Here is a 47,397-nt window from a genome sequence, read left to right as displayed (position 1 = left end):
CGCCGCCCCCCCCGCCCCCCCCCCCCCCCCCGCCCCCCCCCCCCCCCCCCCCGCCCCCCCCGCCCCCCGCCCGCCGCGCCCCCCCCCCGCCCCCCCCCCCCCCCCCCCCCCCCCTCGGCCCCCGGCCCCCGCTCCTCAATCGCCGGAGGGGCTTGAACCGGGGGCTTTGTCTGCTTGATTTGGGAGTGCTTCATGACTCGCGTGGCTGCCATCGACTGCGGTACCAACTCCATCCGTCTGCTCGTCGCCGACGCCGACCCGTCCACCGGTGAGTTCGTCGAGCTCGACCGGCGGATGGAGATCGTCCGGCTCGGGCAGGGCGTCGACCGTACCGGCCGGCTCGCTCCCGAGGCGCTGGAGCGGACGTTCGCGGCCTGCCGGCAGTACGCGGCGGTGATCAAGGAGCACGGGGCGCAGCGGCTCCGTTTCGTCGCCACCTCCGCCTCCCGCGACGCGGAGAACCGGGACGACTTCGTCCGGGGGGTGCTGGAGATCCTGGGCGTCGAGCCCGAGGTGATCAGTGGTGACCAGGAGGCGGAGTTCTCCTTCACCGGAGCCACCAAGGAGCTCGCGGGCCGCGACCACCTCGCCGAGCCGTATCTCGTCGTGGACATCGGCGGCGGCTCCACCGAGTTCGTCGTCGGCGACGACCACGTACGGGCCGCGCGCTCCGTCGACATCGGCTGCGTACGGATGACCGAGCGGCACCTGGTGCACGACGGTGTCGTCACCGACCCGCCGACCGACGCCCAGGTCGCCGCGATCCGGGCCGACATCGACGCCGCCCTCGACCTCGCCGAGGAGAGCGTGCCGCTCACCGGGGCCGCCACCCTCGTCGGCCTCGCCGGGACGGTCACCACGGTCGCCGCGATCGCCCTGGGGCTCGACGCCTACGACTCCGAGGCGATCCACCACTCCCGGATCTCCTTCGAGCAGGTCCAGGAGATCACCGGACGGCTCCTCGGCTCCACCCACGCCGAGCGGGCCGCGATGGGCGCGATGCACCCGGGACGGGTCGATGTGATCACGTCCGGTGCGCTGATCCTGCTCGCCGTGATGGAGCGGACCGGGGCCCGGGAGGTCGTCGTCAGCGAGCACGACATCCTCGACGGGATCGGCTGGTCGATCGCCTAGGGCCTGATCCGCCGGGCAGGCCCTGGGGGCAGGCTCCGGAAGGGCCTGGAAGGGGCTGGCGCGAGCGCTCCGTGAGGGGCGCTCACGCGTACCTTGGCCTGCACCTTTGAGCTCTCGTGGGACACCCGGGGGGTGGTTACCGGGACACGTCGCGACGAAGTTCGTGAACTTCTTCACAAGGAATTCGGCTCTGTGGAGGGCAGTTCTGCTCCGGATGGGCATCCGGGGTCGCCCACAAGGCCGCTGCGAGGTCGTGCGGGAGTGTTCCGGACGCGTTGCCGACAGGTGAACCGGAGCGGTGGTTCGGTCCGTCCGGAGGGCCAAGGGCCAGCTCACAAGCGGTGAACAACGTTCGCCGTCACGCCGTGGTTCCCCTGCGTCGCCATGACCTCGGTCACGTGGGCGGCGAAGTGTAGCAGAAGGTGGACACATGCTTGTGAAGGGGCTCACGAGCATGCCCTCCGAGGGGGGTGGATACTCGATGGCATGAGCACCACGGAGCGTCCCAGGATCCTCGTAGTAGGCGGTGGGTACGTAGGCCTGTACGCAGCTCGGCGCATCCTCAAGAAGATGCGCTACGGAGAGGCGACCGTCACGGTCGTCGACCCCCGGTCGTACATGACCTACCAGCCCTTCCTCCCCGAAGCTGCTGCCGGCAGCATCTCGCCTCGGCATGTCGTCGTCCCGCTGCGACGCGTCCTGCCCAAGGCCGAGGTCCTCACCGGCCGCGTCACGACCATCGACCAGGACCGCAAGGTCGCCACGGTCGCGCCGCTCGTCGGCGAGGCCTACGAGCTGCCCTTCGACTACCTGGTCATCGCGATGGGCGCGGTCTCCCGCACCTTCCCGATCCCGGGCCTCGCCGAACAGGGCATCGGCATGAAGGGCATCGAGGAGGCAATCGGCCTGCGCAACCACGTCCTCGAGCAGCTGGACAAGGCCGACTCGACGACCGACGAGGACGTCCGCCGCAGGGCGTTGACGTTCGTCTTCGTGGGCGGCGGCTTCGCCGGCGCGGAGACCATCGGCGAGGTCGAGGACATGGCCCGCGACGCGGCGAAGTACTACACGAGCGTGAAGCGCGAGGACATGCGCTTCATCCTCGTCGACGCCGCCGACAAGATCCTTCCCGAGGTCGGCCCGAAGCTGGGCACCTGGGGCCGGGAGCACCTGGAGTCCCGTGGTGTCGAGGTCTTCCTCTCGACCTCCATGGACTCCTGCGTCGACGGTCACGTCGTCCTGAAGAACGGCCTCGAGGTCGACTCCAACACCATCGTGTGGACGGCCGGCGTGAAGCCGAACCCGGCGCTGGCCCGCTTCGGCCTGCCGCTCGGTCCGCGCGGTCACGTGGACACCTCCGAGAAGCTCCAGGTGCAGGGCACCGACTACATCTGGGCCGCTGGCGACAACGCCCAGGTCCCGGACATGGTCGGCCGCCGGGCCGGCAACCCGAACGCCTGGTGCCCGCCCAACGCCCAGCACGCGCTGCGGCAGGCCAAGGTCCTCGGCGACAACGTCATCTCCGGCATGCGGGGCTTCCCGCAGAAGGAGTACAGCCACGCCAACAAGGGTGCCGTCGCCGGTCTGGGGCTGCACAAGGGCGTCGCGATGATCGTCATGGGCAAGATGAAGATCAAGCTCAAGGGACGCCTCGCCTGGTACATGCACCGTGGCTACCACGGCATGGCGATGCCGACCTGGAACCGCAAGATCAGGATCTTCGCCGACTGGACCCTGGGGATGTTCCTCAAGCGCGAGGTCGTCTCGCTCGGCGCCATGGAGACGCCACGCGAGGAGTTCTACGAGGCCGCCAAGCCGGCCCCGGCACCGGCCGCCGCCAAGACCGAGGGCGAGAAGGCCAAGGCCTCCTAGTCCGACCGCGGGCCCACTCGCCCGCGCAGTACACGCACAACGCCCGAAGGGGCCGTCCGCCATCCGTGGTGCGGGCGGCCCCTTCGGCGTATCCGGCGCCGAATGCATGTGCCGTACAGCTGTTTTGCCCTTCCATTGCGCTGTAGCGGGACGGCGGGGGCTTCGCGGACTGTTGACGGGTACGTACCTCGTCGTGGCACACGGGTGCCCGGCGTGGTTGCAGGCATGTTCGACCATGTTTGGGCACATTGGGAACACCATCACGGAGGTGTGCGCCATGGCAGACGCCGCGTTGCGGCTGACCGCTCTCGCCGAGGAGTTGCTGGGAGAAAAGCTGCCGGTCCGTATCCGGGCCTGGGACGGCAGCGAATCCGGACCGCCCGGTGGCCCCGTACTTGTGATCCGGAACCGCCGCGCGCTGCGCCGGCTGCTCTGGAAGCCGGGCGAACTGGGCCTGGCCCGTGCCTGGGTCGCGGGCGAACTCGACATCGAAGGCGATCTCTACGAGGCCCTGGACCTGATGGCCTCGCTGATCTGGGAGCGCGGGGCCGATACCAAGGAGAGCGTCCACCCGGTCCGCGACCCCAGGGTGCGGGCCTTCGCCAAGGGGCTGCTGCGACTGGCCGGCCCCCTGCCCCCGCCGCCCCCGCCGCCCGAGGAGGTGCGCCGCCGCCCCGGCACCCTCCACACCAAGCGCCGGGACAAGGAGGCCATCAGCCACCACTACGACGTGGGCAACGACTTCTACGAACTGGTCCTCGGCCCGTCCATGGTCTACTCCTGCGCCTACTGGGAGGCCGACGGAAGCCTTGAGGACGCCCAGCGCGACAAGCTCGACCTGGTCTGCCGCAAGCTCGCGCTGAAGGAGGGCGACCGCCTCCTCGACGTCGGCTGCGGCTGGGGCTCCATGGCCATCCACGCCGCCCGCGAGTACGGCGCCCGGGTCACCGGAGTCACCCTCTCCGTGGAACAGGCCGCCTTCGCCAGGAAGCGCATCGCGCAGGAGGGCCTGACCGACCGGATCGAGATCCGGGTCCAGGACTACCGGGACGTCAGGGACGGCCCCTACGACGCCATTTCGTCCATCGGCATGGCGGAACACGTCGGCTCGATCCGGTTCCGTGAGTACGCCGACGACCTCTACGCACTCCTCAAGCCCGGCGGCCGGCTGCTCAACCACCAGATCGCCCGCCGACCCGAGAAGGACGAGTCCGCGTACCACGTGGACGAGTTCATCGACGCCTACGTCTTCCCCGACGGCGAACTGGCCCCGGTGGGCCGGACCGTGGCCACCCTCGAAGAGGCCGGCTTCGAGGCCCGCGACGTCGAGTCGATCCGAGAGCACTACGCGCTGACCCTGCGCCACTGGGTCGCCAACCTGGAGAAGCAGTGGGACCGGGCGGTCCGGATGACATCGGCCGGACGGGCCAGGGTCTGGCGGCTCTACATGGCCGCCTCCGCCCTCTCCTTCGAGCACAACAAGATCGGCGTCAACCAGATCCTCGCGGTGCGTCCGGCGGAGGGCGGGGACTCCCGCATGCCGCTGCGGGCCCGTGACTGGACGGCGTCCGCGACCGGCTGACAGACCGGAAGCGGACCGAGGGCCGGTGCGCGCAGCCTTCGCTGCGCGCACCGGCCCTCGGGCGGCTTCGGCGGGATCCCGTCCCGCCCGGTCCGCTACTCCGTCTTGATCGCCGTCAGCATGTTCAGCTTCGCGGCGCTGCGGGCCGGCCAGAGCGCGGCCAGCACACCCACGATCCCCGCCAGCACCAGGAAGACCGCGATCCGGTCCCACGGGATGACCAGCGCGTACTCCGGGATCTCCGACGACAGGGTCTGCCCGATCGCCCAGCCGAGGAACGTGCCGAGCACGACACCGACCACCGCGCCGAAGAGCGAGATGACCACGGCCTCCAGCCGGATCATGCGCTTCACCCGGCGCCGGTCCAGACCGATCGCCCGCAGCATGCCGATCTCCTGCTGGCGCTCGAAGACCGACATCGCCAGGGTGTTGACGACCCCGAGCACCGCGATGATCAGGGCCATCGCCAGCAGCCCGTACATGATGTTCAGCGCGAGGTTGACCGAGCCGCCGAACATGTCACGGATGTCCTGACGGTCCATGATGCTCATCCCCGGGTTGTCACCGAGGGCCTTCACCAGGGCCTGCTCGTTGGCGTCGGTCGCGCCGCCGTCCGTCTTCAGCCAGATCTCGCGGATGTACGACATGCCGCCGTGCGCGTCGGCGACGTTCTTCGGGACCAGGACCGGGGAGAGCATCTCGTTCCCCTCGTAGACCGCCCCGACCTTCAGCTCGCCCTTCTTGTCGTTCTCGAACTTCACCGGGAGGGTGTCGCCGGTCTTCCAGCCGTTGGACTTGGCCGTCTTCTCGTCGACGGCGATCTCGCCCTTCTCCAGCGCGTCGAGCGAGCCGGAGACGGTCGGCAGCGTGAAGAGCTGCTGCACGTCACCGGGGGTGACGGCGGACGCGGCGTGGTACTCGCCCTTGACCTCCAGCGAGGTGGCCTGCTGCGGCGAGATGGCCGAGACCCCGTCGGCCTTCCGCAGGGCGGTGAGCGCCGACTCGTCGAGCGGACCGCCGCTCGCCATCGTCACCATGTAGTCGGCCTTGATGATGTCCGTGGTCATCCGGTCGACCGCCTGGCCGAGGGTGACGCCGAGGACCGAGATGCCGGTGACCAGGGTGAGGCCGATCGCCAGCGCGGAGGCGGTGGCGCCGGTACGGCGCGGGTTGCGGACCGCGTTCTGCGCGGCGAGCTTGCCGGAGACCCCGAACAGCCGCTTCAGCAGCGGGCGGACGAGTGCGATCACCGGCCGCGAGAGCAGCGGGATCAGCACGATGACGCCGATCAGGGTGAGGAAGGCACCCGCGGCGATGATCGTCCGGCCGGACGATCCGCTCCTGGACGCGCCCGCCACGATCCCCGCCCCGCCCAGCAGGGTGAGGACCGCGCCGATCGAGTTGCGCACCACCAGGGACTTGACCGTGGCCGTCGCGTGCACGCTGCTCATCGCCGCGACCGGCGGGATCTTGGCGGCCCGGCGGGCGGGCAGCCAGGCGGCCAGCACGGTGACCACGACACCGACGGCGAACGCGGCGACGACCGCGGTGGGCGAGACGATCAGCGGTCCGGCCGGGATCTTGCCGCCGAACAGGCCCATCGCGGAGCGCAGTCCGATGGCGAGGCCGAGACCGATGGCGAAGCCGACGACCGAGGCGATCACGCCGACGACGGCCGCTTCGAGGAGCACCGAGCGCTTGACCTGGCGGCGGGAGGCGCCGACGGCGCGCATCAGGGCCAGCTCCTTGGTGCGCTGGGCCACCAGCATGGTGAAGGTGTTGGCGATCAGGAAGACACCGACGAACAGGGCGATGCCGGCGAAGGCGAGCAGCACCCCGTTGAGACCGCTCAGACCGTCCTCGATGTTCTTGGCCTGCTCGTCCGCGAGCGCCTGGCCGGTCTTGGCATCGGCGTCCTTGGGCAGCAGCGGCTTCACCTCGGCCAGCAGCTTCTCGGCGGAGGCGCCGGACGCGGCGGACACATTGACGTCCTGGAACACACCGGGCCTGAGGTAGAGCTTCTGGGCGACCTCGGTGTCGAAGAGGACCAGGCTGCCGCCCGCGTTGACCGCGCCGTCCTCGGTCGTGAAGACGCCGGAGAGGGTGTACTTCTTCACCGGCCCGTTCGTGGCGACCCGGACCTGGTCACCGACGTGGTACTCGCCCCGCTTCGCGGTCTCCTTGTCGAGTGCGATCCGGTCGGCCGCGGCCGGGCCCGTACCGTCGACGAAGGTGTACGCGGAGTCCTTGCCGTTCTTGCCGGGGGAGTAGTTCCCGCCGGTGTTGGACCAGCCGTTGCCGATCAGCTTGCCGTCGGGGTCGGCGACCCCGGCGAAGCCGGAGACCCGGCCGGTGGCGGTGTCGACGCCGTCCAGGCCCTGGATCTTCTTCAGGGTGGCGGCGGTGATGCCGGGGGTCTTCTCGTCGCGCTGGTCGGCGTAGGTGGTGACGGCGACGGCGACGTCGTCGTAGCTCTTGGCCGACTGGTTGCGGAGGGCGCTGCCGAGGGTGTCGGTGAAGACCAGCGTGCCGGAGACGAAGGCCACACCGAGCATCACGGCGAGGACGGTCATCAGCAGCCTGGCCTTGTGCGCGAGCACATTGCGCAGGGCGGTACGGAACATGTCTGTCAGTCCTGGGATGGGAGAGGGTCCGGGGAGGGGGCGCAGGGCGGGGCGGACTCAGCTGGTGCGGCCCTTGGCGTCGAACGCCTTCATCCGGTCGAGGACCCGGTCCGCGGTGGGGTTGATCATCTGGTCGACGATCCGGCCGTCCGCGAGGAAGATGACCCGGTCCGCGTAGGAGGCGGCCGCCGGGTCGTGGGTCACGATCACCACGGTCTGTCCCAGCTCGCGCACCGAGTTGCGCAGGAAGCCCAGGACCTCGGCGCCGGAGCGGGAGTCCAGGTTGCCGGTCGGCTCGTCACCGAAGATGATCTCCGGCCGGGAGGCCAGGGCGCGGGCGACCGCGACGCGCTGCTGCTGACCGCCGGAGAGCTCGGTCGGCCGGTGGGACAGCCGGTCGGAAAGGCCCACCATGTCGATGACCTGGCGCACCCACTCGGCGTCGGGTTTGCGGCCCGCGATGTCCATGGGGAGCGTGATGTTCTCGTACGCCGTCAGCGTCGGCAGCAGGTTGAACGCCTGGAAGATGAAGCCGATCTTGTCCCGGCGGAGCTGGGTGAGCTGCTTGTCCTTGAGGGAGCCCAGCTCCGTCTCGCCGATCCGTACCGAACCGCTGCTGAAGCTGTCGAGACCGGCCACGCAGTGCATCAGCGTGGACTTGCCGGAGCCGGACGGGCCCATGATCGCGGTGAACTCGCCCCGGGGGAAGTCCACCGAGACCTGGTCCAGAGCGGTCACCCTGGTCTCGCCCTCCCCGTAGACCTTCGACAGATCCGTGGCGCGGGCGGCCACCGTGGTGACGCGGGGTGCGGTGGAAATGGTGGTCACGGGAATCTCCTGTTTCGGGCTCCGGCCGAGGGCTCGTCCGGGGTTTGAGCGGGACCCCTCAATCGTCACCGCCGCCGCGCCGCCGGGCGTCCGTCCGCATGCCCGTTCCTGGGGCAGCCTTGAGTCGCACCGGGAGGGCCCCGGGTCCTCCTGCGGTATGACACCGACCCTGAGCCGCCGCTCCGGGGGGCCGCCGCCCGGCCGGGCACCCGGCGGTCCCGCGCCCGGCCCTCTGCCCCGCGCGGCGGTGCGCCCATGGCGACCACCGGCGCGCGCCCGGTGAATGCGCCGTCCGAGTGCGGCGACTTTACGTCAATTCGGATTACCGGCCGTCGTGCCCGCTACCCCGCCCAGGCATGTGGCGATGCGCTTGAATGAGTGCTGACGACCCCTCAAGCGGTCAATAAAATAAGACAACATCGCGCCACCGATCCGCTGTTCGGGCGAAGTCCCCGGATAGGGTCATGTGCCAACGCGGAGCCGCGCGCCAGGCCTGGATGGTGGAATGCAGACACGGCGAGCTTAAACCTCGCTGCCCCTCGGGGGCGTACCGGTTCGAGTCCGGTTCCAGGCACCACTTCTCACTTGGCGGCCGAGCCGGCGGCAGATCCGCCCGCTACCGATCCCGACCGGTTTCCGACAGGTTTGCGGGTCGTCTCCGTACGGGTTTCCAGAAAGATCCTCCCCAAGCACTAGGCTGATTCTTTTGCCTACCCATTACTCTTGTGGGAAGGCCACGCAGGGTGGCCATGAAGGAGTGAGATGAGGAGCAGCAACCCGGTCTTCTCGCGACGGGGCTTCAGCCGCGACAACGGATACGCGGGCTTCAACGCGGCGCCGCAGGCCGGGGCCCCCGCAACGGGCGCCAACCCGTACGCGCAGGGCACCGCCGCGAACCCGTACGCCACCAACCCCTACGCCCAGCCGGACGCCCAGTACGGCGCCCCTCAGGCACCGGCGCGCACCGGCGCGATGACGATCGACGACGTCGTCACGCGCACCGCGATCACGCTGGGCACCGTGGTGCTCGGCGCCGTGCTCGCCTGGGCGCTGCTGCCGGTCGACGAGGCGAACCTCGGCAAGTCGTACGGCATCGCGATCGGCGCCGCCCTGGTGGCGTTCGTCCTGTCGCTCGTCCAGTCGTTCAAGCGCAGGCCGGTGCCGGCGCTGATCGTCTCGTACGCGGCCTTCGAGGGTGTCTTCCTCGGAGTGATCTCCAGCGCGGTCAGCACGTACATCGGACCCGGCGTCGTGATGCAGGCGGTGATGGGCACCATGTGTGTCTTCGCCGGTGTGCTGCTCGCGTACAAGATGCGCTGGATCCGCGTCACCCGGCGCTTCTACGGCTTCGTGATGGCCGCCGCCATGGGCTTCATGCTCCTGATGGTGGTCAACCTGCTGTTCGCCGTCTTCGGCGGCGGTGACGGCCTCGGCTTCCGCAGCGGTGGCCTCGGCATCCTCTTCGGTGTCATCGGGATCATCCTCGGCGCGTGCTTCCTGGCCCTGGACTTCAAGCAGGTCGAGGACGGCATCGCCTACGGCGCGCCCCGCGAGGAGTCCTGGCTGGCGGCCTTCGGCCTCACCATGACCCTGGTGTGGATCTACCTGGAGATGCTGCGTCTGCTCTCCATCCTCAGCGGCGACGACTGATCGCCCACACCCGCACGACGGGACGGCCCGCAGGCACTGTGCCTGCGGGCCGTCCCCGTTTTCGCAGGCGTTTTTACGTGTGCCCGTGCATCGGCCCGTTGGCAACCGCCCTGCTGGGGCGCGTAGGGTCGCGGAGTGCTCGATACGACCCCGCTGATCATCGCCGTGGACCGATTCGCCGACCGGCTGCGCGCCGCGCCGCAGAGCCGTCTGCAGCGCGGAGCCGCTGCCGAGGGACTTGCCGCGGCGCGGGAGCTGGCGCTGCGCGCCCAACGGATCGAGGCGCCGGACCGGGAGCCGCGCCCCATGCCGGACGCCGGGCTCTTCTCGGTCGGTGATCAGCTCGCCGTGGCGGGGCGCGATCTGGCGGTGGCACTGGAAAAGGCCCCGTCGGGCGAGCTCGACGAGGCTGTGCAATTCGTGGACGAGGCCGTTGCGCGCGCGTTCGCGTAGCGGCGGGGGGTGCTTCGGGGGGTTCGGGCCGGGGCCGGCGGCCGGGGAGGGCCGCTGCGTCCGGATGCCGGGGTTTCAGAACGAGGCGATGACCCGGTCGGCGAGGATGTAGACGTTCTCGTTGCCGCAGGAGAAGGTCAGGGCGTACGCGCCGGAGACGCCGGAACCGCCCAGCAGCACCGGGTGCTCACCGTCGCGCAGCGAACCGGCCAGGCGCTCGGCCGTCTCTCGGTGCCCGGGGGTCATACAGAGCGTGGTGCCGTCGGCGAAGACGTAGACATCGAGCGTGCCGAGCGGGCCGGGGCGCACATCGGCGAGCTCCGTACGGCTGTCGGCGAGCTCTTCGAGGCGGTTCACGGTGCGCTCGTGGTCGGTGACGACCGGGGTCTGCACCGGTACGAAGTCGGGGTGCGAGGGGTGCCGGCGACGGGCGGCGGCCAGCTCGGGGGAGTCCTCGGCGAACTCCGCCGGTCCGGGCAGCTCGGTCATGTCGGCCAGCTCCGTCAGTTCCGCCAGCTCGTCGAGGGCCTCGGTGGCGTCGAGGTCCATCGCGTCCAGGCCCGCGAAGTCGGCCTGGCGGGGCATGAAGAACGGCGCGTCCTCGCCCACCCCGGTCAGGCCGCCCAGCAGGGACGGGGCGTCGGCGGCGTCACGTGCTTCCTGGGTGGCCCAGAACGCACGGGCCTCGGCGAGCTCGCGCTCACGCTCCTCGGCCAGCGCTTCGGCGACGGCCGCGCGTATCTCGGCGACCGGGGTGACGGTGCTGCGGCTCTGCGCGGGCACGGTCATGTCGTGCGCGCGGGCCTCGGACAGTTCGGTACGAAGGGCCGTGACCTGCTTGCGCAGCCCGTGAGCAGCGTGCAGAGCAGCGGCGCCCACGGCCGTGGCGGCGGCGGTGGTCAGCAACAGGGCAAGAGACATGGCGCTCACTGACATACTCCCGGTTTCAATCGATCCCCCGACTTCCTACATCAGCTTGTCCCCTACCTGCGCCCTGTGTCAGTGCATTACGTCACGAATTGGACAGGTCTTTGGGCCTGGCGTTTAACCCTGATGCGGGTGTGACCTGCGGGAATGACTCTCCCCCAGGAGATAGGTCACATCCTGGGGGAGATTCGGTCACGTTCGGGGCTCGGAACCGGCCGTCGTACGGGGGTGTGGGCCCGCTGACGGCCATGTCAGGTCCGGGCCGTCCGGCTCGGCCTCGGCCGGTGGCTCAGCTCAGCCGCTCGTGTTTGTCGGTCGCGTTCGCTTCGTCTCCGCTGCGGGCAGGTGCCGTACTCGTGCCTCGGACGACCCCTGCCCTCCGCTGCGCCTCAGCTCAGCCGCTCGATGACCATCGCCATGCCCTGGCCGCCGCCCACGCACATGGTCTCCAGGCCGAACTGCTTGTCGTGGAACTGCAGGCTGTTGATCAGCGTGCCGGTGATCCGGGCGCCGGTCATGCCGAAGGGGTGGCCGACGGCGATCGCGCCGCCGTTGACGTTGACCTTCTCCAGCGGCAGGCCGAGGTCGCGGTAGGAGGGGATCACCTGGGCGGCGAAGGCCTCGTTGATCTCGGCCAGGTCGATGTCGTCGACGGTCAGCCCGGCCCGCTTCAGCGCCTGCCTGCTGGCCTCCACCGGTCCGTATCCCATGATCTCGGGGGAGAGGCCCGAGACGCCGGTCGAGACGATCCGGGCCAGCGGCGTCAGGCCCAGCTCGCGCGCCTTGGTGTCGGACATGATCACCAGGGCGGCGGCGCCGTCGTTGAGCGGGCAGCAGTTGCCCGCGGTGACCAGGCCGTCGGGGCGGAACACCGGCTTCAGGCCCTGCACGCCCTCCAGGGTGACGCCCGCGCGCGGGCCGTCGTCCTTCGAGACGACCGTGCCGTCCGGGGTGGTGACCGGGGTGATCTCGCGCTCCCAGAAGCCGTTCTTGAGGGCTTCCTCGGCGAGGTTCTGCGAGCGGACGCCGAACTCGTCCATGTCCTGGCGGGTGACGCCCTTGAGCCGGGCCAGGTTCTCCGCGGTCTGCCCCATCGCGATGTACGCGTCCGGGACGACGCCGTCCTCGCGCGGGTCGTGCCAGTCGTCGCCGCCCCGCTCGGCGCGGGCCGCGGTGCGGGCCTCGGCGTCGGCGAACAGCGGGTTGTGCGTGTCCGGCCAGCTGTCGGAGTTGCCCTTCGAGAAGCGGGACACCATCTCGACACCGGCCGAGACGAAGACGTCGCCCTCGCCGGCCTTGATGGCGTGCAGCGCCATCCGGCTGGTCTGGAGGGAGGACGAGCAGTAGCGGGTGACCGTGCAGCCGGGAAGGTGGTCCATGCCCATCTGCACGGCGATGATCCGGCCCAGGTTGTTGCCCTGCTCGCCGCCGGGGAGGCCGCAGCCGAGCATCAGGTCGTCGATGTCCTTCGGGTCCAGCTCGGGAACCTTGGCCAGCGCGGTCTGGATGATCGTGGCGGTCAGGTCGTCCGCGCGCAGGTCCTTGAGCGAGCCCTTGAAGGCCCGGCCGATGGGGGAACGGGCTGCAGAGACGATCACGGCTTCGGGCATCACGCGGCTCCATGGGGGCTGGAAGGCGGGTTCGGGCAGGTGCTGACTTGGAAGTTACCTGTACGTAGACGCCGGGTCACCGGGCTGCGCATGTGACGCGGACCTCTTTTCTAAGCGACCGCTCAGTCGACTGGTGGCCGGTCGGCAGGCCGCTCGACAAGCCGCTCGGCAGGCCGGGGGCCGGCCGGGGGACCGGCCGGAAGATCGCGCGGTTCCCCCTGCGGTTCCGGCTGCGGGTGGGGCTCCGTGGCCGCGGGCAGGCGCCGCCGCCTGCGCTGCTTGAGGAGCGCCCACGGCGCCCGGGCCCCGGTGACCTCCGTACCGGCCTCCTTGGCCGCCTGGGAGGCCGCCTTGGCCACCGGCAGCATGTCCGCGTGCCGGGCCCCGTCCAGCCGCTCGGACTCCGGCCACAGCCCCAGCGCCGCGCAGAGCGTGGGCAGCACCGCCATCGCCGCCGTGGCGTACCCCTCGGCCGACGGGTGGTAGTTGTCCGGCCCGAACAGCTCCCGCGGATTCGCCTCGAACTCCGGCCCGAGCAGATCGCCCAGCGACACTGTGCGCCCGCCCTGCTCCACCGAGCCGATCGTCTGCGCCGCGGCCAGCTGCCGGCTCACCCGCCGGGCCAGCCAGCGCAGCGGCTGGTAGACCGGCTCGATGGTGCCCAGGTCCGGGCAGGTGCCGACCACCACCTCCGCGCCCGCCGTACGCAGCCTGCGCACGGCGGTGGTCAGGCAGCGCACCGACTGGGTGGCCGGGATCCGGTGCGTCACATCGTTCGCACCGATCATGATCACGCAGACGTCCGGAGGACGGGAGGTGTCGGCGAGCAGCAGCGACACCTGCCGCTCCAGATCGTCCGACCGGGCGCCCGGCTGCGCCACATTGCGCAGATCCACCGGCCGTTCCGACACCGCCGCGAGCCCCGAGGCGAGCAGCGCCCCCGGGGTCTGCCCGGCCCGGCGCACCCCCTGCCCGGCCGCCGTCGAGTCACCCAGCAACCCCAGCCGCAACGGTTCCGCGGGGCCGGCGAACGCCACCCCGTACCGCCCGTCCGCGCTCGGCGGAACCGGTGCGATCCCGCCGCCCACCTGCCGTTTCGCCAGCTGGACCTCCGCCAGCAGGACGCCCACCGCCGCCGCACCGAGCAATCCGATGCTGCCGCCGCCGTAGGCCGCGCCCGCCGCGATCCGCCGTGCCACCCTTGCTCTTGACACAGTCCGGTCCACCTCCTCGTCGCCGTACCGCCGTACATACAGCTAACTGCCCCGCAGTGACCATTGCTCAATCGCTTCGCCCAATCCCGTCCCCGTACGCATACCCTTGCCGCACCATCTCGGAGACCCCGGAGTACACGGTGCAATTCCACGATTCGATGATCAGTCTCGTAGGCAATACCCCGCTGGTGAGGCTGCGCAGTGTGACGGCCGGCATCCAGGCGACGGTCCTGGCCAAGGTCGAGTACTTCAACCCCGGCGGTTCGGTCAAGGACCGCATCGCCCTGCGGATGATCGAGGCCGCGGAGCAGAGCGGCGAGCTCGAGCCCGGCGGCACGATCGTCGAGCCGACCAGTGGCAACACCGGCGTCGGCCTCGCGATCGTCGCCCAGCAGAAGGGGTACAAGTGCATCTTCGTCTGCCCGGACAAGGTGTCCCTGGACAAGATCAATGTGCTGCGTGCCTACGGTGCCGAGGTCGTCGTCTGCCCGACGGCCGTTGACCCCGAGCACCCGGGCTCCTACTACAACGTCTCCGACCGCCTGGTCCGCGAGACGCCGGGGGCCTGGAAGCCGGACCAGTACTCCAACCCCAACAACCCGCGTTCCCACTACGAGACCACCGGTCCCGAACTGTGGGAGCAGACGGACGGAAAGATCACCCACTTCGTCGCGGGTGTCGGCACCGGGGGCACGATCAGCGGCACCGGCCGCTATCTGAAGGAGATCAGCGGCGGATCGGTGAAGGTGGTCGGCGCGGACCCGGAGGGTTCGGTCTACTCCGGCGGCTCCGGGCGCCCCTACCTCGTCGAGGGCGTCGGCGAGGACTTCTGGCCGAGCGCCTACGACCGTACGGTCACGGACGAGATCGTCGCCGTGTCCGACAAGGACTCCTTCCAGATGACCCGCCGCCTCGCCAAGGAGGAGGGGCTGCTGGTCGGCGGCTCCTGCGGCATGGCGGTCGTCGCCGCCCTGGAGGTCGCGAGCCGCCTGGGCCCGGAAGACGTGGTCGTCGTCCTGCTGCCCGACAGCGGCCGCGGCTACCTCAGCAAGATCTTCAACGACGAGTGGATGGCCGACTACGGCTTCCTGGAGGACACCGGCCCGTCCGCGCGCGTCGCCGATGTGCTCGACCACAAGGCCGGTCCGATCCCGACGCTCGTCCACATGCACCCGGAGGAGACCGTCGGCGAGGCGATCGACGTGCTGCGCGAGTACGGCGTCTCGCAGATGCCGATCGTGAAGCCGGGTGCCGGCCACCCGGACGTGATGGCCGCCGAGGTCATCGGCTCGGTGGTGGAGCGGGAGCTGCTCAACGCGCTCTTCGCCCAGCGCGCCTCGCTCTCCGACCCGCTGGAGAAGCACATGTCGCCGCCCCTGCCGCAGGTCGGCTCCGGTGAACCGGTCGAGGACCTGATGGCCGTGCTCGGCGGCACGAACACCGCGGACGCGGCGATCGTGCTGGTGGAGGGCAAGCCGAAGGGCGTGGTCAGCCGCCAGGACCTGCTGGCGTTCCTCGCCAAGGACGCGACGGCCGGCAAGGCGTAGCACCCCTGCGGGGCTCCGCTTCGCGAAATCGGTACGAGCGCGACACGTTCACGCAGCACCGGCTTAACACGAGTCCGGCAGATTGACGGGTGTCGGCAGGGAAACCCGCCGGCACCCGATACGGCGACACGGACTACGGAGCGGCTCCCGGACCTCCATCGTCGCCAGGACGCGGTGACCGGAACTGACCCGGACCGTGTCTTTCGCGGGGACCGCCGTCGTCCCGCCCCCCGGGCGACCGGGGGTGCGGCGGTCCCCGCGACACATCCGTCCATGGGGGCGCGCGGCTCCGTCCGTCCCACGCGCGGCCCCGGACTTGTCTCAGAGTCTGTCGGGTGACCTTCGATCGGATAGCGGACGCGGTCCGGTGCGTGCGATTCCAAGGCGCCGGGATGTCCTAGTAGCGGAGCCGCTCGGGCATTTCGGCAACGCGGGAAGTGTGCGTGCCAGGGCGTGGCCGCCCGATCATGGCCGCCCGAGCAGAGGTCACCCGCCAGGTTCTCAGCCGGCCGGTGCCGGTGCGGCCGTCCAGCTCGCCAGCAGCGCGATGCGTTCGGCGGTCTCGCTGCCGGGCTCCGGGGTGTAGACCACCAAGGACTGACCGGGATCGCCGGCCGCGCCGAGCGTCTCGTACGGCAGGACCAGCTCGCCCGCGACCGCGTGGTTGATGCGCTTGACGCCACCGGACTTCGACTTCACCTGATGGTCCGCCCACAGCCGGCGGAAGTCCTCGCTCTTCAGCGACAACTCGCCCACCAGCGTGGCCAGTTGCCGGTCGTTGGGATGCAGCCCCGCGTCCAGCCGCAGATACGCGACCGTCTCCGCCGCCACCGCCGCCCAGTCCGGGTACAGCTCCCGCGCCGCCGGCTCCAGGAACACCTGGCGCGGCATGTTGCGCTCGGCGGCGGTCATCCGGGAGAAGCCGACGACGGCGTCCCCCAACGCGTTCCAGGCCAGCACGTCCATCCGGCGCCCCAGGATGAAGGCCGGGGCACCGGCCAGCGAGTCCAGCACCAGGCGCAGCCCCGGACGCACCCGCTGGGAGGAGGCCGGAGCCGAGGCGCCCGCCCTGGGGCGCGCCACCGTACGCAGGTACGTGTGCTCCGTCTCGTCCAGCCGCAGCACCCGGGCTATCGCGTCGAGCACCGCGTCCGAGACGCTCGGGCCGCGCCCCTGCTCCAGCCGGATGTAGTAGTCCACGCTCACCCCGGCGAGCTGCGCCACCTCCTCGCGCCGCAGTCCCGGCACGCGCCGCCGGCCGTACGCCCGGAGCCCCACGTCCTCGGGCTGGATACGGGCGCGGCGTGAGCGGAGGAAATCCCCCAAGTCAGCTTCCATGGCGTCGATCGTAGAAGAGCCGCGATCGCCCAGCCTGGTACTGGCAGACCCAGGAACAGCGTGCCCCTGGGTAACCCGTCGGCGGCCCCGCAGAGTGGAAACAGGCCGGGGAAACGCCCCGGGCCGCAAGGCGCACAAGGAGCACGGACATGTCGTACACGACTCTCGCAGGCCGCACCGCCGTCATCACCGGAGCCGCCAGCGGCATGGGCAGCGCGACCGCCCGGCTGCTCGCCGCCCAGGGGGTCAGGGTCGCCCTGCTGGCCCGGCGCGCGGAGCGGCTTCAGGAGCTGGCCGCCGCGATCAAGAAGGCGGGCGGCGAGGCGCTCGCCGTCGCCACCGACGTCACCGACCAGGCGTCCGTCGACGCCGCGGCCGAGCTGGTGCACAGCACCTTCGGCCAGGTGGACCTGGTGGTCAACGCGGCCGGTGTGATGCTGCCGAACCCGGTGGACGAGGGCCGGACCGACGAGTGGCAGCGGATGATCGACACCAATGTGACGGGCGCCCTGCGGATCATCCGGGCCTTCACGGCCGACCTGGTGGCGGTGGCCGCCGAGGGCCGCACCGCGGACCTGGTCAACATCTCGTCCATCGGCGCGCACATCATGTTCCCCAACTACGCCGTGTACGGGGCGACGAAGGCCGCGCTGACGTACCTGTCCACGTCGCTGCGCACCGAGTTCGGGCCGCGTGAAGTCCGCGTCACGAACATCGAGCCGGGCCTCACCGACACGGAGCTGGCCGGCCACGTCGACAACGCCGAGCTGAGCGGCCAGCTCGACGGCATGTTCGACGCGCTCGGCGGGCTCTCCAGCGACGAGATCGCCGACCTGATCGCCTACGCGACCAGCCGGGCGCGCCACATCAACCTGCGTCAGCTGATCGTGCAGCCCACCCGCCAGGCGTAGGGCCGTGGATTCCCGGGGCGGTTCCGAGCCCCGCGGCCGCCGGTTCCCCCGGCCGCCGGTTCCCCCGGCCGCCGGTTCCCCCGGCCGTCAGTTCTCCCAGTCGGAGCCCGTACGGCCGGGGCGGCGCGAGACCCACGGCCAGTTGCGGGCCGCGTGCATGGCGTTGACCGCGACGATCCCCAGCCAGGCGACGATCAGGCCTCCGGTGTGGGCGGCCCCGGCAGCGATCGCCGACAGCGGGACGGCCAGGACCAGCGAGATGATCCCGAAGCCGTAGCGCTCGCCGAAAATCGCCAGGGGCTGCGACGGGTGCGCACCCCTGGCGGTGCTCACCCGCTGTTCGGCGAGATGGCGCCGGACCTGGCGGTCGAGAGTGCTGTCGAGCTGCTGCTCGACCTTCTCCAGAAAAGACTCCACGAGCGCGGGCTCGTACTCCGAACCCAGCTCACTACGGGCATGCAGGGCGGCATCGAGCTCGTTCCTGAGCTCTGGGTCACGGGCTTTCATGACCTTTACGGTACGAATCGCGGGCGTCGCGGGCAGTGGGGCTAACCCCCCTCTTTGGGCCGGGCTTCGGGCCGGGCTTCCGGCCGGACTTCGGGTCGGCCTTGGGGCAAGCGGCTCCTCGGACCGGGTGTCCCGCGCGGTCGGCCGCCTCGGCTGCATATGGACATGCAGACGCCTTGCTGGCTGAATGGATTTGTCGGCGCCGGATCGCGGTGCGCCGGAATCCACCGAGGGGACAGCATGAGCGGGAGCAGCCCGGCTGCGCGGTTGCAGCAGCTCTTCGAGGGGCGCCGGCTCACACCCACCCAGCGGCGCATCGCGCACTCGATGGTGCGCAGGGCCGGGGACGTCCCGTTCCTGTCGAGCGTGGAGCTGGCCGAGCTCGCCGGGGTCAGTCAGCCGTCCGTCACCCGGTTCGCCGTGGCGCTCGGCTTCGACGGCTACCCGGCGCTCCGCAAGCACCTGCGGGAGGTCGCACCCGCCGAGCCCGCTTCCGTGGCCGGGGGCGGGGACGACGTGTACAACGAGTACCAGCAGGCGGTGCTCGGCGAGATCGAGAATCTGCGGCACCTGGCCGAGCTGCTCGCCGACCCCGGGCCCGTCGAGCGGGCGGGCAGGCTGCTGGCGGCCTCGCGGCCGCTGCTGGTGCTCGGGCTGCGGGCCGCCTCCTCGCAGGCGCGCGGCTTCGGATACTTCGCGGCCAAGGTCCACCCCGATGTCCGGGTGCTCGACGAGGGCGGCAGCATGCTGCGCGACCGGATCGACGCCGCGCGCCGGGCGGGTGGCTCCGCGCTGATCTGCTTCGCGCTGCCCCGGTACCCGAAGGAGGTCGTGGACGCGCTCGCGTACGCGCAGGAGCAGGGGATGACCGTCGTGTCGGTGGCGGACTCCGCGTTCGCGCCCGTCGCCAAGTACAGCGATCTGCTGATCCCGGCCGCCGTCGGCACCGGGCTCGCCTTCGACACGGCGTGCGCGCCGATGCTGTTGGGGCGGGTGCTGCTGGAGGCGATGTGCGACGACCTGCCCGACGCGCAGGCATGGCTGGAGGAGTTCGACGCGAGGGCGGCGCGGGGGCTGTTCGTGGAGTGACGGGCCCGGGGCCGCCGTCCGGCCCGGCGGGGGACAATTGCGCGATGCTGGAACTGCTGCCGGGGATCGGTGTGGTGCTGCCGCGCGGGGTTGGGGTGCTGCGGTTCGGGACGGGCACCGATGCCGTCCATGACCTGCTGACCGCGTCCGCGGACCGGGTCCATCGGGGGATGCGATGCGGGTCCCTGGCCATCAGGGACTACTCCGAACTCCGTCATGCCCACGACGCATGGCTCAGCGGCTGCCTCTTCCAGCCCGCCTGGAACACCGTGGCCCGCTTCGACGGGTTCCAGCTGACCCTGGCCGGTGGCGGCCCGGACGCGGTGGACGCGCTCGTACGCATCGAGGTGTGGCGCGAGCGTGCGCCGTCGGGGACGGCCGCGGCCGTCGCGGTGTGGGACGGCGTCGATCTGTTCGGGCACCCGGCCGAGCAGGTCCTCCAGGTGCTCCCGGAGGCGGTGCGGCTGCCGGGACCGGCCACCGATGTGGCCGTGCCCGCGCTCGGGCTCCGGCTGGAAGGGGACGAGGCGGCGGGCGACCGGTGGTGGCGACTGTCCCTGACCGACCCGGAGTCCGACGGCTGGGCGCGCTGCTGCGGCGGCCGGTTCCACTGCGCCGGGGGCGGCGACGGAATGGTGGGGATCACGCGCTGAGGGCGCGGGCGGCGGGGCGGCTGCCGCGTGCTCGCCGATTCTCAGGCACCGCTCATCTACGGCCACTAATCTCCGGGCCGGAAGGCTGACCAGAAGCTGACGGCTCATCGGGAGCTGCGGAGAGGGGTACGGACGTGGGACGCGGAGCGCAGTCGTTGGCGAGGGTGGCCGTGATCGTACGGGCCGGTGCCGCACCGCTGTGGTGGCCGGGGCTGCTGGCAGCGGGGATCGGCGCGCTGGTGCCGGGGCTCACCGGGCGCCGGATCGGCCTGCTGTCCGGGGCCGCGCTCTTCCTGGTCACCGCGGCGGTGGTGGCGTTCGCGCGCGGCGGCCGGTACGCGGAGCTGGCCGACGGCGCCACGCGTGCCGGGCGGTCCGACTTCCTCCAGGACCGCGCCGTGACCGTACGCAACTGGCGGCGCGGGCACCGGTGGTGGCTGCTCGGCGCGTTCCTCGTGGCGGTGGCAGGCTCGTTCCTGCTGCCCGGGGCCGGCGGGCTGGTGCTCGCCGGGGCGGGCGCCGGGCTCTGGCTCAAGGCCGTCCGGATCGGGCGGCGCGAGGAGCGGGACGACGCCCTGTACTGGGTGCGGACCGACTGGGTGGAGCGCGGGCGGCCTGCGGGCAAGCAGGTCAAGGGGTACCGGTCGACCGGGCCGATGGCGGGGGACGCCGCGCCCGGCGGGGCGCGGCGCCGGCGCTGAATCCGCCTGCCGTCAGGCGCGGGGCGGCAGCGGACCGGGGTGCGGGGGTTGTTGCTGGGAGGCGAGGGACGGGGGTGCCGGGCGGGCGGCGCGGCGCGATGCGGCGTCGATCAGCTCGCCGATGCGGGCGCCCGCGAGGCGGCCCTCGATGTGGAGTGCCCCGACGTCGACCCGGTCCTGGGCCAGCAGTGTGAGGACGGCCGAGGGCCCTGCGGCGTACGACGCGACGCAGCCGGACTCGCCCCGTACGAGAAGTTCACCGAAGCCGCCCCGGCCGGTCGCCTCCGCCATCCGCGTCGCGACGCCGAGCGCGGCCGCGGTCAGCGCGCCGACGCGCTCCGGCTCCACGTCCGGGGTGTCGTGGGCCAGGACGAGCCCGTCGGTGCCGGCGACCAGGGCGCCGGACAGGAGCGGGACCCGGGTCCGTAATCGCCGGAGCTCGGCCAGGACGTCCCGCGTCTGCGCTTCGGCTTCGCCCTCCGCTTCGGGCTCCATCGGCGGCTTCGTCCCGGCGCGCAGCCTGAGTGCTCGGATCACAGGGGCCTCCCATGTGTCTGCGAGCCGGTGCGACGCAGCGGCCGCGGGCATACGACACCTCTGTCGGCTCGGTGTGCGAATGTGACCACGAGGCTACGCACCGTGCTTTCCCTGGCCAGGGGGTCGGGCATTTCCCAGGGGTACATGCCCTGGTGCACGGAGGCGTACGGAGGGCGCGCGTCGAGGGCGCCGGGCGACCCGTGTGCGGGGTGAGCGCCGGGCGGCCGTCCCTGTGCGACGGCGTGAGGCTGTTGACTACGAGTATTCAGACCTTCAGGATGTGAATAGAGGAGTTACAGTCGCGAGGAGGCATTCCATGTCAGGACCCCGCCCCGTTCGGGCACCGCGCGGTACGGAACTCAGCGCCCTGGGATGGCAGCAGGAGGCCGCCCTGCGCATGCTCCAGAACAACCTCGACCCCGAGGTCGCCGAGCACCCCGACAAGCTCGTCGTCTACGGGGGAACCGGCAAGGCGGCCCGCGACTGGCGCTCCTTCGACGCGATGGTGCGCACCCTGCGGACGCTCAAGCAGGACGAGACGATGCTCGTCCAGTCCGGCCGCCCGGTCGGCGTCATGCAGACGCACGAGTGGGCGCCGCGCGTCCTGATCGCCAACTCCAACCTGGTCGGCGACTGGGCGAACTGGGAGGAGTTCCGCCGCCTGGAGGCGCTCGGGCTCACCATGTACGGCCAGATGACCGCCGGATCGTGGATCTACATCGGCACTCAGGGCATCCTCCAGGGCACGTACGAGACGTTCGCGGCGGTGGCGGCCAAGAAGTTCGACGGCACCCTCGCCGGCACGATCACCCTGACCGCAGGACTCGGCGGCATGGGCGGAGCCCAGCCGCTGGCCGTGACCATGAACGACGGCGTCGCGATCTGCATCGACTGCGATCCGCGCGCCATCGAGCGCCGGATCGAGCACCGCTACCTGGACGTGCGCGCCGACTCCCTGGAGCACGCGCTCCAGCTGGCCACCGAGGCGCGGGACGCCCGCCGCCCGCTCTCCATCGGCCTGCTCGGCAACGCGGCGGAGGTGCTGCCCCGGATGCTCGCCGAGGGCGCCCCGATCGACATCGTCACCGACCAGACCAGCGCGCACGACCCGCTGTCGTACCTCCCGCTCGGGCTCGACTTCGACGACATGGCCTCGTACGCCGCCGAGAAGCCCGCCGACTTCACGCAGCGCGCCCGGGAGTCGATGGCCAGGCACGTCGAGGCGATGGTCGGCTTCATGGACGCCGGGGCCGAGGTCTTCGACTACGGCAACTCCATCCGCGGCGAGGCCCGGCTCGCGGGCTACGACCGGGCGTTCGACTTTCCCGGCTTCGTGCCCGCGTACATCCGGCCGCTGTTCTGCGAGGGCAAGGGCCCGTTCCGCTGGGCGGCCCTGTCGGGCGAGGCCTCCGACATCCACAGGACCGACAAGGCGATGCTGGAGCTCTTCCCGGAGAACGAGTCGCTGCACCGCTGGATCAAGATGGCCGGTGAGCGCGTCCACTTCCAGGGACTGCCCGCCCGGATCTGCTGGCTCGGCTACGGCGAGCGAGACCGGGCCGGTGAGCGGTTCAACGACATGGTGGCGAGCGGTGAGCTGGCCGCCCCGCTGGCCATCGGGCGAGACCACCTGGACTGCGGCTCCGTGGCCTCCCCGTACCGGGAGACCGAGGCCATGCTCGACGGATCCGACGCGATCGCCGACTGGCCGCTGCTCAACGCCATGGTCAACGTGGCCTCCGGAGCCTCGTGGGTCTCCATCCACCACGGCGGCGGTGTGGGCATGGGCCGCTCCATCCACGCCGGGCAGGTGACCGTCGCCGACGGTACGGAGCTGGCGGGCGAGAAGATCCGCCGGGTGCTCACCAACGACCCGGGGACGGGTGTCATCCGGCACGTCGACGCCGGGTACGACATCGCGGAGTCCGTCGCCGCGGACAAGGGCGTGCGCGTTCCGATGACGGAGGACGACCAGTGAGCCTTCCGACCGAGGACGGGAAAGTGATCAGGACCGGCGCCGGGAACAGGGCCGGGGCCGGGAACACGGACGACGCAGGCGCTCGCGCCGGTGCCCGCGCCGACGCCGGCGGCCACAGCGGTTCGTCGTCGTTCCAGGCCATGTGGCGGGAGCTCCTGCCCATCGGCCGGAACCGGGGCAGCGGCGGCTACCGGCGCTACGCCTGGACCGGGGCCGACGTCGACTGCCGGGCCTGGTTCCGGGCGCAGGCCGAGGCGCGCGGGCTCACCTACGAGGTGGACCGGAACGGCAACCAGTGGGCCTGGCTCGGTGACCCCCTGGCCGGGGACGCCGTCGTCACCGGCTCGCATCTCGACTCCGTACCGGACGGCGGCGCCTTCGACGGGCCGCTCGGTGTGGTCTCCTCCTTTGCCGCGCTCGACGAACTCCACCGCAGAGGAGTGGAGTTCACCCGGCCGCTGGCCATCGGCAGCTTCGGCGACGAGGAGGGGGCCCGCTTCGGGCTCGCCTGCGTCGGCTCCCAGCTCGCCGCCGGACGGCTGACCGTCGAGGCGGCGCACCGGCTCCGCGACGACCAGGGCATCACGCTGCCGCAGGCCATGGAGGCGGCCGGGTACGACCCCGACACCATCGGCCCGGACCCCGAACGGCTCGCCCGCATCGGCGCGTTCGTCGAGCTCCACGTCGAACAGGGGCGCGCGCTCGACCTCGGCGGCGACCCGGTCGGCATCGCCTCCGCGATCTGGCCGCACGGACGCTGGCGGTTCGACTTCCGGGGCGAGGCCAACCACGCGGGCACCACCCGGCTCGCCGACCGCCGCGACCCGATGCTCACCTACGCCGAGACCGTGCTCGCCGCCCGCCGGGAGGCGGAGCTGGCCGGCGCCCTCGCCACCTTCGGCAAGGTCGCCGTCGAGCCCAACGGGGTCAACGCCATCCCCTCCCTCGTCCGGGGCTGGCTCGACTCCCGCGCCGCCGACCAGGACCGCCTGGACGCCGTGGTCACCGGCATCGAACGGGCCGCCCGGGAACACGCCGAGCGGGCCGGTATCGACGTCGACGTCGTACGGGAGTCCTTCTCGCCCGTCGTGGAGTTCGAGCACGCCCTGCGCGACGAGCTCGGCAAGATCCTCGCCGGCCGGGGCGACGCCGGTCGTTCCGTACCCGTCCTCGGGACCGGCGCCGGACACGACGCGGGTATTTTGTCCGCTTCGGTGCCGACCGCCATGCTGTTCGTCCGGAACCCCACCGGGGTCTCGCACTCACCGGCCGAACACGCGGCCGAGGACGACTGCGTGGCCGGGGTGGTCGCACTCGCCGACGTACTGGAAGGTCTCGCGTGCAGCTGACAACGGAGCCGGCGGGCAGGCCCGCCACCGTGACGTACTGGTTGTCCCACGCCTGGCTCGGCACCCATGTCGAGCCGGGCGTCGCCCTGGACGTCTCCGGCGGACTGATCGCGGGCGTCCGCACCGGCGTCGCCACCCCGCCGCCGGGCGCCACCGTGCTGCGCGGGCTCACCGTCCCCGGGCTCGCCAACACCCACTCGCACGCCTTCCACCGCGCCCTGCGCTCCACCGTCCAGGTGGGCTCCGGCACCTTCTGGACCTGGCGCGAGATCATGTACCAGGTCGCCTCCCGGCTCACCCCCGACTCGTACTACGAACTCGCCCGTGCCGTGTACGCCGAGATGGCGCTGGCGGGCATCACCGCGGTCGGCGAATTCCACTACCTGCACCACGCGCCGGGCGGCACCCCTTACGACAACCCGAACGCGATGGGCGAGGCCCTGATCGCGGCGGCGGGCGAGGCCGGGATCAGGATCACCCTGCTGGACACCGCCTATCTCTCCGCCGGATTCGGCAAACGCCCCACCCAGTACCAGCAGCCCGACCGGCACCAGCTGCGCTTCTCCGACACCACCGCGGACGCCTGGGCCGAACGCGCCGGTCTCCTCAAGGGCTCCGACCACGCACTGATCGGCGCCGCCATCCACTCCGTGCGCGCCGTGCCCGCCGCGCAGCTCGCCACCGTGGCCGCCTGGGCCGAGGAGCGGCAGGCGCCGCTCCATGTCCACCTCTCCGAGCAGACCGCGGAGAACGACGCCTGCCTCGCCGCCCACGGCCGCACCCCCACCCGGCTCCTCGCCGAACACGGCGTCCTCGGCCCGCGCACCACCAGCATCCACAACACCCACCTCACCGCCGAGGACATCGCACTCCTCGGCTCCTCGGCGACCGGCACCTGCATGTGCCCCACCACCGAACGCGACCTCGCCGACGGAATCGGCCCCGCCGTCGCCCTCCAGCGGGCCGGCTCGCCGCTCTCCCTCGGCAGCGACAGCCACGCCGTGATCGACCTCTTCGAGGAGGCCCGAGCGATGGAGCTCAACGAGCGCCTGCGCACCCGGGCGCGCGGCCACTGGACGGCGGCCGCCCTGCTGCGTGCCGCCACCGTCGACGGACACGCGGCGCTCGGCCGGCCCGAGGCGGGCGTCATCGAACCCGGCGCCCCCGCGGACCTGGCGACCGTCGCCCTGGACTCCGTCAGAACAGCGGGGACGGTGCCCCGACTGGCTGCCGAAGCAGTCGTATTCGCCGCCTCCGCCGCCGATGTGCGGCACACGGTCGTGGCAGGCCGACACCTTGTCCGCGACGGGCAGCACGCACTTGTCGAGGACGTACCCGCAGCACTCGCCTCGGCAATGGCCGCCCTGCACGGCTGACGCCGGACCCCAGTAAGGAGAGCAACACCCCGATGACGACGACCGCCATCACCAACATCGCCAGTCTGGTCACCAACGACCCCTCCCTGTGCGCGGATTCCCCCCTGGGCACGATCCGGGACGCGGCCGTCGTCATCGAGGGCGACCGGATCGTCTGGACCGGTGAATCAAGCAAAGCACCCGCCACCGACAACGCCGTCGACGCGGGCGGCCGGGCGATGATCCCCGGCTTCGTCGACTCCCACTCCCACCTCGTGTTCGCGGGCGACCGCACCGAGGAGTTCAACGCCCGGATGTCCGGCCACGCCTACAGCGCGGGCGGCATCAGGACCACGGTCGCCGCCACCCGCGCGGCCACCGACGAAGAGCTCTCCGCCAACGTCGCCCGCTACCTCGCCGAGGCGCTGCGCCAGGGCACCACCACCTTCGAGACCAAGTCCGGCTACGGCCTCACCGTCGAGGACGAGGCCCGCGCCCTGCGCATCGCCGCCCGGCACACCGAGGAGGTCACCTACCTCGGCGCCCACGTCGTCTCCCCGGACTACGCCGACGACCCGGCCGGCTACGTCGACCTGGTCACCGGGCCGATGCTCGACGCCTGTGCCCCGCACGCCCGTTGGGTGGACGTCTTCTGCGAGAAGGGCGCCTTCGACGGCGACCAGGCGCGCGCGATCCTGACCGCGGGCATGGCGAAGGGCCTGCTCCCCCGCGTCCACGCCAACCAGCTCGGCCACGGCCCCGGCGTCCAGCTGGCCGTCGAACTCGACGCCGCGTCCGCCGACCACTGCACCCACCTCACCGACGCCGACGTCGACGCCCTGGCCCAGGGCAACACCGTCGCCACCCTGCTCCCCGGCGCCGAGTTCTCCACCCGCGCCACCTGGCCGGACGCCCGCCGCATCCTCGACGCGGGCGCCACCGTCGCCCTCTCCACGGACTGCAACCCGGGCTCGTCGTTCACGTCCTCCATGCCCTTCTGCATCGCCCTCGCCGTACGCGACATGGGCATGACGCCGGACGAGGCCCTCTGGTCCGCCACCGCGGGCGGCGCCGCGGCCCTGCGCCGTACGGACATCGGCCGCATCGCCCCCGGCGCGCGCGCCGACCTGGCCCTCCTCGACGCCCCCAGCCACGTCCACCTCGCCTACCGGCCGGGCGTCCCGCTGGTCCACTCTGTCTGGCGGCGGGGCGAACGCGTCGTCGGGGAGCCGCAGTCGTAGAGCCGTGGCCGTAGGCGCAGAGCCGTAGCCGTAGCCGTAGTCGCAGCCGTAGGCCAGGCTCAAACACGTGGAAGGACCCGCCTCCTGACGAGGCGGGTCCTTCCACGAGGCCCCTGTCGCGGGTCGCGCGACGGTCCTTCCACGAGGCGGCGTGCCGCTCACTCCTCCAGGGTCAGCCCCTTGCGCAGCTTGACCAGGGTGCGGGAGAGCAGCCTCGACACATGCATCTGGGAGATGCCCAGCTCCTCGCCGATCTCCGACTGCGTCATGTTGGCGACGAACCGGAGCGAGAGGATCGTGCGGTCGCGGCGTGGCAGCGAGGCGATCAGCGGCTTCAGGGACTCGACGTACTCGATGCCTTCCAGCCCGTGGTCCTCGTAGCCGATACGGTCCGCCAGCGCGCCTTCGTGCTCGTGCTCCTCGGGCTTGGCGTCAAGCGAGCTCGCGGTGTACGCGTTGCTGGCGGCCATGCCCTCGACGACCTCGTCGCGGGTGATGCCGAGGCGGTCGGCGAGCTCGCCCACGGTGGGCGATCGGTCCAGTCGCTGGGCGAGCTCGTCGCCCGCCTTGGCCAGGTCGAGCCGCAACTCCTGGAGTCGGCGCGGGACGCGCACGGACCAGCTGGTGTCGCGGAAGAAGCGCTTTATCTCGCCGACGATGGTCGGCATCGCGAACGTGGGGAACTCCACGCCCCGGCTGAGCTCGAAGCGGTCGATCGCCTTGATCAGGCCGATCGTGCCGACCTGGATGATGTCCTCCATCGGCTCGCTGCGGGAGCGGAACCGGGAGGCGGCGAACCTGACCAGGGCCAGGTTCAGTTCGACGAGGGTGTTGCGGACGTACGAGTACTCGTGGGTGCCCTCTTCGAGGGATTCGAGCCGCTCGAAGAGCGTCTTCGACAGTGCCCTGGCGTCCAGTGGCCCCACTTCGTCGTAGGGCGGGATCTCGGGAAGTCCTTCGAGACCGTCACTCGCGCCGTGGCCGGAGCCATCGGTGCGCTCGGTGTCGCTGATGACGCCTGTGGTGGTGACGCCTGTGGTGGTGCTGGTACCGCTGTCGGTACCGGTGCTGCTGCGGCTGCCGTCCTCGGCACTCGCGGCAGGGGAGTCTGAGTGGGTCAGTCCCTGAGGACATGCTGACGTCGCGTTGTGGGGACGCGGTCCGTCGAGCCGGGGTGACATGGTCTCCTCCATCGTTCTCGGCATATGGCTGCCGATGCCCATACGTGTTCCTGCGGTGAAGCGGCGCCTCCGAAGCCGGCCGTGTTTTGGGTGTCCTCCTACCCTTACCCGCTTCGGTCGGACAGTTACAAGCGCCAATTGACGCTATATGTCCGGTTTGTTGAGGTCTTCGGGTATCGCGTGGCCCACAGACCGCGTACTGTTCCAAGAACGTCAGAGGCAGCACATACGCATCTGCGCACGCGAAGGCGCAGGCAGTGACGAACGGCGAAGAGGGACGGGCATGGACCGCGGGACGGTCGGCAGCGCGAACCGGGGTCGACTTCATGTCGAGGTCCGGACCGAAGGGCGCAGCGAGGTAGTGACGCCGGTGGGTGAGCTGGATCACCACACGGCGGATCTGCTGCGGGAGCCCCTGGAGCACGCGGTCGAGCAGGGGCGGGTGCGCCTGGTGGTCGACTGCTCGGGACTCGAATTCTGTGATTCCACCGGGCTCAATGTGCTGCTCGGTGCCCGCCTGAAGGCGGAGGCGGCCGGGGGAGGGGTCCATCTGGCCGGAATGCTGCCGGTGGTGGCGAGGGTCTTCGAGATCACCGGGGCCGAGGCGGTCTTCACCGTCCACGACTCCCTCGAAGCGGCCCTGGACACGTGACCGCGGCGCGTTTCGCGGCCCCGGGCGCCCCTTGTGTTGCCCGTGTCACGCGATCCGCGTAGACGAAGTGGGTGTTGTCACGATTCGGCCGGGCAGGAGTCATCCGGCGGAGCCATGGGCGACCACCAGAATCTGAATCCGTACTTGCAACTGTTCGATCTTGTAGCTGTTCGATGCAATTGTTCGATGGCGACATGGTGAATCGGTGAGGTGAAGCGCTGATGAGCACCACCCGGCAGCATCCGCCGGGCGACCTCGGCCCCGAGCCGGAGGGCGTCGGCGTTCAGCCGCACCCGGACACGGGCGTCGGCGCGGCCTCCTCCGAGCCGGCCGAGCGGCAGTGGCTCACCCTGTCGCTGCGCGGGGTCAGCGGCATCGTGCCGACCGCCCGCGACTTCGCCCGCCAGGCGCTTCACGAATGGGGCTGGCTCCCCGCGTCGAGCGCCGACGGCCGGGCCGCCGCCGAGGATGTCCTGCTGGTCGTCTCCGAGCTGGTCACCAACGCCTGTCTGCATGCCGACGGGCCCGAGGAGATGCGTATCGCCTGCACGGCGAAGGTGCTGCGGGTGGAGGTCGTCGACTCGGGTGCGGGACAGCCCGCGCCGCGCACCCCGCACCGGGCCGGGCGGCCCGGCGGGCACGGCATGTTCATCGTGCAGCGGCTCTGCCTGGACTGGGGCGTCCTGCGGGTGCCCGGCCGGTCCGGGAAGACCGTCTGGGCGGAGCTGGCCGCCCCCGCGTAGGCCGGCCGGACCCCACCGGGGTGACGGCCCCGAGGATTGCAGCACCGAGGAGCGCGCCGGATCGGCGCGCTCTTTGTCTTCCCTCCATAAGGCACCGGGCGTACCTTGAGCGCCCGATCTGATGTGTCGTCAGGAAAATACGTCGGTGCGAACCGGCGTGCGGCGACTTCCGGCATGAGGGGAACTCAGGTGTCCTACCAGAAGCGAACAGCTCTCGCGCTGGCGTCCGCGCTGGCGGGCACGGTGGTGCTGATGGCCGCGCCCGCCGCCCACGCCACGGTCGTGGACGTCGACTACAAGTGCAAGACCCCGATCGGTGACAAGCGCGCCGTGTCACCCATCGACATCAAGAGCGTCAAGAGCGGGGGTGGCTACCGGCTCACGATGTCCTTCAAGAAGGGCGTCTCCTCCAGCCCCATCGAGCTGGGCAAGGGTGCGATGAACCCCAGCGCGGTCATCGAGGTGGGCGGCGCCGACTCCGGCCAGGTACAGGTCTCCGGCGCGCCCAACTCCGCCGCCATACCCGCCAACACCCCGATCAAGATCAGTGACCTGTCGGGTACGTACACCCCCAAGAAGAGCGGCAAGGTCGACTTCACCGCCGGAGTGCTCACCATCAAGGCGGTCGGTACGACCACGACCTGTACCCCCGCCAACAAGCCGGGACCGTCGCTCCAGCTCGACGTGACGGCCGCGGGCAACGCGCAGAGCGCCCCGGACGACGGGCAGCTGCCGAAGACCGGTCCGCTGGACTCGGCCGTGGCGCTCGGCACGCTGGGCGGCACGGTGCTGCTGACCGGTGCGGCCGGGGTGCTCTGGCTGACCAGGCGCGGGCAGGGGGTCGCGGGCCGTTAGGGGCCGTTCCTGCCGGACCGGACCGGGCCGGAACCGGAGCGGCCCGGGCCCGGGATCCAGCCGCCGCCGTCACGCACCAGGGAGCCGCCCATGCCGTCGCCGACCGGTCACGCCGCCCGACTCGCCCTTGCCGTACTGCTGTGCGCCCTCGCCATGACGCCGGTGGCCGGTGCCGCGCCGCGGACGCCGCCGCACACGGGCGCCGCCTCGTGGACGGCGCAGCCCGCGGTGAGCGGTTCCGGTACGGGCGGCAGGCCGTACGTCTACCTGGAGGGCCCGCCCGGCACCGTTCTCCAGGACCGGATCTCCGTCACCAACTCCGGGCGGTCCCCGGTCACCGTGCGGCTGAGCGGTGCCGACACGTACGACGAGAAGGGCGGCGGCCCCGGTGGCGGGAGCGCCACCGGGACCGGGCGCTGGCTGCGGACCGCCGCCACCGAGGTGACCGTCCCGGCCCGCACCCGTGCCGATGTGCCGTTCACCGTCACGGTGCCGACGGGTGCGACGCCCGGCGACCGCCCCGCCGCGATCGTCGTACGCGGCGGCGACCGCACGGTGGGCGTACCGGTCCGGCTGCGGGTGGGAGGGCCGACGCTGGCCGCGCTCACCGTGGAGGACGTCACCGTGTCCGGGCGGGCCATCCGCTACACGCTGGTCAACCGGGGCAACGCGGTCCTCGCCCCCCGGCTTGCCGTCCGGGCGGACGGGGTGTTCGGGACGCTGCTGCGGCGCGGGGCCCGCACGCTGCCGGTGGAGGTGCGGCCCGGACAGCGTCTCAGGCTCACCGAGCCGTGGGGGGACGTCCCCGCGCTCGACTCGGCGACCGTACGGCTGCGCGTCACGGCGGCGGGCGGCGCGCACGGCGAGGCGACGGCCCGCGCGGTCTTCGTCCCGTGGGCGCCGCTGACCGCCGGCGCGCTGCTGGTCCTGGCCGTCGCGGGCGCGGGGGCGTACGCGTACCGGCGCAGGCGATCGCGCCGCGGGCAGCAGCGAGCCGACACCGACACCGATATCGGTGTCGAAGAACGGCCCGGGGGGTCACCGGGCGGCCAACAGGACTCAGGGAGCAGGGACTTGGCGAAGGCGGGAGCGGAATCGTGACTGGACAGGCCGGACCGGCAGCACCCCGCAGCGGCGGTCACCGAGGGGCCGGGAGCCCGTTCGCCGGGTCGTTCGTGGCGTTGCTCGTGGCCCTGCTGCCTGCCCTGCTGATGCTCTCCGCACCGGGGGCCGGCGCGGCGGGCACGAGGGCCGCGGACGCGAAGCCCGCGGTCACCCTCTCCGAGCAGCAGGCGGGCAAGGGCGGTGAGATCACCGTGAAGGGCACCGGCTGGCGCCCGAACACGCTGCTGATGATGCTGATCTGCGGACAGTCGACGCAGGACCGGGGCGTGATCGGCGGCACCAACTCCTGCGCCAACGCCGAGGGCCGGGCCGTCACCACCGACACCAAGGGCGCCTTCCGCAAGAAGATGCCGGTCGCCGAACCGCCCGTACCCTGCCCCTGCGTGGTGCACGTCGCCGCCGTCACCGGGGAACAGACCACCGTCGATGCCGTGTTCGTCGTCGCAGGCCACCCGCTCGCCGCGCTGCCGAAGGAGACCGCGGGCGGCAGGCTCGCGGTCCTCGCCACCACCCGGCTGGAGGGCGAGAGCGGAATCCTCACCTGGTTCGGCGCCCCGCCCGCCCGGCAACTGGTCCTCACCGTGGGCAACCTCGGCTCCGCCCCCGTCAAGGACCCGGTCTTCGAGGTCGGCACCGCGCACGGCGTCTTCGCCCCGCAGTGGGAGGAGCAGCAGTGGCGCGGCACCATCGGCTCCGGCCGCAAGGCGCAGATCAAGCTCCCGGTCGAACTGACGGCGGGCGCCCACGGCGACTACCAGGTCTCGCTCAGGTACGGCGGCAAGGTGCTGGCCGAACAGCCGTGGGGGGTCGGCCGCCCCTGGGGGGTCACGCTCTTCTGGATCCTGCTGTGCCTCGTCGTGCCGGCCGCCGTGTTCCGGATCGGCATGGCGGTGGTCGACAAGGTACGGCCCCGCTCCTCACGCGCCCAGGGCCGCGCCTGGCGCCACCACCCCCGGCGGGGGACCGGCAAATCGACGAAGGCCCCGAAGACCTCGAAGACTGCGAAGCCGCGCCGTGGACCGGGGGCCGCCGAGGACCCCGCGGCCGTGCCCCCCGACGGCCCGGCCGCCACCACGGCCGCGCTGCCCTGGTTCACACCCGATTCCGCACCGTCAGAGAACAGACCGACGACGAAGGGACATTCGTGAGTACGCAACGCAGGACGGTCGCGGCGGGAGTCGCGATGATGCTCGGCGGCGCGGGCATGCTGCTGGCCGCGAGTCCGGCACAGGCCGCCGACGTCTCGTACGCGACGGAGTGCATTCCGCCGCCCATTTCGGGGCTGCCCCCCGTGCAGGGCACCACCAAGGTGCAGCTGACCGCGCCCGCCGAGGCCAAGGTCGGGGACACCGTCGAGGTGGTGTGGAAGACGGTCGAGGCCGCCTCCAGGAACCCCGACATGCTCGATCTGGGCAAGGACACGGTCAAGCCGACCGGCACCCTCAAGGTGGGCGGCGCCGCCACCGGCACCGTGCAGATGGAAGGGCCCCGGCAGAACCCGCCGATCCCCAAGAACAGCCCCATGGTGCTGCCCGACATGAAGGGCACGCTGAAGCTGGAGAAGGCCGGTGAGATCACGCTGACGCCGGACGCGTACAACATCAACGTGTCCAAGCCGATCTCCACGGACACCAAGTGCACCCCGAAGGAGGCCGTGCAGCCGGGCGCGACCATCAAGGTCACGGAAGGCGGCGGATCCACCACCACGGGCGGTACGACGAGTGGCTCCACGAGTGGCTCGACGAGCGGTTCCACCACCGCGGGCGGCACCACCTCCGGCTCCACGACCGCGGGCGGCACCACCGCGGGAGGTACCACCTCGGGAGGCACGACCGCGGGCGGCAGCGACTCCGGCGGCTCCACCTCGGGCTCCGGCGGCGGCAGCGGACAGACCGACTTCCCCGGCAAGGAGGTCGCGGTCCGCTTCGGCTGCGAGTCCCCGGGGCCGGCTGACATCAGCTCCAAGGTGACGATCAACGCCAAGAAGAGCGGCGGGAGCTACGCCCTCACGGTCAAGACGGCCAAGGGGGTGATGGACAGCCCGGCCGACCTGCCCGCCGGCGCGCTCAAGCCGTCCATGGACGTCGCCCTGGGCGGCGCGGACAAGGGCTCGGTGAAGGTCACCGGACCCGCCAACGCCGAACCGCTGAAGCTGGGCAAGCCGGTCGACCTGGCCGACATGACCGGCACGTACAAGCCCGGCGCGTCCGGCAAGTCCACGCTCAGCCCCGGCACCCTGACGATCGACGTCACCCTGGGCGGCCAGAAGCTCAGCATTCCGTGCAAGGTGAAGGGCTCGGCGGCCGTGTCGCTGGAGCTCGACACCGCCGCCCAGGAGGGCGGCGCCTCCGGCTCCGCCACCTCGGGCTCCGCCGGCTCCACGGCCGGCGGCACCGCCTCCGGCGGACTGGCCGCCACCGGGGCAGAGGACAACGGCACCCTGCGCGCCCTCGGCCTGGTCGCCGGCACGGCGATCCTGCTGGGCGGCGCCGTGTTCACCTTCACCCCGTGGCGCAGGCTGCGAGGCACCAGGTGAGCCGGCTCCCGTAACAACGCCACAAGGGGCCGCGACAGCCGCAACAACGGCACAACGGCCGCGACAACAGCACAAGGGCCTCCGCACCGTCGACCGGTGCGGAGGCCCTTGTGTGCGGGCAGAAGTCGATCAGCGCGTCAGCGCACGTCGCCCATGAGCTCGCTGATCTTCTTGCGGTACATCCAGATCGCGAACCCGGCGACGATCGCGAGCGCCGCCTCCAGGCCCACCATGCCGGTCTTGTCCAGGTCGACACCCGCCAGCGAGAGCAGGCTGGTGGTGCAGTCGCCCGCGGTGACCGCGAGGAACCAGACACCCATCATCTGGCTGCCGTACTTCGCGGGCGCCATCTTCGTGGTGACCGAAAGGCCGACCGGGGAGAGGCAGAGCTCACCGACGGTCTGCAGGAAGTAGATCGACACCAGCCACATCGGGCTGACCTTGTCGCCGTCCGTCGTCATGGTCAGCGGCAGCATGAAGACGAGGAAGGAGACGCCGACCAGGAAGAGGCCCGAGCCGAACTTGACGACCGTGCTCGGTTCCTTGCCGCGCCGGTTCAGCGCCAGCCATATCCAGGCGACGACCGGGGCCAGCGCCATGATGAAGACCGGGTTGACCGACTGGTACCAGGAGGTCGGGAAGTGCAGGCCGAACACGCTGTTGGTGGTGGAGGACTCACCGAAGAGCGACAGCGTCGAGCCGCCCTGGTCGTAGATCATCCAGAACACGGCCGCGGCGACGAAGAACCAGATGTAGCCGGACATCTTCGACTGCTCGGTCTTCGAGAGGTCCCGGTCCCGCTTGATCCGCACCAGCACCGCGATCGGGATGATCAGACCGGCGATGGTGATCGGGACGAGCGCCCAGTTCAGCGTGTAGACGTCGGTGGCGACGAGGACGCCGTAGAAGACGACGGCCGCTGTCAGCCACAGCAGACCCTTGCGCAGGGTCGTACGGCGCTCCTCGGCCGACAGCGGCTTCGGGACGACGCTGCTGCGCGCGCTGAGGTGGCGGGTACCGATGAGGAACTGGGCCAGACCCAGCGCCATGCCGGCCGCGGCGATGGCGAAGCCGAGGTGCCAGTTCACCTTCTCGCCGACGGTGCCGATGATCAGCGGCGCGGCGAAGGCACCGAGGTTGATGCCCATGTAGAAGACGGTGAAGCCGCCGTCGCGACGGGCGTCGTCCGGACCGTTGTAGAGATGGCCGACCATCGTCGAGATGTTGGCCTTCAGCAGTCCGGAGCCCAGCGCGACCAGCGCCAGACCGGCGAAGAAGGTGCCAGAGCCCGGCAGCGCGAGCGTCAGGTGGCCCAGCATGATGATCGCGGCCGAGATGGTGACCGTCTTGCGCGGCCCCCAGACCCGGTCGCCGAACCAGCCGCCCGGCATGGCCAGCAGGTACACCATCGCCATGTAGATGGAGTAGATCGCGGTGGCCGTGGCCGCGTTCAGGTGCAGCCCGGAACTGGAGACCAGGTAGAGCGGAAGCAGGGCCCGCATGCCGTAGAAGCTGAAGCGCTCCCACATCTCGGTCATGAAGAGAGTGGCCAGGCCGCGGGGGTGGCCGAAGAAGGTCTTCTCGGATCCAGAAGTACTGGCCGGGTCCTTCGTCAGGCTGGACGCCATGGTCGATCCTTGTGTGCTCGGGACGCGACGCCTTGTGAGCGTGGTGCGCCCGGTGGGGGGAGGCCGGCACCGGCACGGGTACGTCCCACCCCTCACGCCCGAGAGGGAGTTCGCCCCGCCCGCCCGGCTCACCAAGGAGCCGGCCGAAGGAGACGGGGACCGATCGTGTCGGGATCCACGCCCGGCACGCATCCTCGCGTTCCGGGCCCGGCCACAGGTCATTCACTGATTCCGCGACTGGCGGGTACCAGCCGGCCAACAAAAGAGACCCTTGGCGCTAAAAGCTGCCCAAGGGTCCTTGAGTAGTGCAACAGGCGTCGAGCAACCATACGACACGACAGAGCCCGATATGAATGGACTTGAGAGATGGATCACAGGATTCGATGGAACCTGGCTCCCATATTCGAAGGCGCCCGCCCGTTTATTTCGCAGACCCGCAGGGCTTCTGGATCACCTCACGGCATCCCCTCCGCGCGGACTACCATCACTCCATGACCCGTGTACTGCTCGCCGAGGACGATGCATCCATCTCGGAGCCGCTGGCCCGCGCACTGCGTCGGGAGGGTTACGAGGTCGAGGTCCGCGAAGACGGTCCGACCGCACTCGACGCCGGCCTCCAGGGCGGAATCGACCTGGTCGTGCTCGACCTCGGGCTGCCCGGGATGGACGGACTGGAAGTGGCCCGCAGGCTCCGTGCCGAGGGCCACACCGTGCCGGTCCTGGTGCTGACCGCCCGCGCCGACGAGGTGGACACCGTCGTCGGCCTCGACGCGGGCGCCGACGACTACGTCACCAAGCCCTTCCGCCTCGCCGAACTGCTCGCCCGCGTCCGGGCCCTCCTGCGCCGCGGCGCCACCGAGCCCGCGCCGCAGCCCGCGACGCACGGCGTCCGGATCGACGTCGAGTCGCACCGCGCCTGGATGGGCGAGGAGGAACTCCAGCTCACGGCCAAGGAGTTCGACCTGCTGCGGGTCCTGGTCCGGGACGCCGGCCGGGTCGTCACCCGCGACCAGCTGATGCGCGAGGTCTGGGACACCACCTGGTGGTCGTCGACGAAGACCCTCGACATGCACATCTCCTGGCTCCGCAAGAAGCTCGGCGACGACGCCGCCAACCCCCGCTACATCGCGACCGTACGGGGCGTCGGCTTCCGCTTCGAGAAGAGCTGACGTTCCGAGGGGGGCCACCGTTCCGGGAAGAGCCGACGAGCAGAAGCAATCATGCGCCGCAGACTGATCAACTCCACACTCGCCGTGGTGCTCGTGGTGATCGCCGTCTTCGGCGTCTCCCTCGTCATCGTCGAGACCCGCACCATCGGCAACAGCGCCCAGGAGAGCGTCGACTCCGAGGCGCTGCGGCTGATAAGCGTCGTCGAGAGCCGGCTGCTGGAGGACGAGCAGATCACCCCCGTACTGCTGTCCCAGCAGATCGACAGCAAGCGCTACGCGCTGGTCAAGATGCCCGGACGCGCCCCGCTCGAAGTCGGCAAGCGCCCCACCGGCAGGGTGATCAGCAGCACCGCCGAGGGGGAGCGCGGCGAGAAGGTCACCGTCGAGGAGTCCAGCTCCGAGGTCACCCGCGAGGTCGGCCGCACCCTGATGATCATCGGCGCGGTGGCGCTGCTGGCCATCGTCTCCGCCGTGCTCCTGGCCGTACGCCAGGCCAACAAGCTGACCTCACCGCTGACGGACCTGGCCGAGACCGCCGAACGCCTGGGCTCCGGCGACCCGCGCCCCCGCCACAAGCGGTACGGGGTGCCGGAGCTGGACCGCGTCGCCGACGTCCTGGACGCCTCCGCCGAACGGATCGCCCGGATGCTCACCGCGGAACGCCGGCTGGCCGCCGACGCCTCGCACCAGCTCCGCACGCCGCTCACCGCGCTCTCCATGCGGATCGAGGAGATCTCGGCCACCGACGACCCGGACACGGTGAAGGAGGAGGCGAACATCGCCCTCACCCAGGTCGAGCGGCTCACCGACGTGGTGGAGCGGCTGCTGACCAACGCCCGCGATCCGCGTACCGGCTCCGCCGTCGTCTTCGACCTCGACGAGGTCGTCAAGCAGCAGATCGAGGAGTGGCGTCCCGCCTACCGGAGCGCGGGCCGGGCCATCGTCCGCTCCGGCAAGCAGGGCCTGCGGGCCGTCGGCACACCGGGCGCCGTCGCCCAGGTGCTGGCCGCGCTGATCGAGAACTCGCTGATGCACGGTGGCGGTACGGTCGCGCTGCGCACCCGGGTCACCGGCAATCAGGCGGTCATCGAGGTCACGGACGAGGGCCCGGGGGTTCCTCCGGACCTGGGCGCCCGGATCTTCGAGCGGACGATCAGCGGCCGCAACTCCACGGGCATCGGCCTCGCGGTGGCCAGGGACCTCGCGGAGGCGGACGGCGGCCGCCTGGAACTGCTCCAGCAGCAGCCCGCGGTCTTCGCGCTGTTCCTCAGCCGGGTGGCCCTGAAGCGGCAGGAGCCGGAACGCCCGGTGCGGTGAGCGGCGGTGAGCTGCGTGCGGCGCGGGGCGCGCGCTATCGCCGTACGGGATCCGCGCCGATCCGCGGCACCGGCTCCGTGCGTCCCTGCTTCAGGAACCCCTCGGCCCCACCGGCCACGGGGTTCCCGGCGGCCGATGCGGCGTCCTCGTCGGCCGGCGCGGGGTTCTCCACCGCCGGTGCGGGCCTCTCGACGGGCAGCGCCTTGAACACCCACGTCCGGTAGGACCAGAAGCGGAACAGGGTCGCGATGCCGATCCCGAGGATCTTGAAGACATTGCTCTGGACCGGGCTGTTCCACCCGAAGCCGTACGTCGCCACGTACAGCACACCGGTCTCGATGACCGCGCCCACCGCGCTGAACAGCAGGAACAGCGTCAGCTCACGGGTCCGTCCGCTCTTGTCGCGGTCCCGGTACGTCCAGTAGCGGAAGCCCAGGTAGTTGCCGAGGATGGCGACGAGGGTGGCCAGCAGCCCGGCCCGTACGGTCGGGATGGCGGTGTAGCGCCAGAGCAGGTTGGACACCGCGATGTTGACCACCAGGCCGACCGCGCCGACCACGCCGAACTTGGCGACTTCCCGGGCAAGCAGCTCCAGCCGCGCCCGCAGTGCGCCCCGTTCGTTCATGGTGATCGCTCAGCCCGTCCGTCGGTTACGTCAACCCGGCCATGCTAACCAGCCCCGCCAAGGGCCGCCCGGGGACAGCGTGAGTGGTGTGGCGATGCTGTGACACGACCGCCCGGCGGGGCGGCCGGAGGGCGTAGTCCGGAGCTTCCCGGGGCGACGGATACCCTGGAGGAGTGACGTTCCCGGTAGTCGGCATGGTCGGTGGCGGTCAGCTCGCCAGAATGACCCACGAGGCGGGCATCCCCCTCGGTATCAAGTTCAAGCTCCTCAGCGACACCCCTCAGGACTCTGCGGCCCAGGTGGTGAGCGAAGTCGTCGTCGGCGACTATCGCGACCTGGACACGCTGCGCGCTTTCGCGCGCGGCTGTGACGTGATCACCTTCGATCACGAGCACGTGCCGACCGAGCACCTGCGGGCCCTGGAGGCGGACGGCATCCCCGTGCGCCCCGGCCCCGACGCTCTGGTGCACGCCCAGGACAAGGGGGTGATGCGCGCGAAGCTCACCGAGATCGGCGCGCCCTGCCCCCGCCACCGCATCGTGAGGGACCCGGCCGACGCCGCGGCCTTCGCGGACGAGGTCGGCGGCTTCCCCGTCATCCTCAAGACGGTCCGCGGCGGGTACGACGGCAAGGGTGTCTGGGTGGTCCGCTCCGAGGCGGACGCGGCCGACCCGTTCCGGGCCGGTGTCGCGGTCCTGGCCGAGGAGAAGGTCGACTTCGTACGGGAGCTGGCGGCCAACGTCGTCCGCTCGCCGCACGGCCAGGCCGTCGCCTACCCGGTCGTCGAGTCGGTCCAGGTCGACGGGGTGTGCGACACGGTGATCGCCCCGGCCCCCGAGCTGGACGAGCATCTCGCCGGCGAGGCCCAGCAGCTCGCGCTCAGGATCGCCTCCGAGCTCGGTGTCGTCGGCCACCTCGCCGTAGAGCTCTTCGAGACGAGCGGACCCGACGGGAAGCCCGGCATCCTGGTCAACGAACTGGCGATGCGCCCGCACAACTCCGGCCACTGGACGCAGGACGGCGCGATCACCTCGCAGTTCGCCAACCACGTCCGGGCCGTGCTCGACCTGCCGCTCGGCGACCCGCGCCCACGCGCCACCTGGACGGTCATGTCCAACGTCCTCGGCGGCGACTTCCCGGACATGTACCAGGCATACCTGCACTGCATGGCCCGCGACCCGCAGCTCAAGATCCACATGTACGGCAAGGACGTGAAGCCCGGCCGCAAGGTCGGACACGTCAACACCTACGGCGACGATCTGGCGGACGTGCGCGAGCGCGCCCGGCACGCGGCCGACTACCTGCGAGGAACGATCACCGAATGACCTCCCCCGCCACCACCGCGCCCGTCGTCGGCATCGTCATGGGCTCGGACTCCGACTGGCCCGTCATGGAAGCAGCGGCCAAGGCCCTCGACGAGTTCGAGATCCCCTACGAGGTCGACGTCGTCTCCGCCCACCGCATGCCGCACGAGATGATCGCGTACGGCGAGCAGGCGGCCGGCCGCGGCCTGAAGGCGATCATCGCGGGCGCGGGCGGTGCCGCCCACCTCCCCGGCATGCTCGCCTCCGTGACCCCGCTGCCGGTCATCGGCGTACCGGTCCCGCTGAAGTACCTGGACGGCATGGACAGCCTGCTCTCCATCGTGCAGATGCCCGCCGGTGTGCCGGTCGCGACCGTGTCGGTCGGCGGCGCGCGCAACGCCGGTCTGCTCGCCGCCAGGATCCTCGCCGCCCACGACGGCGAGCTGCTGGCCCGGATGCGGGAGTTCCAGCAGGACCTCAACGACCAGGCGACGGAGAAGGGCAAGCGGCTCCGCAGCAAGGTCCAGGGCGCCGACTCCTTCGGCTTCGGGAAGTAGGCGCGACGGTGGAGCAGAGGGAGCAGGTACAGCAGGCGGAGTGGCTGGCGTGGGCCGGGGAGCTCCTTGCCGAGTACCCCGTCGTCGACGGCCACAACGACCTGCCGTGGGCGCTGCGCGAACAGGTCGGCTACGACCTCGACGCCCGTGACATCGCCACCGACCAGTCCGCCCATCTGCACACCGACATCCCGCGGCTGCGCGCGGGCGGCGTCGGCGCCCAGTTCTGGTCCGTCTACGTACGGTCGGACATGGCGGGCGACGAGGCCGTCAGCGCCACCCTGGAACAGATCGACGTGGTCGCCGAGCTTATCGGCCGTCACCCCGCCGACCTGCGGCGCGCACTGACCGCCGACGACATGGAGGCGGCCCGCTTCGAGGGCCGCATCGCCTCCCTCATGGGCGCCGAGGGCGGCCACTCCATCAACAACTCGCTGGGCACCCTGCGGGCCCTGCACACCCTGGGCGTCCGCTACATGACGCTCACGCACAACGACAACATCGCATGGGCGGACTCGGCGACCGACAGGCCCGGCGTCGGCGGCCTCTCGCCGTTCGGCCACGAGGTCGTACGGGAGATGAACCGCACCGGCATGCTGGTCGACCTCTCCCACGTGGCGGCCACCACGATGCGCGACGCGCTCGACACCTCCACGGCGCCGGTGATCTTCTCGCACTCCTCGTCGCGGGCGATCTGCGACCACCCGCGCAACATCCCCGACGACGTCCTCGGCCGGCTCCCGGCCAACGGCGGCATCGCCATGGCGACCTTCGTGCCGAAGTTCGTCCTGCCCGAGGCGGTCGCCTGGACCCTGGCCGCGGACCAGAACATGCGCGCGCACGGCATGCACCACCTCGACACCACCGCGCAGGCCATGAGGGTCCACGCCGACTTCGAGGCGGCCAACCCGCGCCCGATGGCCACCGTGGCGACCATCGCCGACCACCTCGACCACATGCGCGAGGTCGCCGGCATCGACCACATCGGCATCGGCGGCGACTACGACGGAACCGCCTTCCTCCCCCAGGGCCTCCAGGACGTCGCCGGCTACCCGAACCTGATCGCGGAGTTGATCGGCCGCGGCTGGTCCGCCGCCGACCTCGCCAAGCTCACCTGGCGAAACGCCGTACGGGTGCTGCGCGACGCCGAGGAAGTGGCCCGCGAGCTGCGCACCCGCCGCGGCCCCTCGCACGCCACGATCGAGCAGCTGGACGGCCCGGCCGTCTGAGGCACGGCGCGAGGGGCGCCCTCCGGGGCGCCCCACGCGCCGTCCGTCATCCCGCGCGGTGGTCCGTCATCCCGCGCAGAGGCAGAACGGGTGCCCCGCGGGATCCGCGTACACCCGGAAACTCCGCTCCCGGTCCTCCGCCTCCAGCACGGTGGCGCCCAGCGCGAGCGCCTCCTTCTCCGCCGCGTCCAGGTCCGGCACGGTCAGATCCAGGTGGACCTGCTGCGACGCTTCCGCACTCGGCCACCGCGGCGGTACGAAGCCGGGCGCGGCCTGGAACGCGAGAACCGTGCCCCCGGTACCGGTCAGCTCCAGCCAGTCGTCCCCGCCGGGCACGATCTCCCCGCCGAGCAGCCCGGCGTAGAAACCGGCCAGCGCGGCGGGGTCGGGGCAGTCCAGGACGACGGCACCCAGTGTGGCGACAGCCATGACAATTCCTCCTCCGGACAGACGGATACAGCGGTTACCGCTTCACGGGCTCAACCGGTAACCGTTACTGCATGCTGCCGCAAAGGAGGTAACGTCGCAAGCATGAGGTCGCAATCGTGAGGGCGCAGTCATGACCGAGAAGGAACCCGCGCCCGGGGAACTCGCACTGATCGAGGCCCTGGTCAACACACTGGACGTCGAGACGGGCGCGGACACTCTCGACACGGCGGACGGACGCGCCGCCTTCGGCCTCACCGAACGGGACGTCCCCGAAGCCCGGGACCTGCGCGAGGCGCTCCGTACCGCCTGCCTCGCCCACGCCGACCACCGCCCGCCGGACGACGCGGCGTCCCCGCTCGACCGGCTCCTCGCCGAAGCGCCCCTGCGCGTCACCGTGGACGCGGCGGGCACCGCCGCACTGCGCCCCGCCACCGAACCGGCAGGGCTGACCGCCCGCGTCGCCGCGGCCATCGCCACCGCGGCGGCCGAGGGCACCTGGGCCCGGCTCAAGGCGTGCGAGGCGGAGGACTGCCGCTGGGCGTACTACGACCGCAGCCCGGCGGGGCGCCGCCGCTGGTGCTCGATGTCGGTGTGCGGCGCCCGCGCCAAGATGCGCACCTACCGCGCGAAGCGCGGCTGAGGTCTGTTCTCCGGCTCAGGCCGTCGGACGCCCCATCGCCCGGTAGATCCAGCCGGCCTCGCGCCACAGCTCGCTGTCGAGAGCGTTGCGGCCGTCCAGGATGATCCGGCGGGACGCGACCTTGCCGAGCGCGGCCGGGTCCAGCTCGCGGAATTCCCGCCACTCCGTCAGATGCAGCACCACATCGGCGCCACGCACCGCGTCCCGCGCCGTGTCCGCGTAACCGAGGGTCGGGAAGAGCCGCCGGGCGTTGTCCATGCCCTTCGGGTCGAAGACGGTGACCTGGCCGCCCTGGAGGTGGATCTGCCCGGCCACGTTCAGTGCCGGGGAGTCCCGTACGTCGTCCGAGTCCGGCTTGAACGTCGCGCCCAGCACCGCCACCCGCTTGCCGAGGAAGGAATCGCCGCCCACGGCCTCCCGGGCCAGCTCCACCATGTGGCCGCGGCGCCGCATGTTGATCGAGTCGACCTCGCGGAGGAAGGTCAGGGCCTGGTCCGCGCCCAGCTCACCGGCGCGCGCCATGAAGGCCCGAATGTCCTTCGGCAGACAACCGCCGCCGAAGCCGATCCCGGCCCGCAGGAACTTCGAGCCGATCCGCTCGTCGTGCCCGATCGCCTCGGCCAGCTTCTTGACGTCGCCGTCGGCGGCCTCGCAGACCTCCGCCATGGCGTTGATGAACGAGATCTTCGTGGCCAGGAAGGAGTTGGCCGCGGTCTTCACCAGCTCGGCGGTCGGGAAGTCCGTCACCACGAACGGCGACCCCTCGGCGACCGGCACCGCGTACACCTCGCGCAGCAGCTTCTCGGCCCGCTCGCTCGCCACCCCGACGACGATCCGGTCCGGGTGCAGGGTGTCGTTCACGGCGAAGCCCTCGCGCAGGAACTCCGGGTTCCAGGCCAGCTCCGCGTCGGCACCCGCGGGCGCCAGCTCCGCCAGCCGCGCCGCGAGCCGGGTCGCCGAGCCCACCGGGACGGTCGACTTCCCGACGACCAGCGCGGGGCGGGCCAGGTGGGGCGCCAGCGACTCGAAGGCGGCGTCCACGTAACTCATGTCGCAGGCGTACTCGCCGTGCTTCTGCGGAGTGTTCACACAGACGAAGTGCACATCGCCGAAGGCCGCCACCTCCTCCGGGGAGGTGGTGAACCGCAGCCGTCCCGTTGACCCCTCGATGCCCTCGACGTGCTTGCGCAGCAGCTCCTCCAGGCCCGGTTCGTACATCGGGACCTTGCCGGTGGCCAGCATCTCGACCTTCTCGGGCACGACATCGAGGCCGAGCACTTCGAAGCCCAGCTCCGCCATGGCCGCGGCGTGGGTGGCGCCGAGGTAGCCGGTGCCGATCACAGTGATCCTGAGGGCCATGGAACGCTCCTGGAAGATGCGGACAGACGTGCGGTGAACGAGCATAGTCGTGCTCCCGAAGCCCAGGATTTCCGCCCGCCCGCACCCCTTTTCCCACCCTTCGCCCACCCCTGTCGTGAAGCTCACGCGGGCATTGCATAGGCCATTGCGGGAGCAGAGCCATAAAATTGGGTTACTTAACGGTAGTTAGCGTCTTGGGGAGTGAGCGTCTTGGCGGGTTCGACCGATTTCGACCTGTACCGTCCGGCCGAGGAGCACGAGATGCTCCGGGAGACGGTGCGTGCGCTCGCCGAGGCGAAGATCGCCCCGCACGCGGCGGCGGTCGACGAGGAGGCGCGCTTTCCGCAGGAGGCGCTGGACGCCCTGACCGCGGCCGACCTGCACGCGGTGCACGTACCCGAGCAGTACGGCGGCGCGGGCGCCGACGCCCTCGCCACGGTCATTGTGATCGAGGAGGTGGCCCGCGTCTGCGCCTCCTCCTCCCTCATCCCGGCCGTGAACAAGCTCGGCTCCCTCCCGGTGATCCTCTCCGGCTCCGAGGACCTGAAGAAGAAGTACCTGGGCCCCCTCGCCAAGGGCGACGGCATGTTCTCGTACTGCCTCTCCGAGCCCGACGCGGGTTCGGACGCGGCGGGCATGAAGACCCGCGCGGTCCGTGACGGCGACTTCTGGGTGCTCAACGGCGTGAAGCGCTGGATCACCAACGCGGGCGTCTCCGAGTACTACACGGTCATGGCCGTCACCGACCCGACCAAGCGCTCCAAGGGCATCTCGGCCTTCGTCGTCGAGAAGTCGGACGAGGGCGTCTCCTTCGGCGCCCCGGAGAAGAAGCTCGGCATCAAGGGCTCCCCGACCCGCGAGGTCTACTTCGACAACGTCCGCATCCCCGCCGACCGCATGATCGGTGAGGAGGGCACCGGCTTCGCCACCGCGATGAAGACCCTGGACCACACCCGCATCACCATCGCGGCCCAGGCCCTCGGCATCGCCCAGGGCGCCCTCGACTACGCCAAGGGCTACGTCCAGGAGCGCAAGCAGTTCGGCAAGCCGATCGCCGACTTCCAGGGCATCCAGTTCATGCTCGCCGACATGGCCATGAAGCTGGAGGCGGCCCGCCAGCTCACCTACTCCGCCGCCGCCAAGTCCGAGCGCCTCGACGGCGACCTCACCTTCTTCGGCGCCGCGGCCAAGTGCTTCGCCTCCGACGTGGCGATGGAGATCACCACGGACGCGGTCCAGCTGCTCGGCGGCTACGGCTACACGCGGGACTACCCGGTGGAGCGGATGATGCGCGACGCGAAGATCACGCAGATCTACGAGGGCACGAATCAGGTCCAGCGGATCGTCATGGCGAGGAACCTGCCGTAGCGGTTGCTTCTCCGGCGTCCGGCCCCCCGATGTGCGCATCGGGGGGCCGGACGTGTGTACGCGGCGGGGAGGGCGAGGCTGGATCACTCCCCGGCGAAGACTCCCTCGGCGGTGGCGACGGTGGCGGCGCGGTAGAGCCACTGACGCAGGAGCTGGGGGTCGTTGCAGCTGGTGATCTTCTCGCGGAACTCGTCGGTGGTGGGGATTCCGCGCACCTTGAGGACGAGCAGGATCCCTTCGGCTCGGGCCTCGGCCCGGCCTTGTGCCCGGCCTTCGTCCCGGATTTCTTCCGAGAGGGGGGACTTGTAGAAAGAGAGGTCCACGGCCACCAGGTTCCTCCACTGTTGTGCGGCCGGGCGGTTGCCCAGGCCCTGTGCGGTGAGTTCGACGATGGGGTCGGCGATTGCTTCCGGTGTGTCCCGCAGTGCGGCGGACAGGGTTTTCAGTATGGCACCGACGTCCGGATTGTCGGCGTGTGTGATGGCGGCCAGGGTGGCGAGCGCGAGGTCTTTGCGGGCTTCGGCCACGTCGGTGATGACGGGCATGTTGTGCGGGCCCGCGACGAGGGGGTTCAGGGCGAGGGTCTGCCATTGACGGACGCCGATGGAGATGGGGCGTGCGGCCCATTCGGCGGTGGTGTGGTCCTGGCAGACGACCAGTAAGAGGACGGGCAGGGCATATCTGTTGTGGAGATAGCTGACGTAGTACGGCCAGCTGGCGGTCTTGCGCGGGTCCTTCTTGCCCTGGGCTTCGATGGCGAGGAGGAAGGGCCCGTCGTGCTTTGTTTCGATGCGCAGGAGGGTGTCCACCCGGCGTTCGACGGGGCGGGCTTCGGTGAGGTCGGTGGGCAGAGCGGTGGCCGAGGTGGGTGGTGGGATGTCGATTCCGAGCACTTCGGAGACGCGGGAGAAGAGGCCGGGGTACTCCTGGAAGATGCGGTGCATTGCCTCGTGGGGCGAGCTGACCATGCAGATCCGTTCGGGTTGTGGGTGATGTTCCGGTCAGGCGGCTGTGTGGAGGTCTGTCCGGCAGTCGCGGCAGTGGCCGGGGTGGCGGGAGCGGAAGGCGCGGTCGCAGCTGTCGCAGTTCTGGAGCGGGATGACGATGACGCCGGGGCGTGCGCGTGCGGCGATGTCCTGGGCTCCTGGCAGCGGTGGTGGTGTGAGCGTCGTGATCCGGTGGCGGAGGAGCTTCGCCGGGTGTTTCAGGGGGACGGGGAGGTCGGTGGTGAGGGTGTGGCGGATGGTGTCGGGGTGGGCGTCGCGTTCGAGCCAGGTGGCGACGCCGGGTGCGAGGGTGTGGATGTCGTGCTCGGAGAGGACGAGTTGGGGCGCGTGGCGGCGCAGGTCGGTGAGGAGGGTGGTGGCCACGCGATGGAGCTCCGGTGTGAGCTCCTGCGGTTGGGGGAGCGGCGGGGGTGGTGTGGTGCGTGAGGTGGGGGCCGGTACGGGGACGGGCTGGGCCTGCGGTGTGGGTGCGGGGGACGGAGCGGGGCGCGGTTCGGGAGCGGGCGCGCGCGGTGGCGGCGGTGGCGGCGGCGTGGGTAACGAGGTCGGCCGGCTGGGGGCCGTCCGGGGCCG

At 71.1% G+C, this 47,397-nt stretch carries 41 protein-coding genes, 1 tRNA gene and 1 pseudogene; 28 read left to right on the top strand and 15 right to left on the bottom strand.

Features of this window, described 5'->3' with window-relative positions; translation table 11 throughout:
* Window positions 1–192: 192 nt before the first annotated feature.
* The 3 genes from ACIRJP_RS34800 to ACIRJP_RS34790 all read left to right on the top strand — a co-directional run bounded on the left by ACIRJP_RS34800 (window position 193) and on the right by ACIRJP_RS34790 (window position 4,588).
* Window positions 193–1,134, top strand: coding sequence for an exopolyphosphatase (locus ACIRJP_RS34800; RefSeq protein WP_404183165.1), 942 nt, complete (start codon window positions 193–195; stop codon window positions 1,132–1,134).
* Window positions 1,135–1,620: 486 nt separating this feature from the next.
* Complete coding sequence (locus tag ACIRJP_RS34795; RefSeq protein ID WP_404183162.1) at window positions 1,621–3,006, top strand: NAD(P)/FAD-dependent oxidoreductase; 1,386 nt, start codon at window positions 1,621–1,623, stop codon at window positions 3,004–3,006.
* A gap of 277 nt (window positions 3,007–3,283) precedes the next feature.
* Complete coding sequence (locus tag ACIRJP_RS34790; RefSeq protein WP_404183159.1) at window positions 3,284–4,588, top strand: class I SAM-dependent methyltransferase; 1,305 nt, start codon at window positions 3,284–3,286, stop codon at window positions 4,586–4,588.
* A 95-nt stretch (window positions 4,589–4,683) separates the two neighbouring features.
* Here ACIRJP_RS34790 and ACIRJP_RS34785 read toward each other — a convergent pair whose 3' ends face one another.
* Entirely contained in the window at window positions 4,684–7,212 is a 2,529-nt protein-coding gene (locus tag ACIRJP_RS34785; protein WP_404183156.1) for an ABC transporter permease, read from the bottom strand.
* A gap of 57 nt (window positions 7,213–7,269) precedes the next feature.
* Complete coding sequence (locus tag ACIRJP_RS34780; RefSeq protein ID WP_351261355.1) at window positions 7,270–8,040, bottom strand: ABC transporter ATP-binding protein; 771 nt, start codon at window positions 8,038–8,040, stop codon at window positions 7,270–7,272.
* Between the two features lie 491 nt (window positions 8,041–8,531).
* Between ACIRJP_RS34780 and ACIRJP_RS34775 the strand changes: the two genes are divergently transcribed.
* From ACIRJP_RS34775 to ACIRJP_RS34765, 3 genes are all read left to right on the top strand, one after another.
* Window positions 8,532–8,617: transfer RNA gene (locus tag ACIRJP_RS34775), tRNA-Leu, on the top strand.
* Between the two features lie 185 nt (window positions 8,618–8,802).
* The gene (locus ACIRJP_RS34770; protein WP_404183153.1) at window positions 8,803–9,690 is read left to right on the top strand and encodes a Bax inhibitor-1/YccA family protein; all 888 of its coding nucleotides are present in this window, start codon (window positions 8,803–8,805) and stop codon (window positions 9,688–9,690) included.
* 135 nt (window positions 9,691–9,825) lie between these two features.
* Window positions 9,826–10,143, top strand: a complete 318-nt coding sequence (locus ACIRJP_RS34765) for a hypothetical protein (protein ID WP_404183150.1) — start codon at window positions 9,826–9,828, stop codon at window positions 10,141–10,143.
* Window positions 10,144–10,218: 75 nt separating this feature from the next.
* Here the strand turns inward: ACIRJP_RS34765 and ACIRJP_RS34760 are convergent, their stop codons facing one another.
* The 3 genes from ACIRJP_RS34760 to ACIRJP_RS34750 all read right to left on the bottom strand — a co-directional run bounded on the left by ACIRJP_RS34760 (window position 10,219) and on the right by ACIRJP_RS34750 (window position 13,879).
* Window positions 10,219–11,064 carry a hypothetical protein gene (locus tag ACIRJP_RS34760; protein WP_404183147.1) on the bottom strand — a complete coding sequence of 282 codons (846 nt, stop codon included), beginning with the start codon at window positions 11,062–11,064 and terminating at the stop codon, window positions 10,219–10,221.
* A gap of 395 nt (window positions 11,065–11,459) precedes the next feature.
* Window positions 11,460–12,680: an acetyl-CoA C-acetyltransferase gene (locus ACIRJP_RS34755; protein ID WP_404183144.1), complete on the bottom strand. Its 1,221-nt coding sequence runs from the start codon at window positions 12,678–12,680 to the stop codon at window positions 11,460–11,462.
* Between the two features lie 122 nt (window positions 12,681–12,802).
* Entirely contained in the window at window positions 12,803–13,879 is a 1,077-nt protein-coding gene (locus ACIRJP_RS34750) for an SGNH/GDSL hydrolase family protein (protein ID WP_404183180.1), read from the bottom strand.
* Window positions 13,880–14,034: 155 nt separating this feature from the next.
* On the opposite strand from ACIRJP_RS34750, the gene ACIRJP_RS34745 reads away from it, so the two are divergent.
* A complete protein-coding gene (locus ACIRJP_RS34745; RefSeq protein ID WP_404183141.1) occupies window positions 14,035–15,441 on the top strand; it encodes a cystathionine beta-synthase in 1,407 nt (468 codons plus the stop codon).
* 501 nt (window positions 15,442–15,942) lie between these two features.
* Here ACIRJP_RS34745 and ACIRJP_RS34740 read toward each other — a convergent pair.
* Window positions 15,943–16,779 (bottom strand): helix-turn-helix transcriptional regulator, encoded by an 837-nt coding sequence (locus tag ACIRJP_RS34740; RefSeq protein WP_404183138.1) that lies wholly within the window; start codon window positions 16,777–16,779, stop codon window positions 15,943–15,945.
* Window positions 16,780–16,928: 149 nt separating this feature from the next.
* On the opposite strand from ACIRJP_RS34740, the gene ACIRJP_RS34735 reads away from it, so the two are divergent.
* Window positions 16,929–17,690 (top strand): SDR family oxidoreductase, encoded by a 762-nt coding sequence (locus ACIRJP_RS34735; RefSeq protein ID WP_404183135.1) that lies wholly within the window; start codon window positions 16,929–16,931, stop codon window positions 17,688–17,690.
* An 87-nt stretch (window positions 17,691–17,777) separates the two neighbouring features.
* Here the strand turns inward: ACIRJP_RS34735 and ACIRJP_RS34730 are convergent, their stop codons facing one another.
* Complete coding sequence (locus tag ACIRJP_RS34730; protein WP_404183132.1) at window positions 17,778–18,197, bottom strand: hypothetical protein; 420 nt, start codon at window positions 18,195–18,197, stop codon at window positions 17,778–17,780.
* A 240-nt stretch (window positions 18,198–18,437) separates the two neighbouring features.
* Between ACIRJP_RS34730 and ACIRJP_RS34725 the strand changes: the two genes are divergently transcribed.
* The 3 genes from ACIRJP_RS34725 (at window position 18,438) to ACIRJP_RS34715 (ending at window position 20,640) form a co-directional block, all read left to right on the top strand.
* Window positions 18,438–19,286, top strand: coding sequence for a MurR/RpiR family transcriptional regulator (locus ACIRJP_RS34725; RefSeq protein WP_404183129.1), 849 nt, complete (start codon window positions 18,438–18,440; stop codon window positions 19,284–19,286).
* 44 nt (window positions 19,287–19,330) lie between these two features.
* The gene (locus ACIRJP_RS34720; RefSeq protein WP_404183126.1) at window positions 19,331–19,939 is read left to right on the top strand and encodes a hypothetical protein; all 609 of its coding nucleotides are present in this window, start codon (window positions 19,331–19,333) and stop codon (window positions 19,937–19,939) included.
* Window positions 19,940–20,073: 134 nt separating this feature from the next.
* Window positions 20,074–20,640 (top strand): hypothetical protein, encoded by a 567-nt coding sequence (locus ACIRJP_RS34715; protein ID WP_404183123.1) that lies wholly within the window; start codon window positions 20,074–20,076, stop codon window positions 20,638–20,640.
* A 12-nt stretch (window positions 20,641–20,652) separates the two neighbouring features.
* Here ACIRJP_RS34715 and ACIRJP_RS34710 read toward each other — a convergent pair whose 3' ends face one another.
* Entirely contained in the window at window positions 20,653–21,135 is a 483-nt protein-coding gene (locus tag ACIRJP_RS34710; protein ID WP_404183177.1) for a roadblock/LC7 domain-containing protein, read from the bottom strand.
* A 358-nt stretch (window positions 21,136–21,493) separates the two neighbouring features.
* Between ACIRJP_RS34710 and hutU the strand changes: the two genes are divergently transcribed.
* The 4 genes from hutU to hutI all read left to right on the top strand — a co-directional run bounded on the left by hutU (window position 21,494) and on the right by hutI (window position 27,100).
* Complete coding sequence (gene hutU / locus ACIRJP_RS34705; RefSeq protein WP_404183120.1) at window positions 21,494–23,155, top strand: urocanate hydratase; 1,662 nt, start codon at window positions 21,494–21,496, stop codon at window positions 23,153–23,155.
* Between the two features lie 140 nt (window positions 23,156–23,295).
* On the top strand, window positions 23,296–24,504 hold the full coding sequence (locus ACIRJP_RS34700) for an allantoate amidohydrolase (protein WP_404183174.1): 1,209 nt from the start codon (window positions 23,296–23,298) through the stop codon (window positions 24,502–24,504).
* Complete coding sequence (locus ACIRJP_RS34695; RefSeq protein ID WP_404183118.1) at window positions 24,495–25,880, top strand: formimidoylglutamate deiminase; 1,386 nt, start codon at window positions 24,495–24,497, stop codon at window positions 25,878–25,880. Before ACIRJP_RS34700 ends, ACIRJP_RS34695 begins: the two co-directional genes overlap by 10 nt.
* Window positions 25,881–25,912: 32 nt before the next feature.
* A complete protein-coding gene (gene hutI / locus ACIRJP_RS34690; RefSeq protein WP_404183115.1) occupies window positions 25,913–27,100 on the top strand; it encodes an imidazolonepropionase in 1,188 nt (395 codons plus the stop codon).
* Window positions 27,101–27,258: 158 nt separating this feature from the next.
* Here the strand turns inward: hutI and ACIRJP_RS34685 are convergent, their stop codons facing one another.
* Entirely contained in the window at window positions 27,259–28,281 is a 1,023-nt protein-coding gene (locus tag ACIRJP_RS34685; protein ID WP_404183171.1) for an RNA polymerase sigma factor SigF, read from the bottom strand.
* Between the two features lie 283 nt (window positions 28,282–28,564).
* Here ACIRJP_RS34685 and ACIRJP_RS34680 point away from each other — a divergent pair, with 283 nt between their 5' ends.
* The 6 genes from ACIRJP_RS34680 to ACIRJP_RS34655 all read left to right on the top strand — a co-directional run bounded on the left by ACIRJP_RS34680 (window position 28,565) and on the right by ACIRJP_RS34655 (window position 34,192).
* Window positions 28,565–28,933, top strand: coding sequence for an STAS domain-containing protein (locus ACIRJP_RS34680; RefSeq protein ID WP_266732405.1), 369 nt, complete (start codon window positions 28,565–28,567; stop codon window positions 28,931–28,933).
* Window positions 28,934–29,154: 221 nt separating this feature from the next.
* Window positions 29,155–29,676, top strand: coding sequence for an ATP-binding protein (locus tag ACIRJP_RS34675; RefSeq protein WP_404183112.1), 522 nt, complete (start codon window positions 29,155–29,157; stop codon window positions 29,674–29,676).
* A 189-nt stretch (window positions 29,677–29,865) separates the two neighbouring features.
* Window positions 29,866–30,531 carry a peptidase gene (locus ACIRJP_RS34670; protein WP_404183109.1) on the top strand — a complete coding sequence of 222 codons (666 nt, stop codon included), beginning with the start codon at window positions 29,866–29,868 and terminating at the stop codon, window positions 30,529–30,531.
* Window positions 30,532–30,621: 90 nt separating this feature from the next.
* The gene (locus ACIRJP_RS34665) at window positions 30,622–31,632 is read left to right on the top strand and encodes a hypothetical protein (protein WP_404183106.1); all 1,011 of its coding nucleotides are present in this window, start codon (window positions 30,622–30,624) and stop codon (window positions 31,630–31,632) included.
* Window positions 31,629–32,804 (top strand): hypothetical protein, encoded by a 1,176-nt coding sequence (locus ACIRJP_RS34660; RefSeq protein WP_404183104.1) that lies wholly within the window; start codon window positions 31,629–31,631, stop codon window positions 32,802–32,804. The genes ACIRJP_RS34665 and ACIRJP_RS34660 overlap by 4 nt, the downstream gene beginning before the upstream one ends.
* Window positions 32,805–32,842: 38 nt before the next feature.
* Window positions 32,843–34,192 (top strand): hypothetical protein, encoded by a 1,350-nt coding sequence (locus ACIRJP_RS34655; protein WP_404183168.1) that lies wholly within the window; start codon window positions 32,843–32,845, stop codon window positions 34,190–34,192.
* Window positions 34,193–34,329: 137 nt separating this feature from the next.
* Here the strand turns inward: ACIRJP_RS34655 and ACIRJP_RS34650 are convergent, their stop codons facing one another.
* The gene (locus tag ACIRJP_RS34650; protein ID WP_404183101.1) at window positions 34,330–35,820 is read right to left on the bottom strand and encodes a peptide MFS transporter; all 1,491 of its coding nucleotides are present in this window, start codon (window positions 35,818–35,820) and stop codon (window positions 34,330–34,332) included.
* 491 nt (window positions 35,821–36,311) lie between these two features.
* Between ACIRJP_RS34650 and ACIRJP_RS34645 the strand changes: the two genes are divergently transcribed.
* The gene (locus ACIRJP_RS34645) at window positions 36,312–36,989 is read left to right on the top strand and encodes a response regulator transcription factor (RefSeq protein WP_018104033.1); all 678 of its coding nucleotides are present in this window, start codon (window positions 36,312–36,314) and stop codon (window positions 36,987–36,989) included.
* Window positions 36,990–37,040: 51 nt separating this feature from the next.
* Window positions 37,041–38,306 (top strand): ATP-binding protein, encoded by a 1,266-nt coding sequence (locus tag ACIRJP_RS34640; RefSeq protein ID WP_404183097.1) that lies wholly within the window; start codon window positions 37,041–37,043, stop codon window positions 38,304–38,306.
* A 34-nt stretch (window positions 38,307–38,340) separates the two neighbouring features.
* Here the strand turns inward: ACIRJP_RS34640 and ACIRJP_RS34635 are convergent, their stop codons facing one another.
* Window positions 38,341–38,931, bottom strand: coding sequence for a GtrA family protein (locus ACIRJP_RS34635; protein WP_404183094.1), 591 nt, complete (start codon window positions 38,929–38,931; stop codon window positions 38,341–38,343).
* 173 nt (window positions 38,932–39,104) lie between these two features.
* Between ACIRJP_RS34635 and ACIRJP_RS34630 the strand changes: the two genes are divergently transcribed.
* Genes ACIRJP_RS34630 through ACIRJP_RS34620 form a run of 3 tightly spaced genes read left to right on the top strand, consistent with a single transcriptional unit; the run spans window position 39,105 to window position 42,021 of the window.
* The gene (locus tag ACIRJP_RS34630; protein WP_404183091.1) at window positions 39,105–40,256 is read left to right on the top strand and encodes a 5-(carboxyamino)imidazole ribonucleotide synthase; all 1,152 of its coding nucleotides are present in this window, start codon (window positions 39,105–39,107) and stop codon (window positions 40,254–40,256) included.
* Window positions 40,253–40,792 carry a 5-(carboxyamino)imidazole ribonucleotide mutase gene (gene purE, locus ACIRJP_RS34625; RefSeq protein WP_404183088.1) on the top strand — a complete coding sequence of 180 codons (540 nt, stop codon included), beginning with the start codon at window positions 40,253–40,255 and terminating at the stop codon, window positions 40,790–40,792. The genes ACIRJP_RS34630 and purE overlap by 4 nt, the downstream gene beginning before the upstream one ends.
* Window positions 40,793–40,800: 8 nt before the next feature.
* Window positions 40,801–42,021 (top strand): dipeptidase, encoded by a 1,221-nt coding sequence (locus ACIRJP_RS34620; protein ID WP_404183085.1) that lies wholly within the window; start codon window positions 40,801–40,803, stop codon window positions 42,019–42,021.
* Window positions 42,022–42,087: 66 nt separating this feature from the next.
* Here the strand turns inward: ACIRJP_RS34620 and ACIRJP_RS34615 are convergent, their stop codons facing one another.
* Complete coding sequence (locus tag ACIRJP_RS34615; RefSeq protein WP_266732418.1) at window positions 42,088–42,450, bottom strand: VOC family protein; 363 nt, start codon at window positions 42,448–42,450, stop codon at window positions 42,088–42,090.
* Between the two features lie 130 nt (window positions 42,451–42,580).
* Between ACIRJP_RS34615 and ACIRJP_RS34610 the strand changes: the two genes are divergently transcribed.
* On the top strand, window positions 42,581–43,090 hold the full coding sequence (locus ACIRJP_RS34610; RefSeq protein ID WP_404183082.1) for a CGNR zinc finger domain-containing protein: 510 nt from the start codon (window positions 42,581–42,583) through the stop codon (window positions 43,088–43,090).
* Window positions 43,091–43,105: 15 nt separating this feature from the next.
* Here the strand turns inward: ACIRJP_RS34610 and ACIRJP_RS34605 are convergent, their stop codons facing one another.
* A complete protein-coding gene (locus tag ACIRJP_RS34605; RefSeq protein WP_404183079.1) occupies window positions 43,106–44,449 on the bottom strand; it encodes a UDP-glucose dehydrogenase family protein in 1,344 nt (447 codons plus the stop codon).
* Between the two features lie 210 nt (window positions 44,450–44,659).
* On the opposite strand from ACIRJP_RS34605, the gene ACIRJP_RS34600 reads away from it, so the two are divergent.
* Complete coding sequence (locus tag ACIRJP_RS34600; protein WP_266733788.1) at window positions 44,660–45,817, top strand: acyl-CoA dehydrogenase; 1,158 nt, start codon at window positions 44,660–44,662, stop codon at window positions 45,815–45,817.
* Window positions 45,818–45,900: 83 nt separating this feature from the next.
* Here ACIRJP_RS34600 and ACIRJP_RS34595 read toward each other — a convergent pair whose 3' ends face one another.
* Complete coding sequence (locus ACIRJP_RS34595) at window positions 45,901–46,785, bottom strand: hypothetical protein (RefSeq protein ID WP_404183076.1); 885 nt, start codon at window positions 46,783–46,785, stop codon at window positions 45,901–45,903.
* A 33-nt stretch (window positions 46,786–46,818) separates the two neighbouring features.
* A pseudogene (locus tag ACIRJP_RS34590) lies at window positions 46,819–47,397 on the bottom strand (helix-turn-helix domain-containing protein); the annotation flags it as partial.

The organism is Streptomyces sp. NPDC102437 (assembly GCF_044765565.1).
Classification (GTDB): domain Bacteria; phylum Actinomycetota; class Actinomycetes; order Streptomycetales; family Streptomycetaceae; genus Streptomyces.
Note: the sequence above shows the minus strand (reverse complement) of the source record. Positions and strands in the feature narration are given on the sequence as shown.

Bases quoted from the DNA above. Each gene is read 5' to 3' on its own strand.
- ACIRJP_RS34800 (WP_404183165.1), top strand. From the start codon at position 193: ATGACTCGCGTGGCTGCCATCGACTGCGGTACCAACTCCATCCGTCTG.
- ACIRJP_RS34795 (WP_404183162.1), top strand. From the start codon at position 1,621: ATGAGCACCACGGAGCGTCCCAGGATCCTCGTAGTAGGCGGTGGGTAC.
- ACIRJP_RS34790 (WP_404183159.1), top strand. From the start codon at position 3,284: ATGGCAGACGCCGCGTTGCGGCTGACCGCTCTCGCCGAGGAGTTGCTG.
- ACIRJP_RS34785 (WP_404183156.1), bottom strand. From the start codon at position 7,212: ATGTTCCGTACCGCCCTGCGCAATGTGCTCGCGCACAAGGCCAGGCTG.
- ACIRJP_RS34770 (WP_404183153.1), top strand. From the start codon at position 8,803: ATGAGGAGCAGCAACCCGGTCTTCTCGCGACGGGGCTTCAGCCGCGAC.
- ACIRJP_RS34760 (WP_404183147.1), bottom strand. From the start codon at position 11,064: ATGTCTCTTGCCCTGTTGCTGACCACCGCCGCCGCCACGGCCGTGGGC.
- ACIRJP_RS34755 (WP_404183144.1), bottom strand. From the start codon at position 12,680: ATGCCCGAAGCCGTGATCGTCTCTGCAGCCCGTTCCCCCATCGGCCGG.
- ACIRJP_RS34740 (WP_404183138.1), bottom strand. From the start codon at position 16,779: ATGGAAGCTGACTTGGGGGATTTCCTCCGCTCACGCCGCGCCCGTATC.
- ACIRJP_RS34735 (WP_404183135.1), top strand. From the start codon at position 16,929: ATGTCGTACACGACTCTCGCAGGCCGCACCGCCGTCATCACCGGAGCC.
- ACIRJP_RS34730 (WP_404183132.1), bottom strand. From the start codon at position 18,197: ATGAAAGCCCGTGACCCAGAGCTCAGGAACGAGCTCGATGCCGCCCTG.
- ACIRJP_RS34725 (WP_404183129.1), top strand. From the start codon at position 18,438: ATGAGCGGGAGCAGCCCGGCTGCGCGGTTGCAGCAGCTCTTCGAGGGG.
- ACIRJP_RS34720 (WP_404183126.1), top strand. From the start codon at position 19,331: ATGCTGGAACTGCTGCCGGGGATCGGTGTGGTGCTGCCGCGCGGGGTT.
- ACIRJP_RS34710 (WP_404183177.1), bottom strand. From the start codon at position 21,135: ATGGAGCCCGAAGCGGAGGGCGAAGCCGAAGCGCAGACGCGGGACGTC.
- hutU (WP_404183120.1), top strand. From the start codon at position 21,494: ATGTCAGGACCCCGCCCCGTTCGGGCACCGCGCGGTACGGAACTCAGC.
- ACIRJP_RS34700 (WP_404183174.1), top strand. From the start codon at position 23,296: ATGTGGCGGGAGCTCCTGCCCATCGGCCGGAACCGGGGCAGCGGCGGC.
- hutI (WP_404183115.1), top strand. From the start codon at position 25,913: ATGACGACGACCGCCATCACCAACATCGCCAGTCTGGTCACCAACGAC.
- ACIRJP_RS34685 (WP_404183171.1), bottom strand. From the start codon at position 28,281: ATGTCACCCCGGCTCGACGGACCGCGTCCCCACAACGCGACGTCAGCA.
- ACIRJP_RS34680 (WP_266732405.1), top strand. From the start codon at position 28,565: ATGGACCGCGGGACGGTCGGCAGCGCGAACCGGGGTCGACTTCATGTC.
- ACIRJP_RS34675 (WP_404183112.1), top strand. From the start codon at position 29,155: ATGAGCACCACCCGGCAGCATCCGCCGGGCGACCTCGGCCCCGAGCCG.
- ACIRJP_RS34665 (WP_404183106.1), top strand. From the start codon at position 30,622: ATGCCGTCGCCGACCGGTCACGCCGCCCGACTCGCCCTTGCCGTACTG.
- ACIRJP_RS34655 (WP_404183168.1), top strand. From the start codon at position 32,843: ATGCTCGGCGGCGCGGGCATGCTGCTGGCCGCGAGTCCGGCACAGGCC.
- ACIRJP_RS34650 (WP_404183101.1), bottom strand. From the start codon at position 35,820: ATGGCGTCCAGCCTGACGAAGGACCCGGCCAGTACTTCTGGATCCGAG.
- ACIRJP_RS34645 (WP_018104033.1), top strand. From the start codon at position 36,312: ATGACCCGTGTACTGCTCGCCGAGGACGATGCATCCATCTCGGAGCCG.
- ACIRJP_RS34640 (WP_404183097.1), top strand. From the start codon at position 37,041: ATGCGCCGCAGACTGATCAACTCCACACTCGCCGTGGTGCTCGTGGTG.
- ACIRJP_RS34635 (WP_404183094.1), bottom strand. From the start codon at position 38,931: ATGAACGAACGGGGCGCACTGCGGGCGCGGCTGGAGCTGCTTGCCCGG.
- purE (WP_404183088.1), top strand. From the start codon at position 40,253: ATGACCTCCCCCGCCACCACCGCGCCCGTCGTCGGCATCGTCATGGGC.
- ACIRJP_RS34615 (WP_266732418.1), bottom strand. From the start codon at position 42,450: ATGGCTGTCGCCACACTGGGTGCCGTCGTCCTGGACTGCCCCGACCCC.
- ACIRJP_RS34610 (WP_404183082.1), top strand. From the start codon at position 42,581: ATGACCGAGAAGGAACCCGCGCCCGGGGAACTCGCACTGATCGAGGCC.
- ACIRJP_RS34605 (WP_404183079.1), bottom strand. From the start codon at position 44,449: ATGGCCCTCAGGATCACTGTGATCGGCACCGGCTACCTCGGCGCCACC.
- ACIRJP_RS34595 (WP_404183076.1), bottom strand. From the start codon at position 46,785: ATGGTCAGCTCGCCCCACGAGGCAATGCACCGCATCTTCCAGGAGTAC.